Annotated in this window: 55 protein-coding genes (2 of these 55 running past the window's edge); 38 read left to right on the forward strand and 17 right to left on the reverse strand. The window is 66.9% G+C overall.

Translation table 11 applies throughout. The features are described from left to right. Positions 1-121 carry the final stretch of an Hsp15 family ribosome-associated heat shock protein gene (hslR, locus tag ADBZ6K_RS06025; protein WP_526344972.1) on the forward strand. Its footprint begins 257 nt before the window's first position, so only the last 121 of its 378 coding nucleotides appear in the window; the start codon falls outside the window, past its left edge; the stop codon is at positions 119-121. A 25-nt stretch (positions 122-146) separates the two neighbouring features. Here hslR and ADBZ6K_RS06030 read toward each other — a convergent pair whose 3' ends face one another. After that, entirely contained in the window at positions 147-785 is a 639-nt protein-coding gene (locus tag ADBZ6K_RS06030; protein WP_526344973.1) for a maleylpyruvate isomerase family mycothiol-dependent enzyme, read from the reverse strand. 108 nt (positions 786-893) lie between these two features. Next, complete coding sequence (locus ADBZ6K_RS06035; protein WP_526344974.1) at positions 894-1,871, reverse strand: GNAT family N-acetyltransferase; 978 nt, start codon at positions 1,869-1,871, stop codon at positions 894-896. 247 nt (positions 1,872-2,118) lie between these two features. Between ADBZ6K_RS06035 and ADBZ6K_RS06040 the strand changes: the two genes are divergently transcribed. Genes ADBZ6K_RS06040 through ADBZ6K_RS06055 form a run of 4 tightly spaced genes read left to right on the forward strand, consistent with a single transcriptional unit; the run spans position 2,119 to position 6,514 of the window. Beyond that, positions 2,119-3,498, forward strand: coding sequence for an MFS transporter (locus tag ADBZ6K_RS06040; protein ID WP_526344975.1), 1,380 nt, complete (start codon positions 2,119-2,121; stop codon positions 3,496-3,498). Positions 3,499-3,508: 10 nt separating this feature from the next. After that, a complete protein-coding gene (locus tag ADBZ6K_RS06045; protein ID WP_526344976.1) occupies positions 3,509-4,174 on the forward strand; it encodes a response regulator transcription factor in 666 nt (221 codons plus the stop codon). 1 nt (position 4,175) lies between these two features. Next, positions 4,176-5,555 carry a sensor histidine kinase gene (locus ADBZ6K_RS06050; RefSeq protein ID WP_526344977.1) on the forward strand — a complete coding sequence of 460 codons (1,380 nt, stop codon included), beginning with the start codon at positions 4,176-4,178 and terminating at the stop codon, positions 5,553-5,555. Continuing rightward, positions 5,549-6,514: a TAXI family TRAP transporter solute-binding subunit gene (locus tag ADBZ6K_RS06055; protein ID WP_526344978.1), complete on the forward strand. Its 966-nt coding sequence runs from the start codon at positions 5,549-5,551 to the stop codon at positions 6,512-6,514. The genes ADBZ6K_RS06050 and ADBZ6K_RS06055 overlap by 7 nt, the downstream gene beginning before the upstream one ends. A gap of 64 nt (positions 6,515-6,578) precedes the next feature. On the opposite strand, the gene ADBZ6K_RS06060 is transcribed toward ADBZ6K_RS06055, so the two are convergent. Genes ADBZ6K_RS06060 through ADBZ6K_RS06075 form a run of 4 tightly spaced genes read right to left on the reverse strand, consistent with a single transcriptional unit; the run spans position 6,579 to position 8,420 of the window. Further along, a complete protein-coding gene (locus ADBZ6K_RS06060; RefSeq protein ID WP_526344979.1) occupies positions 6,579-6,773 on the reverse strand; it encodes a hypothetical protein in 195 nt (64 codons plus the stop codon). Positions 6,774-6,812: 39 nt separating this feature from the next. Next, complete coding sequence (locus ADBZ6K_RS06065; RefSeq protein ID WP_526344980.1) at positions 6,813-7,595, reverse strand: molybdopterin-dependent oxidoreductase; 783 nt, start codon at positions 7,593-7,595, stop codon at positions 6,813-6,815. Positions 7,596-7,653: 58 nt separating this feature from the next. Beyond that, positions 7,654-8,091, reverse strand: a complete 438-nt coding sequence (locus tag ADBZ6K_RS06070) for an SRPBCC family protein (protein WP_526344981.1) — start codon at positions 8,089-8,091, stop codon at positions 7,654-7,656. Next, positions 8,088-8,420 carry an ArsR/SmtB family transcription factor gene (locus tag ADBZ6K_RS06075; RefSeq protein WP_526344982.1) on the reverse strand — a complete coding sequence of 111 codons (333 nt, stop codon included), beginning with the start codon at positions 8,418-8,420 and terminating at the stop codon, positions 8,088-8,090. Before ADBZ6K_RS06075 ends, ADBZ6K_RS06070 begins: the two co-directional genes overlap by 4 nt. Before the next feature lie 97 nt (positions 8,421-8,517). Between ADBZ6K_RS06075 and ADBZ6K_RS06080 the strand changes: the two genes are divergently transcribed. Both ADBZ6K_RS06080 and ADBZ6K_RS06085 read left to right on the forward strand, forming a co-directional pair. Beyond that, entirely contained in the window at positions 8,518-9,306 is a 789-nt protein-coding gene (locus ADBZ6K_RS06080; protein ID WP_526344983.1) for a DUF899 domain-containing protein, read from the forward strand. Beyond that, positions 9,293-9,958 carry a maleylpyruvate isomerase family mycothiol-dependent enzyme gene (locus ADBZ6K_RS06085; RefSeq protein WP_526344984.1) on the forward strand — a complete coding sequence of 222 codons (666 nt, stop codon included), beginning with the start codon at positions 9,293-9,295 and terminating at the stop codon, positions 9,956-9,958. The genes ADBZ6K_RS06080 and ADBZ6K_RS06085 overlap by 14 nt, the downstream gene beginning before the upstream one ends. A gap of 19 nt (positions 9,959-9,977) precedes the next feature. Here the strand turns inward: ADBZ6K_RS06085 and ADBZ6K_RS06090 are convergent, their stop codons facing one another. Next, on the reverse strand, positions 9,978-11,975 hold the full coding sequence (locus tag ADBZ6K_RS06090; RefSeq protein ID WP_526344985.1) for a S9 family peptidase: 1,998 nt from the start codon (positions 11,973-11,975) through the stop codon (positions 9,978-9,980). Positions 11,976-12,092: 117 nt separating this feature from the next. Beyond that, positions 12,093-14,483, reverse strand: a complete 2,391-nt coding sequence (locus ADBZ6K_RS06095; RefSeq protein WP_526344986.1) for an ATP-binding cassette domain-containing protein — start codon at positions 14,481-14,483, stop codon at positions 12,093-12,095. Between the two features lie 130 nt (positions 14,484-14,613). Here ADBZ6K_RS06095 and ADBZ6K_RS06100 point away from each other — a divergent pair, with 130 nt between their 5' ends. The 3 genes from ADBZ6K_RS06100 to ADBZ6K_RS06110 all read left to right on the forward strand — a co-directional run bounded on the left by ADBZ6K_RS06100 (position 14,614) and on the right by ADBZ6K_RS06110 (position 17,891). Beyond that, complete coding sequence (locus ADBZ6K_RS06100) at positions 14,614-15,834, forward strand: FAD-dependent oxidoreductase (protein ID WP_526344987.1); 1,221 nt, start codon at positions 14,614-14,616, stop codon at positions 15,832-15,834. Between the two features lie 314 nt (positions 15,835-16,148). Further along, entirely contained in the window at positions 16,149-17,165 is a 1,017-nt protein-coding gene (locus ADBZ6K_RS06105; protein WP_526344988.1) for a S1C family serine protease, read from the forward strand. Between the two features lie 273 nt (positions 17,166-17,438). After that, the gene (locus ADBZ6K_RS06110; protein ID WP_526344989.1) at positions 17,439-17,891 is read left to right on the forward strand and encodes a DUF1931 family protein; all 453 of its coding nucleotides are present in this window, start codon (positions 17,439-17,441) and stop codon (positions 17,889-17,891) included. 107 nt (positions 17,892-17,998) lie between these two features. Here the strand turns inward: ADBZ6K_RS06110 and ADBZ6K_RS06115 are convergent, their stop codons facing one another. Beyond that, positions 17,999-19,744, reverse strand: coding sequence for a PucR family transcriptional regulator (locus ADBZ6K_RS06115; protein WP_526344990.1), 1,746 nt, complete (start codon positions 19,742-19,744; stop codon positions 17,999-18,001). Positions 19,745-20,109: 365 nt separating this feature from the next. On the opposite strand from ADBZ6K_RS06115, the gene ADBZ6K_RS06120 reads away from it, so the two are divergent. From ADBZ6K_RS06120 to ADBZ6K_RS06165, 10 genes are read left to right on the forward strand one after another with little or no spacing between them, the layout of a single operon-like run. Further along, positions 20,110-20,556: an Hsp20/alpha crystallin family protein gene (locus ADBZ6K_RS06120; RefSeq protein ID WP_526344991.1), complete on the forward strand. Its 447-nt coding sequence runs from the start codon at positions 20,110-20,112 to the stop codon at positions 20,554-20,556. 8 nt (positions 20,557-20,564) lie between these two features. After that, on the forward strand, positions 20,565-21,068 hold the full coding sequence (locus ADBZ6K_RS06125) for a general stress protein (protein WP_526344992.1): 504 nt from the start codon (positions 20,565-20,567) through the stop codon (positions 21,066-21,068). 3 nt (positions 21,069-21,071) lie between these two features. After that, on the forward strand, positions 21,072-22,955 hold the full coding sequence (gene dnaK / locus ADBZ6K_RS06130; RefSeq protein ID WP_526344993.1) for a molecular chaperone DnaK: 1,884 nt from the start codon (positions 21,072-21,074) through the stop codon (positions 22,953-22,955). 6 nt (positions 22,956-22,961) lie between these two features. Then, positions 22,962-23,486 (forward strand): nucleotide exchange factor GrpE, encoded by a 525-nt coding sequence (locus ADBZ6K_RS06135; RefSeq protein WP_526344994.1) that lies wholly within the window; start codon positions 22,962-22,964, stop codon positions 23,484-23,486. A 6-nt stretch (positions 23,487-23,492) separates the two neighbouring features. Then, positions 23,493-24,410 (forward strand): DnaJ C-terminal domain-containing protein, encoded by a 918-nt coding sequence (locus tag ADBZ6K_RS06140; RefSeq protein ID WP_526344995.1) that lies wholly within the window; start codon positions 23,493-23,495, stop codon positions 24,408-24,410. After that, the gene (locus ADBZ6K_RS06145) at positions 24,407-24,724 is read left to right on the forward strand and encodes a chaperone modulator CbpM (RefSeq protein WP_526344996.1); all 318 of its coding nucleotides are present in this window, start codon (positions 24,407-24,409) and stop codon (positions 24,722-24,724) included. The genes ADBZ6K_RS06140 and ADBZ6K_RS06145 overlap by 4 nt, the downstream gene beginning before the upstream one ends. Then, complete coding sequence (gene clpB, locus ADBZ6K_RS06150; RefSeq protein WP_526344997.1) at positions 24,706-27,330, forward strand: ATP-dependent chaperone ClpB; 2,625 nt, start codon at positions 24,706-24,708, stop codon at positions 27,328-27,330. Before ADBZ6K_RS06145 ends, clpB begins: the two co-directional genes overlap by 19 nt. A gap of 13 nt (positions 27,331-27,343) precedes the next feature. Further along, positions 27,344-27,796 carry a thioredoxin gene (gene trxA / locus ADBZ6K_RS06155; RefSeq protein WP_526344998.1) on the forward strand — a complete coding sequence of 151 codons (453 nt, stop codon included), beginning with the start codon at positions 27,344-27,346 and terminating at the stop codon, positions 27,794-27,796. Continuing rightward, the gene (locus tag ADBZ6K_RS06160) at positions 27,793-28,056 is read left to right on the forward strand and encodes a UBP-type zinc finger domain-containing protein (RefSeq protein ID WP_526344999.1); all 264 of its coding nucleotides are present in this window, start codon (positions 27,793-27,795) and stop codon (positions 28,054-28,056) included. Before trxA ends, ADBZ6K_RS06160 begins: the two co-directional genes overlap by 4 nt. Next, the gene (locus tag ADBZ6K_RS06165) at positions 28,049-29,737 is read left to right on the forward strand and encodes an FAD-dependent oxidoreductase (protein ID WP_526345000.1); all 1,689 of its coding nucleotides are present in this window, start codon (positions 28,049-28,051) and stop codon (positions 29,735-29,737) included. The genes ADBZ6K_RS06160 and ADBZ6K_RS06165 overlap by 8 nt, the downstream gene beginning before the upstream one ends. Before the next feature lie 146 nt (positions 29,738-29,883). Here ADBZ6K_RS06165 and ADBZ6K_RS06170 read toward each other — a convergent pair whose 3' ends face one another. After that, positions 29,884-30,039 carry a hypothetical protein gene (locus ADBZ6K_RS06170; protein WP_526345001.1) on the reverse strand — a complete coding sequence of 52 codons (156 nt, stop codon included), beginning with the start codon at positions 30,037-30,039 and terminating at the stop codon, positions 29,884-29,886. 64 nt (positions 30,040-30,103) lie between these two features. Between ADBZ6K_RS06170 and ADBZ6K_RS06175 the strand changes: the two genes are divergently transcribed. From ADBZ6K_RS06175 to ADBZ6K_RS06185, 3 genes are all read left to right on the forward strand, one after another. Further along, positions 30,104-30,565, forward strand: a complete 462-nt coding sequence (locus tag ADBZ6K_RS06175; RefSeq protein WP_526345002.1) for a shikimate kinase — start codon at positions 30,104-30,106, stop codon at positions 30,563-30,565. Positions 30,566-30,821: 256 nt separating this feature from the next. Then, on the forward strand, positions 30,822-32,084 hold the full coding sequence (locus ADBZ6K_RS06180) for an FRG domain-containing protein (RefSeq protein WP_526345003.1): 1,263 nt from the start codon (positions 30,822-30,824) through the stop codon (positions 32,082-32,084). Further along, complete coding sequence (locus ADBZ6K_RS06185) at positions 32,081-32,563, forward strand: lipoprotein LpqH (protein WP_526345004.1); 483 nt, start codon at positions 32,081-32,083, stop codon at positions 32,561-32,563. The genes ADBZ6K_RS06180 and ADBZ6K_RS06185 overlap by 4 nt, the downstream gene beginning before the upstream one ends. 40 nt (positions 32,564-32,603) lie before the next feature. On the opposite strand, the gene ADBZ6K_RS06190 is transcribed toward ADBZ6K_RS06185, so the two are convergent. The 4 genes from ADBZ6K_RS06190 to tpx all read right to left on the reverse strand — a co-directional run bounded on the left by ADBZ6K_RS06190 (position 32,604) and on the right by tpx (position 36,671). Next, positions 32,604-34,478 (reverse strand): fatty acyl-AMP ligase, encoded by a 1,875-nt coding sequence (locus ADBZ6K_RS06190; RefSeq protein ID WP_526345005.1) that lies wholly within the window; start codon positions 34,476-34,478, stop codon positions 32,604-32,606. 82 nt (positions 34,479-34,560) lie between these two features. Next, a complete protein-coding gene (ripD, locus tag ADBZ6K_RS06195; protein WP_526345006.1) occupies positions 34,561-35,172 on the reverse strand; it encodes an NlpC/P60 family peptidoglycan-binding protein RipD in 612 nt (203 codons plus the stop codon). Between the two features lie 234 nt (positions 35,173-35,406). Then, positions 35,407-36,120, reverse strand: coding sequence for a DUF899 domain-containing protein (locus tag ADBZ6K_RS06200; protein ID WP_526345007.1), 714 nt, complete (start codon positions 36,118-36,120; stop codon positions 35,407-35,409). A gap of 50 nt (positions 36,121-36,170) precedes the next feature. Beyond that, positions 36,171-36,671, reverse strand: coding sequence for a thiol peroxidase (tpx, locus tag ADBZ6K_RS06205; protein WP_526345008.1), 501 nt, complete (start codon positions 36,669-36,671; stop codon positions 36,171-36,173). A gap of 165 nt (positions 36,672-36,836) precedes the next feature. On the opposite strand from tpx, the gene ADBZ6K_RS06210 reads away from it, so the two are divergent. From ADBZ6K_RS06210 to tenA, 6 genes are all read left to right on the forward strand, one after another. After that, on the forward strand, positions 36,837-37,595 hold the full coding sequence (locus ADBZ6K_RS06210; protein ID WP_526345009.1) for an MBL fold metallo-hydrolase: 759 nt from the start codon (positions 36,837-36,839) through the stop codon (positions 37,593-37,595). An 86-nt stretch (positions 37,596-37,681) separates the two neighbouring features. Beyond that, on the forward strand, positions 37,682-39,331 hold the full coding sequence (locus ADBZ6K_RS06215) for an acyl--CoA ligase family protein (RefSeq protein ID WP_526345010.1): 1,650 nt from the start codon (positions 37,682-37,684) through the stop codon (positions 39,329-39,331). A 7-nt stretch (positions 39,332-39,338) separates the two neighbouring features. Then, positions 39,339-40,139, forward strand: coding sequence for an enoyl-CoA hydratase (locus ADBZ6K_RS06220; RefSeq protein WP_526345011.1), 801 nt, complete (start codon positions 39,339-39,341; stop codon positions 40,137-40,139). Between the two features lie 169 nt (positions 40,140-40,308). Beyond that, positions 40,309-42,606, forward strand: a complete 2,298-nt coding sequence (aceA, locus tag ADBZ6K_RS06225; protein WP_526345012.1) for an isocitrate lyase ICL2 — start codon at positions 40,309-40,311, stop codon at positions 42,604-42,606. Between the two features lie 256 nt (positions 42,607-42,862). After that, positions 42,863-43,912 (forward strand): patatin-like phospholipase family protein, encoded by a 1,050-nt coding sequence (locus ADBZ6K_RS06230; protein WP_526345013.1) that lies wholly within the window; start codon positions 42,863-42,865, stop codon positions 43,910-43,912. 148 nt (positions 43,913-44,060) lie between these two features. Next, positions 44,061-44,753, forward strand: coding sequence for a thiaminase II (gene tenA, locus ADBZ6K_RS06235; RefSeq protein ID WP_526345014.1), 693 nt, complete (start codon positions 44,061-44,063; stop codon positions 44,751-44,753). 7 nt (positions 44,754-44,760) lie between these two features. On the opposite strand, the gene ADBZ6K_RS06240 is transcribed toward tenA, so the two are convergent. After that, positions 44,761-45,444, reverse strand: a complete 684-nt coding sequence (locus ADBZ6K_RS06240) for a hypothetical protein (RefSeq protein ID WP_526345015.1) — start codon at positions 45,442-45,444, stop codon at positions 44,761-44,763. Between the two features lie 34 nt (positions 45,445-45,478). On the opposite strand from ADBZ6K_RS06240, the gene ADBZ6K_RS06245 reads away from it, so the two are divergent. After that, positions 45,479-46,381 (forward strand): LLM class flavin-dependent oxidoreductase, encoded by a 903-nt coding sequence (locus ADBZ6K_RS06245; RefSeq protein ID WP_526345016.1) that lies wholly within the window; start codon positions 45,479-45,481, stop codon positions 46,379-46,381. A gap of 55 nt (positions 46,382-46,436) precedes the next feature. Here ADBZ6K_RS06245 and ADBZ6K_RS06250 read toward each other — a convergent pair whose 3' ends face one another. After that, positions 46,437-47,507, reverse strand: coding sequence for an aldo/keto reductase (locus tag ADBZ6K_RS06250; RefSeq protein ID WP_526345017.1), 1,071 nt, complete (start codon positions 47,505-47,507; stop codon positions 46,437-46,439). Between the two features lie 94 nt (positions 47,508-47,601). Between ADBZ6K_RS06250 and ADBZ6K_RS06255 the strand changes: the two genes are divergently transcribed. Beyond that, the gene (locus tag ADBZ6K_RS06255; protein WP_526345018.1) at positions 47,602-47,781 is read left to right on the forward strand and encodes a hypothetical protein; all 180 of its coding nucleotides are present in this window, start codon (positions 47,602-47,604) and stop codon (positions 47,779-47,781) included. Between the two features lie 49 nt (positions 47,782-47,830). Here the strand turns inward: ADBZ6K_RS06255 and ADBZ6K_RS06260 are convergent, their stop codons facing one another. Beyond that, entirely contained in the window at positions 47,831-48,415 is a 585-nt protein-coding gene (locus ADBZ6K_RS06260; protein WP_526345019.1) for a CGNR zinc finger domain-containing protein, read from the reverse strand. Between the two features lie 84 nt (positions 48,416-48,499). Here ADBZ6K_RS06260 and ADBZ6K_RS06265 point away from each other — a divergent pair, with 84 nt between their 5' ends. The 7 genes from ADBZ6K_RS06265 to ADBZ6K_RS06295 form a co-directional block, all read left to right on the forward strand. Further along, a complete protein-coding gene (locus ADBZ6K_RS06265) occupies positions 48,500-49,201 on the forward strand; it encodes an SDR family oxidoreductase (protein WP_526345020.1) in 702 nt (233 codons plus the stop codon). 923 nt (positions 49,202-50,124) lie between these two features. Continuing rightward, entirely contained in the window at positions 50,125-50,442 is a 318-nt protein-coding gene (locus ADBZ6K_RS06270) for a hypothetical protein (protein WP_526345021.1), read from the forward strand. 19 nt (positions 50,443-50,461) lie between these two features. After that, the gene (locus tag ADBZ6K_RS06275; RefSeq protein ID WP_526345022.1) at positions 50,462-51,886 is read left to right on the forward strand and encodes an MFS transporter; all 1,425 of its coding nucleotides are present in this window, start codon (positions 50,462-50,464) and stop codon (positions 51,884-51,886) included. A gap of 344 nt (positions 51,887-52,230) precedes the next feature. Continuing rightward, positions 52,231-53,961, forward strand: coding sequence for an AMP-binding protein (locus tag ADBZ6K_RS06280; RefSeq protein ID WP_526345023.1), 1,731 nt, complete (start codon positions 52,231-52,233; stop codon positions 53,959-53,961). Continuing rightward, a complete protein-coding gene (locus ADBZ6K_RS06285; RefSeq protein WP_526345024.1) occupies positions 53,958-54,242 on the forward strand; it encodes an acyl carrier protein in 285 nt (94 codons plus the stop codon). Before ADBZ6K_RS06280 ends, ADBZ6K_RS06285 begins: the two co-directional genes overlap by 4 nt. Then, positions 54,239-56,572 carry an SDR family oxidoreductase gene (locus ADBZ6K_RS06290; RefSeq protein WP_526345025.1) on the forward strand — a complete coding sequence of 778 codons (2,334 nt, stop codon included), beginning with the start codon at positions 54,239-54,241 and terminating at the stop codon, positions 56,570-56,572. The genes ADBZ6K_RS06285 and ADBZ6K_RS06290 overlap by 4 nt, the downstream gene beginning before the upstream one ends. A gap of 20 nt (positions 56,573-56,592) precedes the next feature. Then, a protein-coding gene (locus tag ADBZ6K_RS06295; protein ID WP_526345026.1) for an MMPL family transporter crosses the window boundary here: on the forward strand, positions 56,593-56,633 show its beginning. Its footprint extends 2,125 nt past the window's final position; only the first 41 of its 2,166 coding nucleotides appear in the window; it begins with the start codon at positions 56,593-56,595; the stop codon falls past the right edge of the window.

Below are 56,633 nucleotides of genomic sequence, written 5' to 3' on the forward strand. Positions count from 1 at the left end.
TCGAACGCCGGCGCCGCCGGAAACCCCCTTCGTTGCGATCGCCGTCCGCGATCGCGGCGCTGGCCGTCCGACCAAGCGGGACCGCCGGATGCTGGACAGATGGCGAGCGAGTCAACGGTGACCCTTAGACGTTGTCGCGCAAGGGATTAACCGGCAGAGGCGGTCAATCGTGCGGCGCCCGGACCGTCGAGGGAACCGTCGGTCAACGGTCGGCCCGAGGCGGCCAGCAACAGATCGATCACGCGACCCGTGACCGCGATGCCGTCGCCGAGTTCGAACCCGGAATCCGTCGCGACAAGACGCAGACCCGCGACCCGTTGGCGTCCGCCACCCATCGCAACGGATGTCTTGGCCTGGTGCATCAGAGCCGCTGCGACCGCGTCGAGCGGGTAGTCGGCCGCGATCGCCAGAGGACGGCGGATGTCCTCGCCATGGACGAATGCCTCCACCAGACGCGTCGCCCTGGGTGCGGGTGGTGTCTTGGTCAGGGGAACCGCATCCTGCATCGCTGTGAGGGTGGCAGCGGGGTCATCCCGCTTCTCCCGGGCGATCCCGATGTCGTTGTCGCCGTCGAAGTCGAAGCGCGCGAGGATCATCCGTCGGATGAAGTCGATTCGGGAGGTCTTCGCGGTGTCCAGCAGGTGAGCGAGGACATCATGGACGGTCCACCCCGGACACAGCGACGGCGTCGACCAGGCGTCCTGCGGCACCCCCCGCAGGTCGTCGACGAGCCTGCTGCGTTCCGCGTGCACCACCGGCCACACCTGTTGCGAATCGACATCCACGGGGACTACTCCTGTTCTTCTGAGCGGCGTCGATATGCAGACCTGTGTTGACGTGATGACTCATCGTCGCGAACTCCTCACGCCCGGGATCGGGGTCGCACCCGCCCGTCAGAGCGGCAAGCGGTAGGTGACCGATTTGCTGTGCACCGAGAAACCAAGGCTTTCATAGAGCGCGAGCGCGCCGGTCGGGCTGGCGGCGTCCACGCCGAGCCCGGCGCGCTGATACCCGTCGTGAGCTCCGCGTCGCATCACCGTCGCCAGCGCCGCCCTGGCCAGCCCGCGACCACGATAGGCGCGCAGGGTGCCCACATAGCCGACGTAGAGCTCGCGGATTCCGGTGGCCTCGGTGTCGGCCTCCCACTCGAACCCGAGCACGTAGGCGGCGATCGTGTCCCCGTCCAGCACCAGGCGGGACAGGTCATTGCGGAACGCGCGATTACCGGTGCACCAGGCTTTCCAGCTGGCCGCATCCTGGGGCGTGAAGGCCCAATGATCGAGAAACGCCTCGTTGTGGGCTGCCCGCAGTGCCTCGTCCATCGACGTGTCGAACGGCACCATGAGCATCCCATCGGCGAGGGGCATCTGGGGCACGTCGTCGGTCAGCCAACGCTTCATGTCGAAGAAGTACCGGCATTCTTCGAAGCCGAACTTCCGCAGCAGCCGGTCCGCGCCGATGTTCGTGCTGATCGCGCTGTCGTGGATCTCACCCGGGGTATCCGGGTGATTCTGGGCGTGCAGATCGGTGGCGCGCTGGATCAGCCAGGGCATCAACGCGCTGCCCAGACCGCGCCGCCGCCACTCCGGATGAACCCCACCCGCGGCCTCGATCCGGTCCACATCGAGTACGTCTTTGCCGGTGAGGAGCATGGCATATCCGACCATCCGGTCGTCGGCCCACAGCCCGAGCGTATCGGCCGCCCGGTCCAGATTCGGGCCGTTCAACTCATCGATCAGGTCCTGCTGGCTGTAGCTCATTCCCACCTGATCGGTCTTCTCGTTTGCGGCCAGCATTTCCGCCCAGGCCTCGACGTCGGCGATGTCGATTGCTCGCGCTTCGCACCCCGCTGGCCACGTCGTTTCCCCCACAGCTAGAAGATACGTCTCGGCCGTCATCGAGTCATCTGAATTATCCGCGCCGATCGCTGCCCACCATCCCCTGTCGCACAACATCATTCGGATCATTCGGGAGGTCGCGATCATTCGGGAGGTCGCGCACCCGACCACGCGTGAATCTGTGGATCGTGCGAGGAAAGGCGCTGCCGCGGGACCTTTCCTTTCGCCGGGTATGGCCGCCGTCACATCATGGCGGAACCTACAGGAAACAGGAGGGGCCATGGGAGAACAGCAGCTGCCGCCGGGCGGCGTGCAAGGGTCACGATCGGTGGCGGGCAACGTGATCCGCGGATCGCTGGGCAATCTGATCGAGTGGTACGACTGGTATGCCTACGCGGCGTTCAGCATCTACTTCGCCAGCGTCTTCTTCCCCGCGGGCGATCAGACCGCGCAGCTGTTGAACACGGCCGGGATCTTCGCTGTCGGCTTTCTTGTCCGCCCGCTTGGCGGGTGGATGTTCGGCCGGTACGCCGACCGGTACGGGCGCCGCGCCGCGCTGACGTTGTCGGTGACCCTGATGGGGATCGGGTCGCTGGGTATTGCGGTCCTGCCGGGCTATGCACAGATCGGGGCGCTGGCACCGCTGCTGTTGGTCGCCGCCCGGCTGCTGCAGGGGTTGTCCCTGGGCGGCGAGTACGGAACGTCTGCGACGTACCTGAGCGAGGTCGCCACGCCGCACCGGCGCGGGTTCTACTCCTCGTTCCAGTACGTGACGTTGACCAGCGGGCAGCTGCTGGCGCTCGGGGTGCAGATCGTGCTGCAGCACATCCTCACCGCCGAGCAGATGCACGACTGGGGGTGGCGGATCGCGTTCGTCATCGGGGCGGCGGCCGCCGTCACCGTCATGTGGCTGCGGCGGACCATGGACGAATCGGAGAACTATCGCCTGGCCGTCAGCGAGAATGCCGCGGATAACGAACGCGGCAGCCTGCGGACCCTGCTCGAACATCCGCGGGAATGCCTGACGGTCGTGGGCCTGACCCTCGGCGGCACCATCGCGTTCTACACCTTCACCACCTACATGCAGAAGTTCATGATCAACACGACGGGCCTGCCCAAGGAGCAGGTGACCTGGATCAACTTCGTCGCGCTGCTGATCTTCGTCGGCCTGCAGCCGCTGTTCGGGGCGCTGTCGGATCGCATCGGCCGCCGGCCGCTGCTCATAGGCTTCGGGATCGCCGCGACGGTGTGCACCGTGCCGCTGCTGACCGCGGTGTCGCGCGCAGACTCCGCCCTGTCCGCATTCGGTCTGATGTTGATCGGCCTGATCATCGTGTCGGGATACACATCGATCAACGCGGTGGTGAAGGCCGAGCTGTTCCCCGCCAGGATCCGGGCCCTGGGCGTCGGGCTGCCGTATGCGCTGACCGTGGCGATTTTCGGCGGTACCACCGAATACGTTGCGCTGGGGCTGAAGAACATCGGTCACGAGAGCTGGTTCTTCTTCTATGTGGCTGGTTGCGCGCTGATTTCGCTCCTGGTCTATGTGTTCATGGGCGAATCGTCGCGCCGCTCCCACCTGGAGCGCGAGACGCGCGAGCTGCGCTCCAGCGAGCGTGAACTGGTCAATACCACGGAAGTTTCTGCACCGGGTTCTTAGCATCAGCGCCATGCAAGTGCTGCTAGTCGAGGACGACGAGGGGGTCGCGGCGGCGTTGGCCGAACTTCTCGGCCACGCCGGCGCGGCGGTAGTCCGGGCCGGCCGCGGCGCCGACGCCCTGCACCGCGTCAAGGGCTGCGACCTGGTGCTGTTGGACCTGGGCTTGCCGGATATGGACGGCCTGGACGTGCTGCGCACGCTGCGGCGCGCCTCGGCGGTGCCGGTGATCATCATGACGGCCAGAGACAGCGACGGCGCCGTCGTGCTGGGACTGCGCGCCGGAGCCGACGACTATCTGGTCAAGCCGGTCCGAAAAGCGGTGCTACTGGCCCGCATTGACGCCGTCATGCGACGCATGCGCCGCACCGTCGGTGACACCGCGGCACCGGCAGGGCCGGTCGTCGCCGGACCCGTGACGATCGACCGCGAGCGCCGCGAGGTCACGCTCGCGGGCGCCCCGCAGGCACTGACGAGGACCGAGTATCAGATCCTTGCCACACTGGCGGCCCGGCAAGGTGAGGCGGTCAGTCGCGAGGAGCTCATGCTGGAGGTGTGGGGCACCGCCGTTGTCGGCCGGTCCCGATCGCTGGACTTCTTCATCGGCCAGATCAGGGCCAAACTCGCCGGGCTCCCGCTACAGACGGTGCGCGGCTTCGGTTTTCGGCTGGACGCCTGATATGGGCCTTCGGGTTCGCGTCGTCCTCGTCATTCTGTCGTTGCTCGCCGTGGTGGCTCTCGCCGTACCGTTGGCGCTGACGTTGGCGGATCGCCGGACCGCCGCGCTCGCCGCCGAGCGGGATCGGCAGCTGGCCGCGCTGGCTGCCGCGGCAGCCACACCGGACGTACCCCTGCAGCGTTTGGTGGACCGCTATTACGAGGTGTACGGCGAGGGTGTGCTGATCATCGACACCGATGGCCAGACGCTCGCGACGCGGGGACTCGACATCACCGAACCCGGCGTCGCGTCGGCGGCGAACCAGGCCCTGGTCGATGCGGCCGCGTCGCCGTGGGATCGGATTCTGCCCTGGGACAGCAACCGTCTCCTTGCCGCCGCCGGTGTACGCCGCGACGGAGAGCTGGAGGGAGCGGTCGTTCTGGCAGTGGACAACTCCGTGGCGGCGCGTGACATCGCGACCGGTTGGCTGGCGGTTGCGATCGGCTGTCTTGGTCTGCTGGTCGTCGCGGCGGTGGTCGCCCGCGCGCTGACGCGGTGGGTCCTGCGCCCGCTCAACGGGCTGGAACGCGCTGTCGCCGAGATGACCGAGGGAATCGCAGGACCGCCCGCGGATGTGGCCGGGCCGCCGGAGTTGCGCCATTTCACGTCGGCCTTCAATACGATGGCACAGGTGGTTCGGGCGTCCCTGGACCGTCAGCGGCGCCTGGTCGCCGATGCGTCGCATCAACTGCGCAATCCACTCGCCGCCGTCCGGCTGCGTGCCGACACCCTCGAGGACTATGTGGTGGAGGCCGGTCGACCGACCTATGGGTCGCTGAGCGCCGAGCTGGACCGGTTCGAGAACCTGCTGCAGCAGTTGCTTCGGCTGGCACGCGCCGAACAGGTCAGCGGCAGCCGCAGGGTGGGCCTGTCCTCCGCGGTGTCCGAGTCGACCGACACCGGCGACGTCATCGCCGAGCGCATCGCGTTCTGGCAGCCCGTCGCCGACCGCAACCTCCAGCGCTTGCAGCATCGTTCGTCGCCTTGCCCGCCGGTGCAGCTGGCACGCCATGACGTGGAGCAGTTGCTCGACGTCGCGCTGGACAATGCGCTGCGCTACGCCGGGCGCGGCGCGACCGTCACCGTGGCGGCCAGCGGATCCGATGAAACCGTCGACCTCACCGTCAGCGACACCGGCCCCGGCCTGCCCGCCGAGGACTTGGCAAGGGCTGCAACGCGATTCTGGCGGCGGCACGACGACGGCACCGGAACCGGACTTGGGCTGGCCATCGCCGCCGAGATCGCCGAGGGTCACGGCGGGACGATCGGCCTCGAGCAGGCCGCCGAGGGTGGGCTGATGGTCCGGTTCCGCCTCCCAGTGGCAGGTGAATCGGCATGCTGAACAGCAGGTCGACGACTCCGATCGGGTCCCCGCACGTCATCAGCAGGCGGGCGTTCATCGCCGCGGCCGCGGTGGTCGCCTGCGGATGCGTGCGCAACGGAACCGACGGCCGGATACGGCTGGCGGCCGGTGATCCTGGCGGCATGTATCTGGCCTTTGCGAAGGTCCTCGCCACACAGATCGAGGCCAGCCATCCCGGACTCGCCGTGGACGTGCTCCCCACCGAGGGCACCGTCGAGAACCTGGCCCGGCTGCGGGTCGGTGAAGCCGATATGGGTCTGTCCCTTGCGGACGTCGCGGAACGGGACCGCGCCACTGGGCCGCCGGCAACCGCGCCGCTGGCTGTGGCCCGGGTGTACGAGAACTATCTGCAGGTGATTGTCCATGATTCCGGTGCGGTGCAACGCCTCTCAGATCTCGAAGGCCGTCGTGTGTCTATCGGCCCAGCCGGATCGGGTGGCGCGATGACCAGTGAGGTGCTGTTCGAGGCGGCCGGCCTGCGCGGTCGCGTGGACATCGTCCGCTATCGGCTGCGCGACGGTCTGGCCGGCCTCGCCGACAACAGCTTGGATGCGATCGTGTGGTCGGGCGGCGTCCCCACACCGGCCATCGCCGAATTGGACACGCGGCTGTCCCTGCGAATGCTCGACATCGGGGCGCTCGCGGTTCCGATGAGCGACCTAGCCGGCTATCCGTACGTGGTGCGGCGGGTTCCTTCGGGCGACTACGTGCCGCGCGGAACTCGCTCGCTCGGCGTACCGAACCTGCTGTTGTGCCGAAACGACATCGCTGCGGACCTCGTCTCCGCCGTGGTGGAGGTCCTGGTCACCGCGGCGCCACACCTGGTGCCTCCCAACGTCAGGGGGCTGCAATACCTCGACGCGCCGTCGATGATCCAGACCGGCCTGATCCCCCTGGACCCGGCCGCCGTGCAGGCCTTCCGCGGACTGCACGGCTGAGGGCGCCGGTCAACGGTTCGAATCTGCGTAATCCGCAAGGAGTCCCGCGTCGGGGCAATGCCGATCAAGTCACCGTGACGGAGACCCGGTGGACGGCGTTGCGCCGGCCCGACAGCGGTTGACCGACGCCATCAGCCACCGCTCGAGCGGACAACTCGACGGCGCCGCGATGCTGCGGGATCCAGTCGAGCCAGAACCGCTGCCACTGCCAGCCGGTGGACGGCTCCACCTGGGCCTGCCGCCACGGTTGTTCCGCCACGCGGACGTCGACCCCGGACACGCCGCCGTCGGCCCATGTTTACCCCCACACCTGCTGGGGCGCACCGAGTTCGACGACGCTCGCGGCGGCCGGCGCGACGATCAGCGCCTCAGGTGCGATGGACCAGACCGGTGTGGTCCGGCCCGTCGGCCGCCCCTGCTGGTCGACCTGCGGGTCGGCATACCATTTGGTTGTGAACGGGCCTTCGGCGCGGCGATCGGCCAAAGTGATTCGGCAGAGCCACTTGACGCTGTTGGTGCCGTAGAAGCCCGGGACCACGAGCCGTGCGGGATAGCCGTGCTCCGCGGGCAGCGCCGCACCGTTCAGTTCGTAGGCGACCAGCACATCGGCGTCGATCCGATCCAACGGCAGATCCTTGGCGTAGGGATACCCCGAGACACCGCCGAACTGCCCGGAGTCGGCACCGAACGACCACACGAACTTCGCCGTCTCCCGCGGCAGGCACTGCTCGAGGATGTCGGCGAGCCGAGCGCCCGCCCATCGAACGTTGGCCACCCGCCGCATCGGACGGAACGGCTCGAACGGGCTGCCGCAGCATTGGTGGACGGCGCGCACCTCGGCTTTCGGAAAGGCCAGCAGCCGATCGAAACTCAGCTCGGCGGGCCGATCGACCAGGCCGTCGATCGTCAACGACCAACGCTCGCGGTCCAGTCCAGGAACGCCGAAGTGGCACAACACGATCGTGTCGGACGTCGCCGTCTGGCGATCGCGCAACTCGTGCGGTGGCGGTGGTTCCCGCTTGTACGGGCCCGCCGGGTTCAGCCGTGGGTCGGTCCGTGGGTCGGTCCGTGGGTCGGTCATCGGGTCGCGAGTACCCGCCTATCGGGATTTCGCAACAAGATCACGTCTCGCTCGAACATCACTGGCGACTCATGAACTCCGCAAGCTGATCGCAGGTGCGCGCCCATCCCTCGCTGAAACTGTCGAAATCCGCAGGTGGCAGCAGGGAATGCTCGATAGACATGATGGTCTGGTCGTCGCCCAGTGGTGTGAACTCGACGTTGACGATGCTGACCACGGTCGGATCGATCCAGTCCGAGTTGCTCCACGTGAAGCGCAGCAGGCGCGGGCGATCGACGGCCAGGAACTGGCCGGTGATCAGCACACTGGTACCCAAGTCGTCGACGTCGAAGCGGACGATTCCACCGACACGAGGTTCGACGGTGATGTCGACGCATCGGACCGGACGGGGGCACATCCACTCCGCCAACGACTCCGGATCGAGCCATTGATCGAAAACCACCTCCGGCTCGGCGGGCATTATCCGTTCCAGGCGAACGATCGGAGACTCGGTCATCGGTCCCGCCGTTGCCTGCGCAGCCGCTCCGCGAGCGCGTCGGCACGTGTCGACCAGAAGTCGGTCTGCTCGTTGATCCACTGCTGAGCCATCGAGAGACCGTCCGGCTGAAGTGACAGCCAGTGCTCCCGGCCACGCACCTCACGGCGCACCAGGCCGGCTGATTCCAGCACGCCGATATGGCGGGATACGCCTGCGAAGGTCATCGGGAGCGGGGCAGCGAGGTCGGTGATGCGGGCGTCGCCCCGGCGCAGTGTCTGCAGCAGGTGGCGGCGGGTGGGATCGGCCAGTGCGCCGTAGGCCCGATCCAGCGCCTGATCTTCAACCATTTTGTTGACTATAGCGGCCCGCCGTGATGTGCTGAAGAACAGTAATTCAACTGAAATGTTGAACGTTGGCTATCCGGAAATGGTGAGGTGTCGGCATATGAGAACCCCAGCGATCGTGTCGGAGCGGGAATGGGAGGCGGCACTGCAGGAGATGCTGGTCAAGGAAAAGGAGCTGACGCGGGCACGCGACGCGCTGGCCGCATTGCGCCGGCGAATGCCGTGGACGCCGGTTTCCCGGCGGTACGTATTCGACGGGCCCCAGGGCAGGGTCGGCCTGCCCGACCTCTTCCAGGGCCGCCGCCAGCTGATCGTCTACCGCGCGTTCTTCGAGCCCGAGGTGCAGGGCTGGCCAGAGCATGCCTGCCGCGGCTGCTCCATGGTCGCTGACAACGTCGGCCACGTCGGGCATCTCAACGCGCGGGACACCACCCTGGTGTTCGTGTCACGCGCGTCCCAGCGCGATATTGCGCGGGTCAAGGAACGGATGGGCTGGCAGATGCCGTGGTACACGATCGTCCCCGACTCCGGCAGCGCGTTCGACGTCGATTTCGGCGTGGACGAGTGGCACGGCACCAACGCGTTCATCCGCTGGCCCGATGACTCCGGCGACCGGGTATACCGCACCTACTTCATCAACAATCGCGGTGACGAGGCCCTGGGCAGCTCGTGGAGCTACCTCGACATGACGGCGCTGGGGCGTCAGGAGAGTTGGGAGGATTCGCCGCAGGGCTACCCACAGAGCGCCCCCTACGAATGGTGGGACTGGCACGACGAGTACGGACACCACGTGCCGTCCCGGTGGTTCGACGAGCCGGATCCGAACGACCCCAACGACATCCGCCCGCCGCGGTCCTCGGAAGGGTGTGATTCCTGTGCCGGCGGCTGACGCCCGCGACCTGACCCGCCTCTACCACGAGACCCGGGAGCGGATAGGTGCACTGCTGGCCGATGTCGGCGACACCGGATGCGCCGTCCCCGTCGCGACGTGCCCGCAGTGGACTGTCCGCGACGTCGTGGCACATCTTGCGGGTGTCGCGGAGGACTGGGTGACGGGACGGCTGACCGGACCGCCGACCGACGAACAGACGGCCGCTCAGATCGCCCGGTTCGGCGATCTCGGCGTCGCGCAGATCCTCGGGCGCTGGGCGGACGCGGCGTCCCTGCTCGATCATGCAGCCGAAAGCACCGGCACCAAGCCCCCACTGGGCGACGTTGTCGTTCACGAGCATGACGTGCGCGCTGCGGTTGGCCGCCCCGGCGCCCGCGACTCCGCCGCGGTGTGGTGTGTGTCCGATCTTCTGCTGGCAAGCCTGCGCTCTCCGGTACCGCTGCGGGTGACGGTGGAAGACGGCGACTACCGCTGTGGATCCGACGGAGCCGAACTACGGCTGCACACCACACGATTCGAGGCCACGCGCTGGCGAACCGGTCGACGCAGCCGTGCCCAGCTGGCCGCCATGGACTGGTCGCACGATCCCACCTCGGTGCTCGACCACCTGTGCCTGTTCGGCCCCGCAACAGCCGATATCGTCGAATAGCGCAGCAAGCCGGCCCGCTTCAGGAATCGAGATTCTCGATGTCGACAGGTTGGATCGGCTCGGCCAGCGGGAAACCGAGAACCGTTGCATAGAAATACAGTTCCGCTTCGAGGGTGCGAATGATGTTCTCCGCCTTGCGGAAGCCGTGTTGTTCGCCTTCGAACGCGAGGTAGGCGAACGGGACGCCGTTGGCCCGCAACGCCTCGACCATCAGCTCCGCCTGCACGGGAGGCACCACACGGTCCTCCAGCCCCTGGAACAGGATCACCGGGCACGAGAGCCGGTCGGCGTAGTGGAGCGGTGAGCGTTGCCGATAGCGCTCGCGTTCCTGCGGATAGGGACCGATCAGGCCGTCGAGGTAGCGCGATTCGAACTTGTGGGTGTCGGTTGCCAGCGCCTCGCAGTCAGCAACGCCGTAATAGCTTGCGCCTGCGGCGAAGTCGTCGTGGAAAACCAGGGCGCACAGCGTCGTGTACCCGCCGGCGCTGCCGCCGCGGATGGTCAGGCGGTGCCCGTCGGCCAGTCCCTGCCCCGCCAGGTGGCGAGCGGCATTGATGCAGTCCTCGGTGTCAACGACGCCCCATGTGCCGTCGAGGCGCTCCCGATAAGCACGGCCGAATCCGGTGCTTCCACCGTAGTTGACATCGACGACGGCGAATCCGCGGTTGGTCCAGTACTGGGTGGCCAGCGCCAGTTGGGCGCGCGCCATGCCGGTCGGTCCGCCGTGGCTCTTCACGATGAGCGGTGGCTGCTCGCCGTCGGGGCCGCTGAACTCCGGGTTCGTCGGCGGGTAGTAGAGCGCGTGGGCGGTCGCGGCGCCACCGGCCGTCGGAAACTCGATGGGCTGGGCGCGCGAGACGTGGGAAGGGTCGAGCTCATGCTGCACGCCGCGCCGCAGCGTCTCCAATTCGCCTGAGCGGGTGTCCATCCGGATCACAGCTGCGGTTTCGGTCGGCGAACCGGCGATGAACACCAGCGAGGCGCCGTCGGCACGCAGGGAGGGGGCGTACGCGCTGTACGGGAGGTCGGCGGTGTCGAGGTTCCCGTCCGGTGACAGGAATGCCAGATGGTCGATGCCGCGGCTCGAATAGACGCACGCGATGCGCCCGTCGTTCAGAAAGGCGTACGTGGCCGAGCCGAACTCCCAGTGCGGCACCCCGAACTCGGCGTCCATCGGTGCGAGCGCCTCGACTCGCTCGTCGGCCAGTCGGTACAGGTTCCACCAACCGGTGCGGTCGGAGACGAAGTACAGCTCGCCCTGCGGGCTCCAGCGGGGCTGGAAGATCGATTCCCGCGGACCGCCCGCGACGAGGCGGATATTGCTCACCTCGGCGTCCGCGTTGAGATCACCGACCCACATGTCGGTGCCGTCCCATGGCATGCGCGGATGATCCCAGGTCAGCCAGGTGAGTCTGCCTCCGTCGGGACTGATCTGCGGAGCCGCGAAGAAATCGTGACCCGACACCACCGTTCGGGGCGGGGCCGACCCGTCGGCGGCAACGACCGCGAGTTCGTTGACCGGCTCACCGCCGCCGTGTGGGTGCACCTCGCGAACACAGATCAGCAGCCGCCCGTCGGCGGAGAGGCAACCATCGGCGTAGCGGACCCCTGCCGCGATGTCCGGCTCCGGTGTGATGGGTTGTGGTGCCCCGCCGTCCTGCCGGTAGAGCCGCTGATCATCGAAGTTCGAGAACAGCACCGTATTCGAGGACAGCACCGTATTTGAGGACAGCACCGTATGTGGGGTGAGCGCCGCGGCGCCTCCAACAAGGTAGGCACCGCCGCCGTATTCGTGCACGCGGCTGCGCACCGAAAACGACGGCGGCGTCACCTCGGTGCGCTCACCAGAAGCGTTGTGGCACACGATCACCGTGCGACCGCCCTCGCTCGGTTTGCCCTCGAGCCAGTAGACGTCGCCGCCGGCGATAGTGGGTGCGGCAAGCGGGATCTCCCCCGCGGCGACTGCCGCGGCGCTGATCGGCGACCGCCAGCTTCCGTACGGCGCGATCTGCGGCATTCCACGACTGTAGTCGCGCGAGCGTAACGGTACGGCGGTGATGAGGGTGGAATGCCGCCGTAGCGTTACGGTGGGCGCCCAGAACCAGGCGCGAAACGTGGTGCGGTAGTCGCCCGGTCAGGCGCCGACGTAGGTGGCCAGGTGCTCGCCGGTGAGGGTGGAGCGGGACTCGACGAGGCCGGTCGGTGTGCCTTCGAACACGATCCGGCCCCCGTCGTGACCCGCACCGGGGCCGAGGTCGATCACCCAGTCCGCGTGCGCTATCACAGCTTGACGGTGTTCGATCACGACGACTGATTTTCCGGAGTCCACCAGCCGGTCCAGCAGGTCCAGCAGCTGTTCGACGTCGGCGAGATGCAGACCGGAGGTCGGCTCGTCGAGGACGTACACCGAACCCTCCCCGCCCATGTGGGTGGCCAGTTTCAGCCGTTGGCGTTCGCCCCCGGACAGGGTGGTCAGCGGCTGGCCGAGGCTGAGGTAGCCGAGCCCGACGCCGGCCAGGCGCCCGAGGATCTTGTGCGCGGCCGGCGTGCGAGCCTCGCCGGCGCCGAAGAAGCCCCGAGCCTGCGATACCGGCATGGCGAGCACCTCGCTGATGTCGCGGCCGCCCAGGTGGTAGTCGAGCACCGATGCCTGGAATCGCTTACCCTCGCACTCTTCGCAAGTGGTGGCGACAGCGGCCATCATCGCCAGGTCGGTGTAGATGACGCCTGCGCCGTTGCAGGTGGGGCAGGCACCTTCGGAGTTCGCGCTGAAGAGGGCGGGCTTGACACCGTTGGCCTTCGCGAACGCCCTGCGGATCGGATCGAGCAGACCGGTGTAGGTGGCGGGGTTGCTGCGCCGAGAACCGCGGATCGGGCTCTGGTCGACGGTGACGACCCCGTCGCGCCCGGACACCGACCCGTCGATCAGCGAGCTCTTACCCGAGCCCGCCACCCCGGTGACGGCGACCAGTATGCCGAGCGGGATGTCGACGTCGACGTCGCGCAGGTTGTGGGTGCGGGCTCCACGCACCTGCAGAACGCCCGACGGTGTGCGCACCGTGCCCTTGAGTGTGTTCCGGTCGGCGAGGTGGCGACCGGTGAGGGTGCCGCTGAAGCGCAGGCCCTCGACGGTGCCCTCGTAGCAGACGGTGCCCCCTGCGGGGCCTGCGCCGGGGCCGAGATCGACGACATGGTCGGCGATCTCGATCGTCTCGGGCTTGTGCTCCACCACCAGCACGGTGTTGCCCTTGTCGCGCAGTCGCACCAACAGGGCGTTCATCCGGGCGATGTCGTGCGGATGCAGCCCGATCGTTGGCTCGTCGAAGACGTAGGTGATGTCGGTGAGTGGAGAACCGAGGTGGCGAATCATCTTGGTGCGTTGGGCTTCACCGCCCGACAGCGTGCCCGAGGGCCGATCGAGCGACAGGTACCCCAGTCCGATCTCGACGAACGAGTTGAGGGTGCGCTGCAATGACAGCACCAGCGGCGCAACGGATTCGTCGTCGACGCCGGTGAGCCACTCGGAGAGATCGTTGATCTGCATCGCGCACACGTCGGCGATGTTGACGCCCTTGATCTTCGATGACCGTGCCGCCTCGGACAGCCGGGTACCTGCGCAATCTGGGCACGTCGTGAACGACACCGCCCGCTCGACGAACGCGCGTATGTAGGGCTGCATCCCGTCCACGTCCTTGGCCAGGAACGACTTCTGGATCTGCGGGATCAGACCGGTGTACGTGAGGTTGATGCCGTCGACCTTGATCTTGGTCGGCTCCTTGTACAGCAGAGCGTCAAGTTCCTTCGCGCTGAACTCCCGTATCGGCTTATCCGGGTCGAAGAAGCCGCAGCCGTTGAAGATTCGGCCGTACCAGCCCTCCATGCTGTAGCCGGGAATGGTCAGGGCACCGTCGTTGAGCGATTTGGCGTCGTCGTAGAGTGCCGTGCGGTCGATGTCGGTGACCGAACCCCTGCCCTCGCAGCGGGGGCACATGCCGCCCGTGACACTGAAGCTGCGCCGCTCCTTGACGGTCTTGCCGCCCCGCTCGAGGGTGACTGCACCGGCTCCGCTCACGGATACCACGTTGAACGAGAAGGCCTGCGGCGAGCCGATATGGGGTGTGCCGAGTCGGCTGAACAGGATACGCATCAGCGCACCGGTATCGGTGACGGTGCCGACCGTGGAGCGGGGATCCGCACCCAACCGCTGCTGGTCGACGATCATCGCCGTCGTCAGCCCATCGAGCACATCGACGTCGGGGCGCGCCACCGTGGGCATGAAGCCCTGGACGAAGGCGCTGTAGGTCTCGTTGATGAGGCGCTGCGACTCAGCGGCGATGGTGCCGAACACCAGCGAACTCTTGCCCGAACCGGATACGCCGGTGAACACCGTCAACCGGCGCTTGGGCAACTCCACGCTGACGTTCTTCAGGTTGTTCACCCGTGCTCCGTGCACCCGGATCAGGTCGTGGCCGTCGGCGGCGTGCCGCGGCCGTGCGTGCGTCTTCCTTCGTCGCTCGCCGCTCATGTGTCGCCATCGTAGGCCGCCCGCGCGGGTGCCCACCGGGCCACTAGGCGTCCCTGGACGCGTTCTTCCAGCTCAGCGGGGCGGTGAACCACAGGACGGCCATGCACGTATATGGAGTCGGAGGTACGAGATGAGTCCATTGCGGATCCTTGTTGTGGGTGCCGGTGTCAGCGGCATCGCCGTTGCTCGTGGATTGCTGCGCGACGGCCATGACGTGACCGTCTTCGAGAGGCGGCCTGATGTGACGGCCGGCGGTGGCGCCGTGACCATCTGGTCCAACGGGGCGACGGTTCTCGAGCAACTGGGCGTCGACATGGACGGGGCGGGTCAACCGCTGTCCACCGTTCGAGTCGAGACATCGACGGGGCGTCCCCTGACTACGTTCGACGTGTCGGCCATCGTGGAGCGCATGGGTGCCCCCGTGCGGATGGTGCCACGCCGCGTCCTGCTGGAGCGGTTGCTGGACGGCTTTCCTACCGACCGCATCCGGTGCGGCGTGCGCGCGGTGGCCGTGGCCGACTGCGACTCGGACACCGGGTGCGGGGTCCGAGTCGATTTCGCCGACGGCACCAGCGCCGAAGGTGACCTGCTGATCGGTGCGGACGGCCTGCACTCGATGGTTCGCCGTGTGGTCGGGGCAGCGGCGGCGGAGCCGACCGGCTGGTGCAGCTGGCAGGGTCTGGTCACTCTGCCCGATATCCCGGACAAGCGCGTTGGCCTGATCGTGGTGGGCGAGCAGGGAAGCGTCGGCCTGTGGCCGGCCGGCGGATCGGATCTGCAGTGGTGGTTCGACCTGCCCTGGTCGCCCGACTTCGTGCGGCCGGAGCGGCCGATCGAGATGATCCGGTCATACTTCGCCGGGTGGGGTGACCTGGTTGATCAGGTTCTCGCGACGCTGACCGACGACGATCTGGCCCAGTCGCCGTTCCCCCACTTCCGGCATCCGATTCCCGAACCTGGCCGTGGCGCGGTCACCCTGCTCGGGGACGCGGCGCACACCATGCCCCCTACCCTCGCCCAGGGCACCAATCAGGCGCTGCTGGACACGATGGTTCTGCGCAGGGCGCTCGCGCAGCACGGCGAGCTTCCCGGCGCACTGCGCTGGTATGAGGACACCCGGCGACGCAAGGTCGGTGTGGTGTCGTGGGTGGCGTCGCTGCAGGTCGCGCACAGCGAGGCGATGCTGAGGCCGGCGGCACTGGTTCCGGACCGGATGATGACCTGGGCGCTGACAACCCTGCTGCGGTCGACAAGTCACCGCGGGATGGCGGCCGAGATCAGCCGAGAGCTCGCCGCGCGCTCCGCGCCGGCAGCGTCGACGGTGCCGGCAACGACTATGAGCGGTCGGTAGGACTGGTCCACGTCATGGACTACCGGTTCCTCGGCCTGTCAGGCCAGGTGCGCGCATAGGCCTTGGGACCGACAGACCGTGTCGATCACGGCGTTGAGGTGCGAAGGTTCTCACACAAACCGTCGCGTCGGTCACGGGCTGGCGTGGCCCCGAAAGAAATACAACCGGAATTGGTCGGGCTGCGCATCGATTCCGCAGGGGCGATGCGCAGCGAAGTGCTGTACCGCGGATAACCGGCAGTGAATTTGTTGACTGAGACGGAGGAAGGCGCGGAGCAGATGCACCCATCGTCGCCCGTACGGCCCGCTATTTGGATGCTGGGGCTGCTCGCCGTCACGGTCACCCTTCTCGCCGCGTGCAGCAGCTCGACCAACTCCGGCTCGACCGACACCCTCGCGGCACCCACCGGCTCGACGGAGCCGATCATGGCAGTCGGCGCGGATCTACCGGCACTGGTGCGACAGGTTGAGCCGTCGGTCGTCACAGTGCTCATCGATGGCGGCGTGGGTAGCGGCATTGTCTACAAATCCGACGGCATAATCGTCACCAATGCCCACGTCGTCGCCGGAGTGCAGGACGTCATCGTGGTCCTCGCCGACGGGCAGCAAGTGCCGGGAAAGGTGCGTGGCGCCGATGAGGTTTCCGACATTGCCGTCATCCAGGCCGACCGTACGGGCCTGCCCGCTGCGGCATTCCAGAAGCCGCTGCCGCAGGTCGGTGAGCTCGCCGTCGTCATGGGCAGCCCGCTGGGATTCGAGGCCACAGTCACATCCGGCATCATCTCGGGACTGCACCGCCAGATTCCCGGGTCGGCTTCCACCGGCGCACCACTGGTCGACCTAATCCAGACCGACGCCGCCATCTCGCCGGGCAACTCTGGGGGCGCTGTACTCGACGCGCAAGGAGAGGTTGTAGGTATGAGCGTGGCCTACATCCCGCCGACGGCGGGTGCGGTAGCCCTAGGATTCGCCATCCCGGCCGCGACCGTGGTCGACGTCGCCGACCAGCTGCTGGCCACCGGGACCGCCCGCAACGCATATATCGGTATTCAGCCCGCCACCCTGACCCCAGAAATGGCACGGCTGCTGGGAATCAACCGCACCAATGGTGTGGTCGCCATGCAGGTCGCGACGCCAGGTCCGGCAGCGGCGGCAGGCATCCAACCGGGCGACATCGTCATCGCGTTCAACGGTCAGGAAATCGCAACGGCAGAGGAGCTCATAGCGGCACTTCGCAGCACCAAACCGGGCGACCGGGTCCAGTTGACCTTGCTCCGCGAAGCCAAGACCGAAGAGATCACGGTCATAGTTGCGGACCGCGCTTCCACCTAGAGCCCGATAGTCCCGCGCCCTCAGACACGCCCTGCACGCGGATCACTTGACTCCGTCTACCACACCGACGCCGCGGGGAATGTCTGAACAACAGTGCAGTGGCGGGTTAGTTCTTACGCTTCCCGACAGAGTTGTCCATGCACCCGACCTGTTAGGCCGAACCGGTCCGGCGAGATTGCGGCTGCGGGTCCGGTTCGGAAACACCGACGACATGCCAACGTTGAGCGTCGGCCTTCTCGGGCCGCCGGTCTGGACTTGGATTGGAGATATCGCGTGACTCATCCGTCGGGTATTCCGGTGTTCGAACGGTTCTTTCGCTCGGTCGCACGCATCAAGATCGACAAGAACGACATCCGTCGCTTTCGCGAGTTCGTCGACGAGCAAATCGATGACATTGCCATCGCGGGCCGCAATACGGCTAAGTGGAACGGGCGTGATGTGGTTGTGGCGCAGGACCTTCCGATCACCAAGGGCGTTCAGGAGCGAATGCGCGAATTCGACAAGTTCGAGGAGGCCGAGGAGATCCGTGAGCTGCTGCGGCAGGCGGTGCGACAACCACCTGGGGACGTTTCTTTCGCTGAGGACGCCGAGCGCCTGCTGCCAGAGCTGTTCGGCGGATTGAGTATCGCACTGGCCCGTTCGTTTCGCGTGGTGGACGCGACGGTGACCAACCCGTCGACTGAGCATTGGAATCGGGTGTTCACGATATTTCGGCTGGTGTTCTGACGGCCGGCGGTCCTCACCTGTCGTGATTGACCCACGCGACGCCCGCTGCGCGAGTTCAAGAATCTCTATACCGGCGAGGTGAAGGAGCGCAAACGCGAAGGTGCCGGTCAGCCATCGGGGTTGAGGAATCGCCACGCTCGTGTCGCGGCATGGAGATTGAACCGGGTATCAACGTTGCGGAGGTCGTGGCCGGTGAGTTCAGCGATGCGCGCCAGCCGGTAGCGCAGCGTGCTGCGATGAATGTGTAGGGCGGCCGCGGATTCGTCATAGTTTCCGCCACATTCCAAATAGTCGCTGAGAGTCAGAACCAGTTCGGAGTTCCTGCTCTCGTCGTAGTCCAGGAGTGGGCCCAGCCATTCGCGCACGAAGGCTTCGACCGTGCCGCCGCCGTCGGCGGCGTCGATCAGGCGGTAGAAACCAAGTTCGTCGAAAGCTGCTGCGCCTTCTGGATGGGCAGAGCGCAGCCGGATGCTCAGGGCACGACGCGCCTCCATGAAGGACTGTGGCAAATCATCGGGCACTTCGCAACGAGTGCCGATGCCGATCACGCTTGCCGTGTGGTCGAGGCCCTCACTGATTGCGTGGTGCAGTGCCCGCGGGTCCGGGCGGCCGTCGGTGAGCAGAACAACCAGGCTGCCGTGGCGCCCTTGCAGGTATTTCAGATGCAGCGCGGTCGCAGCGCTCCCGGCGACGGTTGCCAGCGCGCTCTCTGCGCGACCGGCGGCTTGTACCACCACCACATAATGCGGGCGCCGCAGGTCATGGCCCAGGGCGTCGGCACGGGCGTAGGCCCCGACCCGGTCGGTGCCGGCCAACAGATCGTCGACCAACTCGCGGCGCAGATTGAGCTCGATCTTGGCGAGGTTTCGCTCGTGGGATAGCTCCAGCGCTAAAACCGTGGTGCCGTAGCGCAGGGCGAACAGGCTGTCCGCGGTCACCGCGTTATCCGGGTCCTGCACCGCCAGGACCCCGAGGATCTCGGCGCGGGGCTGGACGAGCGCGAGCACGCGGCCCCCTATCCGTGCCGGACCGTTCTGTGCCGCCAGTTCGTGTAGCAATAGCTGGCGCTCGTCCGTGGTCTGCTTGGGGTAGGGATGGGGTTGCCCCGGTCCGGCCCAGCAGCGCAGGTTGCCGAACCTGTCCTCGAGTCCTACAGGTAGTGCCGTCAGGCCATGCAGCGCATCCAAGATGCCCTGCTCACCCATTCCCGCAGCGATCGCCGCGCTCAGAACCTCGTGCATGTTCGCTTGCCATCGCAACCGCAGAACCGTGGCGGCGAGTTCGCGATTCGTTTCCTCCAGATCGGTGTTCGCCTTTGTGAGCAGCCCGGCGGAACCGATGTCGCGCTCATGCATTGCAACGAACGCCAGGGCGGCGCCGGCTTGTTGGGCAAGGATTTTCAGCAACAGGATCTGATTTTCCGGCGGCGCACTGATGGCACTAATCACCAGACAACCCTGAACGGCGCTTTGGTGACTCAGCGGAAGCGCGCACCCCCACCGTCCGCCTTGTATGTCGACCTGCCCATCGCAGCCGGACTCGCGAAGCTGCCGTTCGATTTGGGGATGTTCGGGCTGTGAGGGTGGAAAGCGAACGAACTCACCGTCCACGGAGCGGTAACTAGCCTCGACCTGACACGGCCCGAGGTTGCGAACGGCGGCCGTCGCAACTTGGAAGATCTCTCCGGTGTCGCATTTGCTGAAGTCGACGCGCGACAACGTGGCCAAACGCGTCGAAACCTGTCCGGCCGGCCCGCCCTGTCCTCGCGTGCTATTCGATTCACCGTTCATGTTGAGTGGCCGCGCTGACCAACTCCTGTCTTTTGCCACGGCGAAGTCCTGCTGATGCGCCACTGCGGATGGCATACCCACCGGGGGCGATCCGAAGCGTATTGCGGTCCGGAAGTGTCAGCGCGCCCGGGACACCGACATTGACCGATCCGCAGCTCACGGAATAGATGCTAGTCGGCATCTATCTGTAGACCGCTTCCCTCGCCGGGGACGGAGGCCAGGGAACGGTCCCTTCCTCGGTGATGCATCCATTCGTGCTGACAGGACCAATCTCGATTGACATTTCTGGCTCGTTAGGAGCACGCGCTCGCCGAATCTGATTGCCAGACTTCTCGTTAGGAGGTTCCTGGCGGGTCCCGTGCGTACAGGCCTTTGGCTGCCGGAGTTCCGGTTCAGCAACCCTTGGACCTAGGAGAGTCATGGCATTGATGCGATTCGATCCGTTTCGTGAACTCGACCGGTGGGCCGAGCAGGCCGTGGCCGGCGCGCGCGCCGCGCGCACCTTTCCGATGGAGGCGTTCCGGCGTGGTGACCAGTTCATTGTCGCCCTCGATGCACCGGGCATGAAGGGGAGCGATATCGATGTCACGGTCGAGCGCAACGTCATCGAGATCACTGCGCGTCGGCGCCCGTTGCGGCAGGAGGGTGACGAGCTGATCGTCGATGAGCGGCCGCAAGGCGAGTTCCGTCGCCAACTGTTTCTCGGCGACAACCTCGATCCCAACAAGATGACCGCTGCATGTGAGAACGGCGTGCTGACGTTGACCATCCCGGTGTCGGAGCAGAGCAAGCCCCGCAAGGTTGAAATCAACACCGCCGATGAGGGTCAGCAGGCCATTCGAGCCGAATCCGCGCCACAAACCGTGGACGCATAGGAGGAGTGATGGCTGAGCATTCGACAGTGGCGACTTCGGCGGTGCGGCCCAACGAGCCCGCTCGCCAGGTGATCGCCACCTTCGACAAATACGCCGACGCTGAACGCGCGGTCGATTACCTCTCCGATCAGCAATTCGAGGTCAACCGGGTGGCCATCGTCGGCCGTGATCTGGAGTACGTGGAGCAGGTCGTGGGCCGGTTGAGCTACGGCGGGGCGGCGCTGCGCGGCGCGGGCTCGGGCGCCCTGGTCGGCGCGCTGATCGGCTGGATCTTCGGGCTGTTCAACTGGATCGAACCATTGATCCTCGCCCTGGTGCTGGCCTGCTACGGCCTGATGTTTGGTGCCATCGTCGGCGCTCTGCTCGGCCTGCTCATCCACGCGCTACAGGGGGGTCGCCGCGACTTCCACTCCGTGAGCGGACTGCAGCCCAAGTACTACGACGTCGTCGCCGACGTTGAGGTAGCCGACCGTGCGCTGCAAATCCTCACCAGCGGCAACCGAAGGGAATAGAAGATGGCAACAGCGGTAGGCATCGATCTCGGGACAACCAACTCGGTGATCGCCGCCTGGCAGGGCGGGGAACCGATCGTGATCCCCAACGCCGAAGGGGCACGCACCACGCCCTCGGTGGTGGCGTTCACGGAAAGCGGCGAGCGCCTGGTCGGGCAACTGGCCAGGCGCCAGTCGATCATGAACCCGAAGGGCACCATCTATTCGGCGAAGCGATTCATCGGCCGCCGCTTCGACGAGATATCGGAAGAAGCCAAGGCGGTCAGCTTCGACGTTGTCGAGGGCGACGGTGGCGCCGCCCGGTTCGAAGTACGCGGCAAGAAGTATTCGCCCGAGGAGATCAGCGCGCAGGTGCTGCGCAAACTCGTCGACGACGCCGGCAAGTTCCTCGGTGAGCGGGTCAAGGAAGCGGTGATCACCGTTCCGGCGTATTTCAACGACGCCCAACGCAACGCCACCAAGGATGCGGGCCGCATCGCCGGCCTCGACGTGCTGCGCATCATCAACGAGCCTACGGCCGCGGCGCTGGCCTACGGGCTGGACAAGAAGGGGCACGAGACGGTGCTTGTCTTCGACCTCGGCGGCGGTACGTTCGATGTCAGCCTGCTAGACGTGGGTGACGGGGTGGTCGAGGTCCGCGCCACGGCCGGCGATTCGCACCTGGGTGGCGATGACTTCGACCGGCGGCTCGTCGACTACCTGGCCGATGAGTTCCAGCGTGAGAACAACATCGATTTGCGGAAAGATCCGCAGGCACTGCAGCGGCTCTTCGAGGCGGCCGAGAAGGCCAAGGTCGAACTGTCGTCGGTGGCTCAGACCCAGGTCAATCTGCCGTTCATCACCGCCGACGCCAGCGGACCGAAGCATCTGACCACCGCGATCATGCGATCGAAGTTCGAGGACCTCACCGCGGACCTGGTCGAGCGAACGATGGGCCCGGTCAAACAGGCGATGGGCGACGCCAAGGTGAGCGCGAACGACATCGACGAGGTGATCCTGGTGGGCGGTTCCACCCGGATCCCCGCAGTCCAGGCTTTGGTGCGCCGGCTCACCGGCGGCAAGGACCCCAACATGAGCGTGAACCCCGACGAGGTCGTCGCGCTCGGCGCCGCGATCCAGGCCGGTGTGCTCAAGGGCGAGGTCTCCGACGTCTTGCTGCTCGACGTCACCCCATTGTCGCTGGGTGTGGAGACCGCTGGCGGGCTGATGACCAAGATCATCGAGCGCAACACCACCATCCCGGCACGGCGCAGTGAGGTGTTCACCACCGCAGCGGACAACCAGCCGGCTGTGGATGTCGTTGTGCTGCAGGGTGAACGGGAACTGGCCCAGGACAACCGGGTACTCGGTCGATTCAAGCTGGAGAACATCCGCCCGGCCCCCAGGGGTGAACCGCAGATCGAGGTCACCTTCGACGTCGACGCCAACGGCATCCTGCATGTCACAGCACGCGATAAGGACACCGGCGCCGAGCAGGGCATCACGATCAGCGAGCAGTCCAATCTCGATAAGAGCGAGGTGGATCGGATGCTCGCCGAGGCCGAGGCCAACCGCCGCGAGGACGAGCAACTTCGCAAGGCCGTCGAGGCGCGCAACGCGCTTGACTCGGCGGCATACCAGGTGGAGCGCCGGCTCGCCGAATTGGGCGACTCGGCGGCGCCGCACGATCGGGCACGCGCGGAGATGCTGGTCGCCGACGCGCGCCAAGCCGTTAAGGAAGACGCGCCGATGGATCGGGTGCGGTCCCTGACGTCCGAACTGCAGCAAGTGCTTTATGGGCTGCAACCCATGCCGTCCGGTGGCGGCAACGGGCAACCGACCGGCGACCGCCATGGCTCTGGCGTTGGAGACGACGACGTGGTCGACGCCGAGTTCGACCGGGGATGAGCACTAATGGTCAGCCCCGCAGAGCATTCCAGAACCGAAGTGGACGATGACCGGGTAGACGAAAACCCGCCAGAAGCGGTTGGCGCCGAACCGGATTCAAATAAGGAGCTGGCCAAGCTCGAGGACCGCTGGCGCCGCGCTGCGGCCGATCTGGACAATTTGCGCAAGCGGCATGCCCGCGAACTGGACCGCGAACGAGCAACGGAACGATCCAGGGTGGCCGGTGCGTGGCTGCCCATCGTGGACAACCTGGAGCGGGCGATCAGTCATGCCGGTGACCAGTCCGACGCGGTTGTCGAGGGCGTGCGGAGCACTCTCGAACAAGCCCTACAGGTTCTCGAGCAGCTCGGCTATCCGCGCGATGCGGAGGCAGGGGTGCCCTTCGACCCGCAGCGTCACGAGGTGGTCGGTGTGGTGGACCAGCCGGACAGCGCGCCCGGCACGGTTGTCGAAGTGCTTCGACCGGGCTACGGCGAACGTTCGAGGCAACTGCGGCCGGCGGCCGTGGTGGTCAGCCGACGCGGGGAGTGACGCTTCGTGGCCCGCGACTACTATGAAGTGCTCGGGGTGTCCCGGGACGCGACCGCCGATCAGATCCAGCGGGCGTTCCGCACACTGGCGCGCAAGCATCACCCGGACGTCAACAAGGATCCAGCGGCCGAGGAGCGGTTCAAGGAGGTCAACGAGGCCTATCACGTGCTATCGGACCCCGAAACCCGCAAGCGCTACGACCGATTCGGCGAAGACTTCCGCAAGGTTCCCGACGACTGGGAAGAGCGGGTGGGCGCCGGTACGGGTGGTGGCTTCCGGGGTGGAGGGCCTTCCGGCGCGCGGGTGCGCTACGGCCAGGGCTTCGGCGGCGACGGCGGCATCAACATCGAAGACCTTTTCGGCGACATGTTCGCCGGCAGTGGCGGATTCGGCCCGATTCCGGGTGCCGACCAGGAGGCGGTGCTGGAGTTGACCGTCGAGGAGGCCTACCGGGGCGGCAAACGGCAACTCTCGCTCGATGGCCGCAACTACGGGGTAAACATTCCCGCCGGTGTCATCGACGGTCAGCGGATACGGCTGGCGGGAGAGGGCGGCCGAGGCAGCGGCGATGGGCCGGCCGGTGATCTGTACCTGCGGGTGCGCATCAAACCGCATCCCCGATTCCGGCTCGACGGACGCGACGTCACCGTCGATCTGCCCGTGTCGCCATGGGAGGCGGTGCTGGGGACCACTGTAGCTGTTCCAACTCCCGGCGGCGAAGCGAAAGTTAAGGTGCCGCAAGGGTCGTCGACCGGCCGGTGGTTGCGGCTTCGCGGCGAAGGCATGCCCAACCCGCGCGGTGCCGCGGGCGACCTCTTCGCAGAAATCAAGGTGATGGTTCCACCCAAACCGACTGCGCGGGAACGTGAACTCTTCGAGCAACTGGCGGCGGAGTCCACATTCGACCCGAGGAGGGGGCGATGACCGCATCACGCTATGCCCTGGCGCGGCGGCCCGGGATGCAGCTCGACGCCTTTGCAACGCGCTGCGGGTTGCATCCCGACATGGTGCGCCGACTGGTGGCGCTGGGCCTCGTCACTTGCCAGCAGGATGCCCGCGGCGATCTCTGGTTCGAACCGTCTGCAGTGATGACAGTCGCCCGCATCCAGCGGTTGAGGACCGGCCTGGGACTGAACTACGCGGCTATCGGGCTGGTCCTCGACCTGCTGGACCACATCGAAGAGCTGGAATCCGCTTCTCGTCGAGGGAGGACATCGCGATGGACATCAACAAGCTGACGCAGAAGTCACAGGAAGCGTTGGCCGATGCGCAGAGCATCGCGACGCGGATGGGCCACACCGAGGTCGACGGCGAACATCTGTTGATGGCGCTGATCGACCAGCCCGAGGGTCTCGTGCCGCGACTGCTTGATCAGGCGGGCGCCGACACCGCGGCGCTGCGTGCGGACCTGGAACGCGAGCTGAACCGGCGTCCGAAGGTCAGCGGCCCCGGCGCCACGCCGGGCCAGGTCTCTGTCACCAGGCGCCTGGCGAACCTGCTGGAGGCCGCCGAGCGGGAAGCCAAGCGGCTCAAAGACGAATACGTATCGGTGGAGCACCTTGTCATCGTCCTCGCCGAAGAGGGTTCGGCGAGTGCCGCCGGACGGATTCTTGCATCGCACCACGTGACTCGGGACTCCTTCCTGACTGCGCTGACCAAGGTCCGCGGTAACCAGCGGGTCACCTCCGCGACCCCGGAGGGCGCCTACGAGGCGCTGGAGAAGTACGGCCGCGACCTGGTCGCCGAGGGCCGCGCCGGCAAGCTGGACCCGGTGATCGGCCGAGACGCCGAGATCCGCAGGGTGATCCAGATCCTCAGCCGCAAGACCAAGAACAACCCGGTGCTCATCGGCGACCCCGGCGTCGGCAAGACCGCGATCATCGAAGGCCTGGCCCAGCGCATCGTGCGTGGCGACGTCCCAGAAGGCTTGCGCGACAAGACAATATTCTCCCTCGACATGGGCTCACTGGTGGCAGGGGCGAAGTATCGGGGCGAGTTCGAGGAACGATTGCAGGCGGTGCTGTCCGAGGTGAAGGCCGGCGAAGGCCGGATTCTGCTGTTTGTCGACGAGTTACACACGGTAGTCGGCGCCGGGGCGACGGAGGGGTCGCTGGACGCCGGCAACATGCTCAAGCCGATGCTCGCCCGCGGTGAGCTGCACATGATCGGCGCCACCACCCTCGACGAATACCGCAAGCACATCGAAAAGGACGCCGCGCTGGAGCGCCGGTTCCAGACCGTGCTGGTCGACGAACCTGACGTGGAGGACACCGTATCGATCCTGCGCGGCCTGCGCGAACGCCTCGAGGTGTTCCACGGCGTGAAGATCCAGGATGCCGCCCTAGTGGCCGCCGCCACGTTGTCGCATCGCTACATCACCGACCGCTTCCTGCCCGATAAGGCGATCGACCTGGTGGACGAGGCGTGTGCGCGGCTGCGCACCGAAATCGACTCCATGCCAGCGGAGTTGGATGAGCTCACCCGCCGGGTCACCCGGCTCGAGATCGAGGAGGCGGCGCTGGCCAAGGAGACCGACGCGGCCAGCAAGTCCCGTCTGGAGGAACTTCGCAAAGAACTGGCCGATCTGCGAGCCGACGCCGACGCCCGGCGCGCGCAATGGGATGCCGAACGGCAGGCGATCCGGCGGGTACAGGAACTGCGCGGGCAACTCGAGCAGCTACGGCACGAGGCCGAGGAAGCCGAACGCAACTATGACCTCAACCGGGCGGCCGAGTTGCGCTACGGCCGCATCACCGAACTGGAGCGCAAACTGCAAGCGGCAGAGGAACAGCTGCAGTCCAAGCAGGGCGAAAAGCCCCTGCTGCGCGAGGTCGTCACCGAGGACGAGATCGCCGAAATCGTGGCCGCATGGACCGGCATACCGGTCGCGCGATTGCAGGAGGGTGAACGGGAAAAGCTGCTGCGGCTCGACGAAATACTGCACGAGCGGGTGATCGGCCAGGATGAGGCTGTCCAGCTGGTCTCCGATGCGGTGATTCGGGCCCGCTCCGGAATCCGGGATCCGCGTCGCCCGATCGGTTCGTTCATCTTCCTCGGACCCACCGGGGTCGGTAAGACCGAGCTCGCGAAGACGCTGGCCGCCGCGTTGTTCGACAGCGAGGACAACATGGTTCGGCTGGACATGAGCGAATACCAGGAGCGGCACACGGTGAGCCGGTTGGTCGGTGCGCCACCGGGTTACGTCGGCTACGAGGAGGGCGGCCAGCTCACCGAAGCTGTGCGTCGCAAGCCGTACTCGGTGGTGCTGCTCGACGAGATCGAAAAGGCGCACGCCGATGTGTTCAACACCCTGCTGCAGGTGCTCGACGACGGCCGGCTCACCGATGCACAGGGACGTCAGGTCGACTTCCGCAACACGGTGGTCATCATGACCTCCAACATCGGATCGCACCACCTGCTCGACGGCGTCACCGCGGACGGCGAGATCAAGCCCGACGCGCGGGACCGGGTGATGGCCGAGTTGCGCGGACACTTCCGGCCCGAGTTCCTCAACCGCGTCGACGACATCGTGCTATTCACGCCGCTATCGATGCCGCAGATCGAACGGATCGTCGCGCTGCAGCTGACCGAGCTGCGGGATCGGTTAGCGGAGAGGCAGATCGAGCTCGACATCTCCCCGGAAGCACGCCGGATGATCGCCGAACACGGCTACGATCCGGTGTATGGCGCGCGACCGCTGCGCCGCTACATCGCCCACGAGGTAGAAACCAAGATCGGCCGGGCGTTGCTACGCGGCGACATCGCGGGCGGTGGCAAGATCCGTGTCACCGTGGCGAACGGCGAACTGGCCGTCGACTATTCGGAACCGGCCCTGGCGGCCTGACTGAGGAGAGGCCATGGAATCAGACATCATGACATGCCCGCACTGCGGAAAACGCAACCGGGTACCCGCGGCGGCCGCAGGTAAGCCCCGGTGTGCCAACTGTCACCAGTGGCTGCCGTGGATCGCTGCGGCCGGCGACGGAGACTTCGCTGATGTTGCCGAAAAGTCCTCGGTTCCAGTACTTGCCGACCTGTGGGCGACCTGGTGTCAACCGTGTCGCATGGTGAGTCCGGCGCTGGAGCAGCTCGCCACCGAACGTGCCGGACAACTCAAACTGGTCAAGGTCGACGTGGACAAAGCGCCGGCGATTTCGCAGCGGTTCGCGGTGCAGGCGGTGCCGACGCTGCTGCTCCTTGACCACGGGCAAATACTGGCGCGGCAAGCGGGTGCCGCTCCCGTTGCGGCGCTGCGCAACTGGCTGGATCAGGCGCTGTCGGCCGGCAGCGCGAAGGAGGCAGGGTCATGACTTCCGTAGGTATCGATCCACACGTGGCGGCGATCCGCCAGGTGCGCCCGCGCGCGAACGGCTGCGAGGAATGCCTGCAGCTCGGCACACCGTGGGTACATCTGCGGCTGTGCCTGACGTGCGGGCATGTCGGCTGCTGCGACTCGTCACCGATGCGGCATGCCCGGGCACATGCCCACTCGATCGGGCACCCGATCGTGCAGTCTTTCGAACCCGGCGAGAACTGGCGCTGGTGCTATGTCCACGAAAATTATGTCTGAGAGCGCCATCGACCAGCGCGCATCGACTCCGCTGGCCGAAACCCCCGACATCTACGGCGCGTACCCGCGACTGTCCGACGATCAGATTTCCACCCTCGAGGCAGGCGGCGCCCGGCGCGCCGTCGACACGGGCGAAACGCTTGTCCGCGAAGGTGAGCGCTCCGACTACTTGTTCGTCATTCTGTCCGGCAAGGTCGCCGTCACCACGACCGACGAGGCGGGCAATCGGCACGTGATCCGGGTACATGGCCCCGGGCGGTTCCTCGGGGAGCTGGGCGACCTAGAGGGCCAAGCCGCGTTCTACACCGCCGAAGTGGTGGAACCCGGCGAAGTACTCGTGGTGGCGACCGAGCGGGTGCGTGCGCTGGTCGCCCACGATCCGTTGCTCAGTGACCTCATCCTGCGCGCATACCTGTTACGCCGCTCGCTGCTGATTCAGGAAGGAACCGGGTTCCGGATCATCGGCTCCTGTTATGACCCCGATACCTTGCGGCTGCGAGAATTTGCTGCGCGAAACCGGTTGCCGCACAGATGGATTGACCTGGAACGTGACGAAAACGCCGAGCGGCTGCTGCAGCGGTTCGGAGTACCGCCGCAACACACTCCCGTGGTGATCTGGGGCGGTGAGGTGCTGCGGAACCCGACCAACACCCAGCTGGCCCGCCGGGTCGGTCTGTCGGTGCCCGACACGGTGCCCGACGAATCCGACGTCGTGGTGGTGGGCGCTGGTCCGGCCGGACTGGGCGCGGCGGTGTATGGCTCCTCGGACGGCCTGATCACCGCGGCCATGGAGCGGATCGCAATCGGAGGGCAGGCCGGGACGTCTTCGAGGATCGAGAACTACCTCGGATACCCGGGCGGCATCTCGGGTGCCGACCTGGCCGAACGGGCCGCTCTGCAGGCCGGCAAGTTTGGCGCGCGGATCATCGTCTCCGCGGAGGTTATCCGCCTGGAATCTGACGGCGGACACCATCTGCTCCGCCTCGTCGATGACGCGTCTTTGGTCGCTCGAGCCGTCGTGATTGCCACGGGAGCGCGGTATCGTAGGCTCGCCGTACCGGGAATCGAATCGTACGAGGGCAACGGCGTGTACTACGCCGCCACCATTCAAGAAGCGTTGATGTGCGGTACGGGTCCCGTCGTCATTGTGGGGGGTGGTAACTCCGCGGGCCAGGCGGCGATCTTCCTCGCAGCGCGGGTTTCGCGGGTGTACGTGCTGATCCGCGGCGACGACCTGAACAAAAGCATGTCCCGATATCTCGTCGACCAGATTCACCAGCACCCCCGCGTGACCGTGCGGTCTTGTACCGAGATCCGGGAGGTGCACGGAGACCGTGGGCTCACGGCGGTGGTGGCCGAGGACAAACGGACCGGCGAGCATCATTCGATTGAGACCTGCGCTCTGTTCGTTTTCATCGGCGCGGATCCCAATACTTCGTGGCTCGCCGGCGCCATCGAACTCGACGACCACGGCTTCGTGCCGACCGGCCAGGCTGCGCTCTACTCGGACACCGACGGCAATCAGGGGCGGATGCAACGTCAGCCGATGATGCTGGAGACCAGCCGGCCCGGTGTGTTCGCAGCGGGCGACGTGCGTAGCGGCTCGGTCAAGCGGGTGGCCTCCGCGGTCGGCGAGGGATCGATGGCGATCCGCCAAATCCACGAATACTTCGGGACCTGATCGCCGGCACTCGCCCCGACCGGTGACCGGCCACCATTCGGCAATACTGAACCGGTGACCTGACTCGGACTCACTCACGCAGACGGCACAAAGCCGCCTCGGCCCACCGCGCAACCAGGATGACGGGACGAGGAAGGCCAACCAGGTCAGATGTGCGGACTGTCGATGTCGTACCGGGGCCAGGACGCCGCTGGGGCGGTGAGTTTGGCGGATCCGACAATCTGGCAGTTGTCCGACACGATGGGCCCTTGGCGCTTGACCGCGGCGACCGTGTTGGCGAGCGCAGCGTTAATCGCGTGCACCGAGAAACCTGTCGCCGCCGGAACATTATTGGGCATCGGCGCCCACCGATGGCAGACTGCCGGGATGGTCGCGATCCTGGTGACGGGCATGTCTGGCGTCGGTAAGACGACGGCCCTGGAGGAGTTGGCGCGGCGCGGTTTCCATACTGTGGACACCGACGACGAAACCTGGATCGAGATCGTCCACGGGGAACCACTGTGGCGTGAGGAGCGCATCGACGCGCTGCTGGCCGCCCCGCGCACGGGCGCGCTGTTCGTCCAGGGGACGGTGGCCAATCAGTGGCGCTTCTATGACCGATTCGGAGCCATCGTCCTGCTCAGCGCGCCGGTGGAGGTCATCCTGGAACGGGTGCGCACCCGCACGAACAACGGATTCGGCAAGAACCCCGAGGACCGCGACCGGATGGTGCGCGACATCGCCGAAACCGAGCCACTGCTGCGCAGCGCGGCGTCACACGAACTGGACACCTCGCGGCCGCTGCGCGAGGTCGTCGAAGCGCTGATCGGGATCGCGCAGAACCGCTGAGCCGCACAGCATCACCGGGACGTTCGACGACGTCCCCCGCGCGGCACGCCCGGCGCGTCGAGCGGTACCGCGGGTTCGAACCCACCGATTCCACGCATTGCCGTGCTGCGCGACGCCCTCCGTCATCGTCCTTGCCGCGCGGTTGGCACGCACTCCCTCGACGACGACATTCGGTCCGAAACCCCGCGTTGTCTGCCAGAATCGACACCACAGGTTGCGGTGGGGATGCGCGGCGAGGGCACGTAGGGGTGTGGGGATGAGCGGCTATCCTCCGGTCGACAGGGAAGCCTTCACCAGAAGCATCGTGCTGAACGGGTATCTCGCCTGGCGCCTGGCTTCGCCGGTTGACCCGTACGCCGACCCCAGCATCGTCACGCCCCAGGCGCGCAGGACGTTGCTCACGCTTCTGGCGCGACGCCCCGATCGCCGATTCCGGTGGCTGTCGGACAACAGCGCGTTGCTGTCGTTCCCTGTCACACCGTGCGGGTCGTTGCGGCACGCGGTGGACCGGCTGACGGCCGAGCACCAACCGCACCATTGGTATCGCGGTCAGAGCCAGCAGTACGTCGCCGTCTACGAAGGACAGCTCCCGTCGATCGGCAATGTGCGATTGGCATTCGACGCTCTCATGCCGAGCTACTTTCGGCGGGTCACCACCCCCGTGCCCGCCGAGTGGGACGGGGCGGTCAACACCCAGGACCGGCCTTCGACGTCCTATGTCGCGGGCGCGCTGCGGGCGATGATGCGCTCGCAGCAGGACGAGATGCGAAGGCATGTCGTGCGATTCCTCGGCGACATCAGGATGGCGTCCATAGCGAGGGCGCTGAGCCGGCAGTCGGGCTGGGCGGTGAGCCATCCGGAATCGGAGTCGCAATGGCTGGCGGGAACCAACCTGGGCCGAAGCCAACTCGACCTGATCGCACTCGCCCAGCATTACGAATTCGGATCGGTGATGGTCGACGTGACCAACTCCGTCGACGTCGCGTCCTGGTTCGCCAGTCGTCGCTATGCGGACGGGACGGTCATCGTCGAGTCGCGGTCGCCGGGCATCATCTATCGCTTCAACAAACACCAGATCGACGAGGTGCTTCGCACCCGCTTCGTCGTCCGCCAGGACTCCGGCCCCGGCGGCGCGGCGCGGACACTACTCCCACAGCTAGGCCTGTTCGGTCTGGTGGACATCTCGCAGCTGCCGGCCGAGACCGCGCGGCGGCCAGGGGCGCAGCGCGGTGGCAGCCTGTTCGGCTTCGAGAATTCGGTGCTGCATCTGATGTTGTGCGAGGGCGCGGCCGTGGAGGCATTCACCTTCCCGCATGCGCCGTCGGACGCGGACGTCAGCGGTCTGACCAAGGCGCAGCTCTGCCCGCCGGACGATCCGGCGCTGGCGACGTTCGATGCGAGCGTCGAGGACGGCGCCGCGCTGTCGCCCGACGAACTCGACACCTTCCTGCGGGACGCCGGCGTCGCCGACGACGAACGTGAACACTTGGTTCATCTGCTTCGGGAGGGCGTGCTGTGATCGCCGTGCGGAACTGGCGGGTTCACGCGGCGCTCTCGGCCGGAGCCGCCCTGCTCGCGGTCGCGGGCTGCGCCGACGGCGATCCCGCTCCGGTGACCACCGTTGTGTTCGACGGCGAGACATACACGATCGACGGTCAGGTGTCCTGTGCCTGGCAGCCGGACGGCAGGTTGCTGATCAACGCACCGTCGAGAGCCAGTGGGTTGGGCGGCAAGAAGCTGGTGCGAGTGCTGCTCGCCGAGGATTACCGGATCGTCGTCACTTCGGCCGGCTTCCGGCATCTCGACATCCGCGGATTCACCGACAACCCGGACGAGATGTGGGCGACCAAGGCCGACGACACCTACACCGTGCGCGGTCGGATGCCACCGGGCGACGGGGAGATCACCGGGCATCAGTTCAGCATTGCCGTCACGTGTCCGGCGATCGAAAAGTCCACCCGGTCACCGCAATTCCCGCCGATGATCCCGCTGCCGTGACGCGGCGGGTCGCTGCGCTCAGTGTCCAGGGTCGCTGCGCTCAGTGTCCAGGGTCGCTGCGCTCAGGGCCCATTGCGCAGGTGATGTACTGCTCGTGGCACGCCCGGCGGGCCAACTTACCGCTGGTGGTTCGCGGTATGCCGCCCGCGGGCAGGAAACGCACGTCGGACACCGCCAACCCGTGCCGCTGGGACACCGCCGCGCGGATCGCTGCGATCGCCGGGGCGGGATCGGTGCGCGCGGTGCCCGCTGCACGTTCCGCGACGATCACCAGCCGTCCTTCCGGGCAATCGCCGGGACCACCCGAATCATCATGCGCCACAACGGAGAACGCGGCGACGTAGCCGCGCCGCACGGTCGGCGACGCCTGTGCGACCGTCGCTTCGATGTCGTGGGGGCAGTGGGTGCGGCCGTCGATGACCACCGCATCCGCGGTGCGGCCGGTGACATAGAGCTCACCGTCGAGATAGAACCCGAGATCGCCGGTGCGTAGCCAGGTGCGCCAGGCCGGCGCGTCCTGGGCGTGGCTTCCCGCGGTCAACCGGGAGTGGAGCACGGCTCCGAAGGTGCGGCGCGTCTCGTCCGGCCGCTGCCAGTAGCCACTGCCGATGTTGTTGCCCTGCAGCCAGATCTCGCCGACCCGTTCATCGGGAAGCTCGTCGCGGGTATCGGGGTCGACGATCACCGCCAACAGGCTGCGCGCCACCCGGCCGCATGAGACATGGGCCACCGCGTCGGGGTCATCGGCGGCGGTGCGGACAACGCGACCGGCGGTCAATTGCCCACGGTCCAAGTGCACCGCCGACGCCCGCGTTCCGGGTTCAATGGTGGCGATCAGCAGCGTGGCTTCCGCTATCCCGTATGACGGCCGGATCGACGTGGCGGGCAAACCATAGGGGGCGAAGGCCTGGTTGAAGGCCCGCACCGCGTCGATGCTGACCGGTTCGGAACCGATGATCATCGCGACGTTGCTGAGGTCGACGTCCTCACCCGCTGAGGGAAGGCCGCGCTGCGCCGTCCACTCGTAGGCGAAGTTCGGCGCCGCGGTGACGACGTTGCCGGTGCGCGAGCCGGCGGCCAATGCCTGGATCCACCGCTGGGGCCTGCGGATGAAGGCGGTCGGTGACATCAGTGTGGAGTGGCCGCCGTACACCGTCGGGAAGCCGATCATCGAAAGGCCCATGTCGTGATACAGCGGTAACCAGCTCACGCCGTGGGTGTTTCGGTCCAGCAGGTCGATCGACAGGATCATTTGCATCAGGTTCGTGCCGACCGCGCGGTGGGTGATCTCGACGCCGACCGGGCGCCGCGTCGCACCCGAGGTGTACTGCAGGTGGGAGATGTCGTCGGGACCCAGCTCGGTGGGGACGAACGACTCCCCCGCCGAGTCGGGGATGTCCTCGATGACGATCACCTGCGGCGGCCTCGCGTCGGCGTGTTTGGCCAGGAACTCCTGGACCGATCCGATGGCCGCCGCGGTGGTCAGCACGACGGCGGGCCGGGCATCGCCAAGCGCCGTCTCGAGACGTTCGGCATGACCCGGGAGTTCCGGCGCGAACAGCGGCACCGCGATCGCCCCGGCCTTGATCGCGGCGAAAAAGCCCGTGACGTATTCGAGGCCCTGCGGCGCGAGGATCGCGACCCGTTCACCGCGGGTGGTGACCTGTTGGACCTGTGCGGCGATGGCCCGCAACCTGGTGCCGAGCCCGTTCCAGGTCATCTCGTCTGCGTGCCCCTCCGCGGAGCGGCTGAAATCCAGGTAGCGATAGGCCACGGCGTCTCCGACGGCCCGGATATTGCGCTCGATGAGCGAGATCAGCGTCAGGTCGGACGGCAGCTCGATCCCGCCCGAGGCGTCCAGACAGTCCTCGATCCGCAGCAGACCCGTCGACACCTGCACCGCACCGCCTTCCATGAGCGCAGTTTAGGCGCAGGCCGCGCCGCCACCCGGGGATCTCACCGTGGGCGAGGCGCGCGAATCGGTCTCTGGATCTGCCTCAGCGCTGGATGATCCGGACCAGATAGGGAGCCATGGTGTCCGTGCGGACCTGCGAGACCTTGACCGCGGGCGGACCGGCTTCGAGCATGAGGCCGTTCCCGAGGAACAGTGCGACGCTCTGGGTGCCGTCGGGCCCGAAGAAGATCAGGTCGCCGGGCAGCGCCTGCGACGGCAGCACCTTGGTGCCGACCTTGTACTGCTCCCCCGAGGACCGCGGCAGCTTGATACCCACCCCGGCGAACGAGTACACCATCAGGCCCGACGCGTCGAAGCCCGTAACACTCGGCTGCGCTGCGGCCGCCTTCGGTTCCGTCCCCGCGGTGGTGGTGTGCGGGACGACACCGGCGAGGGTCAGACCCCCGGTGGTCGCGGGAATCGGCGCGGCGGCCGGAGTGACCGGATCGGTGCTGGGCGGTGGCGCGATGCCGACGGTCGGGCCGGAGACGTCGCCGCCGCCGTAGGTGTAGGGGACGCCGCGCTGCGCAAGGCCGCGTTCGATCACGTACTGGATAGCCTGGGCTCGGGTGCCGGTCCAGGTATCGGCGACTGCGAAGCCCGGCGCCGCGACCAACAGCGCCAGGGCGATCACCAGGACCCAGCCACGCTTCATTCGAAATCCACCTGTTCTTCGGGCGATTCGTGCACGCTTGTTGCGACGAGCGACGAGCGCATCCCGATGTGCACAAATCGCAAGGGGTTAATCACTTCTACCCCACCAGTCACACGGCTGCCCAGCCAGCAAAGGCTCCGGCGGAAGATTTTGTCGGACCGTGACCCAACGGTGACCGCCCGTGATCACGCTCCGGCTGCGGCCGGGAGTGTCGATGTGACGTTTGCCAGGCGCTCAGGACTGGTTGCCGGGGCCGTAGAGCCGGGCCAAGTCGGGCGAGTCGAGCCAGCCGGAATAGGTTGGCCGGGACGGCCAGCCCTCGGGAGAATCCAGCCATTCCTCCTGCCGACCCCAAGGCAGCAGGTCGATGAGCGCAAACGAGTGGCTGAGCTGCTCGGTGCCGCGGCCCGACGTGTGCCAGGTGCGGTAGACGGTGTCGCCGTCGCGCAGGAAGACGTTGACGCCGAATCCGCCGCCGGGCGGTGCGTCGACGTCAGCGCCGAACGTGCTCCCTGCCGATGAGTACCACTCCATCGCGTTGCCGACCTTGTCGCGGTAGGCCAGCGCCTCCTCGATTGGGCCATTGGTGACGATGACGAAGCGGGCGTCGTAGTTGTCGAGGAAGCCCAGTCGAGTGAACTGCGAGGTGAACCCGGTACATCCGCCGCACTGCCACTCGGCGCCGTCCTCCCACATGTGGTGGTAGGTGATCAGCTGCGAGCGTCCCCCGAACACGTCGCTGAGGGACAGGGGGCCGTCACGGCCGACCAGGGTGTAGTCGGGCATCTTCACCATGGGCAGCCGGCGGCGCTGAGCGGCGATCGCGTCGAGTTCTCTGGTGGCGGCCTTCTCCCGGCGGCGCAGGTCGTCGAGCGCGGCGCGCCAGGTGTCCTGATCAACCACCGGCGGCAGTGCAGTCGCCCCGGTGGACGGTGTGTTATCGGTCATGGATGTACTGACCGACCCGGCCGCCCGATCTCATCGCCGGGGTATCGGGATCAGGAGGTGCCCAGTGCGGCGAGCGCGGCGTCGTAATCGGGCTCCTGCGCGATCTCGGCCACCAGTTCCGTATGGGCGACGGTGCCGTCGCTGCCGATCACCACGACGGCTCGCCCGAGCAGTCCGGCCATCGGGCCGTCGGCGATGGTGATTCCGTAATCCTTGCCGAAACTGTCGCGGAAGGCCGATGCCGTGACGACATTGTCAATGCCTTCGGTGCCACAGAATCGCTTCTGCGCGAACGGCAGATCGTTCGACACGCACAACACCGCGGCGCCCCCGGAGGCCGCCCATTCGTTGAAGGTTCGCACGCTCGTCGCGCATACCGGGGTGTCGATAGACGGAAAGATGTTCAGCAGCAGGGGCTTACCGCGGAACTGTGCGCTGCTGACCTGGCCCATGTCGGTGCCGGTCAGGGTGAACGCGGGTGCCGGGGATCCGACGGCGGGCAGTTCGCCGACCGTGTTGATCGGATTTCCACGCAGGGTTATCTGTGCCATGGCCACAGTCTGCCAAGGCCGCCGCGACGCGGGCAGGCCAGGGTGGATGGCGGCCTTCCGGAGGGCGGCTCAACCGTTCCACCGTGGCGTGTGTTGTGCCCCAAAGTGTTTCGGCCAGAGCGAAATCCGCTGGGCCGGGGGCGGGTGCGGGGTAGCGTCAACGGAATGCGGCCGCTCGAGCCAAAGCAACTGGCACCCTCGCTGTATCAGGTGCGCGTGCCGGGAGACGGCGCGTATCTGTTGAACTGCTACCTGTGGCTGGCCGGGGACGGTGTGACCGTCGTCGACACCGGCTGGCCGAACAGCGCCGGGTTGATCGCCGACGTGCTGGACGCCCTCGGCAGGCGTCGCGACGAGGTGACCAGGATCGTCCTGACGCATTTCCACCACGATCACAGCGGCGCGGCCGCCGAGATCGCCGGCTGGGCGGCCGTCGAGGTCGTCGCCGGCGCACCCGATGCGCCGTATGTGGCCGGCATTCAGCCAGGCCCGCTGCCCGAGCTGACCGCAGCCGAGCGGGCGATACACCCCGAGTCCGCCGGGCCACCCCAGGGACCGCCGTGCCGCGTCGACCGTACGGTCGACGACGGTGACGTGCTGGGCTTCGCGGGAGGCGCCCGCGTGGTGGCCGTCCCCGGCCACACCCCCGGCAGCATTGCCCTGTACCTGCCTGCCGCCGACGCCCTGCTCACCGGCGACGCCGTCGCCGAGTTCGAGGGCCAGGTGATCCTCGGAGTGTTCAACACGGATCGTGCTGCCGCACGGCGCTCGCTGGACAAGCTCGCTGCGACCGGGGCGCAGATCGCGGGCTTCGGCCACGGAGAGGCGGTCCTGTCCGGTGCATCGGCGCGCATCGCCGCGGCGATCGACGTTTTCGCCGACCACCTCGATCACCGCACACAGGATCACCGCACGCAGCCATAGCGGAGTGCCAGACCGGCCAGGACACCTGTGGGATATTGGGGACGCGCTCCCCGACCACACCTCGGCGCAGAAGTCAGGAGACGGACGTGACCGGTATCTACGACACGGGCCTGGACAAGAACGCCGCGAACTACGCGGCGCTGTCGCCGGTGAGCTTCGTCGAACGCAGCGCCGAGATCTTCGGGGACCTGCCCGCGCTCATCCACGGCGAGCGGCGCTACACCTGGCGGGAGCTGCGTGACCGCTCGGCGCGGCTGGCCGCGGCATTGCGGGCGATGGGAGCCGGGCGCGGCACGACGGTGACGACGATGCTGGCCAACACACCCGAAATGATCGAGGCGCATTACGCCTGCGCGGGGATCAACGCGGTGATCAACACCCTCAACACGCGGCTGGACTCGGCGACGCTGGCCTGGCAGATGAACCATTGCGAGGCCGCGGTGGTGATCACCGACCGGTCGTTCGAACACGCGATGGGACCCGCATTGAAGATCCTCGAGGAGGAGTACGGCCGCACGCCGATCGTCGTCGACGTGTGCGACAGCGAGTACGACGGACCAGGTGAACGGCTCGGCGACCTGGAGTACGAGGCGGTGCTGGCGGAACACGAACCGCTCGTCCGGCTCGAAGGTCCCGCCGACGAATGGGACGCGATCGCGGTCAGCTACACCTCTGGTACCACCGGCGACCCGAAGGGCGTCGTCACACACCACCGCGGTGCCTACCTCAACGGGGTGGGCAACGCCGTGACGTGGTCGATGCCGCACTATCCGCGCTACCTGTGGACCCTACCGTTGTTCCACTGCAACGGCTGGTGCTTCCCGTGGACGATCGCGATGCTCGGCGGCGTCCACATCTGCCTGCGCCAAGTGGACGCGTCATCGATCCTCGCGGCGATGCGCGATCACGGCGTCGACCACTACTGCGCCGCGCCGATCGTGCACAGCATGATCATTTCGGCTCCGTCCGGGGATCGTTCGGGAATTCGGCAACGGGTGCGCGGCATGGTCGCGGCGGCGGCTCCCCCGGCCTCGATGATCGAGGGCATGGCCAAGATCGGCTTCGACATCACCCACGTGTACGGGCTGACGGAGGTGTACGGGCCGGCCTCGGTGGCGGTCAAGCGGGAGAGCTGGACGGACGAGAGCCTGTCGGAGCAGACCCGGCTCAACGGCCGTCAGGGTGTGCGATACGCGCTGCAGGAAGGGATGACCGTGCTGGATCCGGCATCCATGGACGAACTTCCCGCCGACGGAGAGACGATGGGCGAGATCATGTTTCGCGGCAACATCGTCATGAAGGGCTACCTGAAGAATCCGGCGGGTACCGAGAAGGCGTTCGCCGGTGGCTGGTTTCACACCGGGGATCTGGCGGTCATGGAGCCCGACCACTACGTGAAGATCAAGGATCGCAGCAAGGACATCATCATTTCCGGCGGTGAGAACATCAGCTCGCTGGAGGTCGAGGACGCGTTGTACCGGCACCCGGCGGTGATGGCGTGCGCCGTCGTCGCGATGCCGCACCCGACATGGGGTGAGACACCGGTGGCCTACGTCGAACTCAGGGAGGGCGCCGCCGCGACGGCGGAAGACTTGATCTCGCACTGCAAGGAGCTGCTCGCACACTTCAAGGCGCCGAAAGAGGTTCGGTTCGAACCGATCCCGAAAACTTCGACGGGCAAGATCCAGAAGTTCCAGCTACGCGAGCGAGCCAAGAGCACCGCGGCGATCGAATGAGGTCGAGATGACGGACGAACCACTGCTGCAACATGATCGGGACGGGCGCGGCGTCGTCAGGCTCACACTGAATCGCCCCACGGCGTTCAACGCGCTGTCGGAGGCCATGCTCGCCTCCCTCGGACGCGCGCTCGCCGGCCTGGCCGAGGATGACACGGTGCGCGCGGTGGTGCTCGGCGCGTCCGGCAAGGCGTTCTGCGCGGGCCACGACCTCAAGGAGATGCGGTCGGCGCCCTCGCTGGACTACTACCAACGGTTGTTCGCCGATTGCACCGAGGTGATGCTGGCGATCCAGCGGCTGCCGGTGCCGGTCATCGCCCGAGTGCACGGCCTCGCCACCGCCGCAGGCTGCCAACTCGTGGCGATGTGTGACCTCGCGGTGGCCAGCCGCGATGCCCGCTTCGCGGTCAGCGGTATCAACGTCGGACTGTTCTGCGCCACACCGGGTGTGGCGCTGACGCGGAATGTGCCCCGCAAGGCGGCGTTCGAGATGCTGGTCACCGGCGACTTCGTGTCCGCCGAGGAGGCGCTTGCGCTCGGGCTGGTCAACAAGGTGGTGGCATCCGACGCACTCGACGACGAGATCGAGTCGGTGGTCGCCCGGATCGTCGCCAAGCCACGTGTCGCCGTCGCGATGGGTAAGGCCCTGTTCTACCGGCAGATCGAAGTCGGCATCGAATCCGCCTATCAGGACGCGGCAGCGACGATGGCGTGCAACATGATGGACCCGAGCGCGCTCGAGGGCGTCGCGGCGTTCATCGAGAAGCGCCCGCCGAGTTGGTCGGCGGCGAGGGCGGCTGCGACGTAACGCCAAGTGGCGAGAGCCGGCAGGTGATTGCGCGCCCTGAATCGGTCGCTGCCGGCCAGTCCCCGGAACGTGCCACCCTCGGCCAAGCATGCGCCGTATTGTCGGGAGAAAGGCGGTCCAATCCCGAGCGATCGTCGGCGGGAACAGCGCTGAACAGGAGCGAATGCCCATGGCCACCATCGAAGCTGAGCTACAGGCCCCCACGCCGTTCGCGCGGGACGTCGCCGCCACGCAGGCGTACTTCGACAGTTCCCGCTATGAGGGCATCACCCGCCTGTACTCGGCCCGCCAGGTCGCCGAGCAGCGGGGGACGATCCCCACCGACTACACGGTGGCCCGCGAGGCCGCCGAAGCGTTCTATCCGCGGCTGCGAGAGTTGTTCGCGCAGAAGAAGAGCATCACCACCTTCGGCCCATACTCACCGGGCCAGGCGGTCGTGATGAAGCGGATGGGCATCGAGGGCATCTACCTGGGTGGGTGGGCCACTTCGGCGAAAGGCTCCATCAGCGAAGATCCGGGGCCCGACCTGGCCAGCTACCCCCTCAGCCAGGTCCCCGACGAGGCGGCCGGCCTGGTGCGTGCGCTTCTGACGGCCGACCGCAACCAGCAGTACCTCCGGCTGCGCATGACTCCCGAGCAGCGCGCCTCGACCCCGGAGTACGACTACCGGCCGTTCATCATCGCCGACGCCGACACCGGCCACGGCGGCGACCCGCACGTGCGCAACCTGATCCGTCGCTTCGTCGAATCCGGTGTGCCCGGCTATCACATCGAGGACCAGCGCCCAGGTACCAAGAAATGCGGCCATCAGGGCGGCAAGGTGCTGGTCCCGTCGGACGAACAGATCAAGCGCCTCAACACCGCCCGGTTCCAGCTCGACATCATGCGGGTGCCCGGAATCATCGTGGCGCGCACCGACGCCGAAGCCGCCAACCTGATCGACAGCCGTGCCGACGAGCGGGATCAGCCGTTCCTGCTGGGCGCAACCAACCTGAAGATCCCCTCCTACAAGTCCTGCTTCCTGGCCCTGATGCGGCGCTTCTACACCCAGGGCGTCAGCGAGCTCAACGGCCACCTGTTGTACGCGCTTCCCGAGGGCGAGTACGCCAGCGCCGAGGCCTGGCTGGACCATCACGGCCTGCTGGCACTGGTCGATGAGACCGCCGCGGCGTGGCAGGACGGCCGGGAACCCTCGGTCGAGGTCGCCTTCGACAAGGTGGAGTCGAGATTCGTCGATGTCTGGCAGGACGACGCCGGGCTGGACACCTATGGCGGGGCGGTGGCCGAACTGCTCGAGTTCCGCGAGCGTGAGGGTGAGCAGCCGTCGATGAGCGCCGCCGACTGGCGCGCGTTCGCCGAGCGCGCGTCGCTGTACAGCGCCCGCACGAAGGCCAAGGAGCTGGGGGCCGACGTCGCTTGGGACTGCGAACGGGCCAAGACGCCCGAGGGCTACTACCAGGTGCGCGGCGGTATCCCGTACGCGATCGCGAAGTCGTTGGCCGCGGCGCCATTCGCCGACATCCTGTGGATGGAGACCAAGACCGCCGACCTCGCTGACGCCAGGGAGTTCGCCGAGGCCATCCACGCCGAGTTCCCCGACCAGATGCTGGCCTACAACCTGTCGCCGTCGTTCAACTGGGACACCACCGGGATGACCGACGAGGAGATGCGGGCGTTCCCAGAGGAACTCGGAAAGATGGGATTCGTCTTCAACTTCATCACCTACGGCGGCCACCAGGTCGACGGTGTCGCCTCCGAGGAGTTCGCCACCTCGTTGCGGCAGGAGGGCATGCTGGCCCTCGCGCGCCTGCAACGCAAGATGCGTCTGGTCGAATCGCCTTACCGCACACCGCAAACCCTCGTCGGCGGCCCACGAAGCGATGCGGCGCTTGCGGCCTCCTCCGGCCGCACCGCGACCACCAAATCCATGGGCAAGGGTTCGACGCAGCATCAGCATCTGGTCCAGACCGAGGTGCCGAAGAAGCTACTGGAGGACTGGCTGGCGCTGTGGAGCGAGCATTACGCGCTCCAGGAGAAGCTTCGCGTGCAACTGCGCCCGCGCCGCGCCGGCTCCGACGTACTCGAGCTCGGGATCTACGGCAGTGACAACGAGGACAACGAGATGCTCGCCAACGTCGTCGTCGATCCGATCAAAGATCGGCACGGCCGCAGCATCCTCACCGTGCGCGACCAGAACACCTACGCCGAGAAGATGCGCCAGAAGCGCCTGATGACGCTGATCCATCTCTGGCTGGTGCACCGCTTCAAGGCCGACGCGGTGTACTACGTGACGCCGACCGAGGACAACATCTATCAGACCGAGAAGATGAAGTCGCACGGGATCTTCAGCGACGTCTACCAGGAGGTCGGCGAGATCATCGTCGCCGACGTGAACCAGCCGCGGATCGCGGAGCTGTTGGCACCCGACGGCCAGGCGCTGGGACGGCTGATCCGCAAGGAGGACTAGCGAGGACTAGCGCCCGCTGCGGGGGGTGAGCTCGCTCACCTCACGGGCCGGAAGCCGCCATACTCACGTCGTCGCCTCCGGCGGTTCTGGCGAGTTCACCCATACGGTGGAGGTGTTGCTGCGCCACCATGCGCACATGACAGAGAGCGGCATGCCTCACTGGGGTGGTTGGCCCGATTCCACCGCCCGCGTCGTCGAACCACCGCCGGTTCCGGCTCAGGGGGTTCGCCGCCTCTGACAACCGTCAGGAGTTCCCATGAATGAGACTGCGGTCGTCCGCACGACCCGAGAGGGCCTTGCCGGGCCGCGCGCCGAAAAGGTGGTATCGCTGGCCCTGCAGGGCGGCGGTGCGCACGGTGCCTTCACCTGGGGGGTGCTCGACGCGATCCTCGAGGACGGGCGGCTGGCCATCGACGCGATGAGCGGTGCCAGCGCCGGTTCGATGAACGCCGTCGTGCTGGTGCAGGGCTGGCTCGACGGCGGCATCGACGGCGCGCGCGGTGCGCTCGAGACGTTCTGGCGGCGGGCCAGCATGGACGGTTTCCTCTCGCCCCTGCAGCGCCGGCTGGTGCGCCGGATGCTGGGCGTGTGGCGCAGTGAAACGGTGGTCAACGCCGTCGTCCACAGCCTCAGCCCGTATCAGGCCAACCCGCTGAACATCAATCCGCTGCGGCGCGCGATCAACAAGCTCGTCGACTTCGAACGCGTGCGCGCCTGCTCCGACGTCGAGATCTTCCTCAGCGCAACCAATGTGTGGACCGGCACGGTGGAGATCTTCAACCGCGATCAGCTCACCTCCGACCATCTGATGGCCTCGGCGTGTCTGCCCACGGTTTTCCAGGCCGTCGAGATCGACGGTGTCCCGTACTGGGACGGCGGTTACATGGGCAACCCCGCACTGTTCCCGCTGCTGTACGAGACCAAGACCGAGGACATCCTGCTCGTGCAGATCAACCCGCTGGAGCGCAAGCACACACCGCGCACGGCACGCCAGATTCGCAACCGGCTCAACGAGATCACGTTCAACAGCAACCTGCTGCGCGAACTGCGCGCCGTGGCGTTCGTACAGCGGCTGATCGAGGAGGGGAAGCTCTCCCCCAACGACTACAAGAACGTCCATCTGCACCGCATCGACGGCAGCGGTGTGCTCGACACCCACCACTCGTCGACCCGCCGCAAAGCGGAATGGGACTATTTCCAGGAGCTGCGCGACGCGGGGCGCAAAGCCGCCCAGTCCTGGCTCGCGGTGAACTACTCGTCGATCGGTGTGCGCGGCACCGTCGACCTGGACGGCGCTCTGCGGTGATCTGACCGCAGGCCTCCCACCGGGCTCCTAATGTGCCCGCCGGCCCCCGGGTGCCGTCGGCGCGCATACCTGACAGGATGCGTTGTATGGAGTATGGAATCGCAGGTGTGGAGGACCCGAGCGGTGCGAGCCGAGGCGGGTGCTGGCGATGACGCCGTCGATAGGTTCCGGGTATCCCGAATCGTGGTCGTCGCGGTTGTGGACGGACATCGAGCCGATCTTCGATGCGATCCTCGTCCATCCGTTCCTCGCCGGACTGACCGACGGTGCGCTGGACCCGGGCGTCTTCGCCCACTACGTCGCCCAGGATGTCCATTACCTGCGTGACTACGCCCGCGCGTTGTCGATCGTCGCGGCGAAGGCCCCGACGCTCGCCGACACGGCGATGTTCGCCGGGCACGCAGCCGGGGTGTTCGACGTCGAGGTGGCACTGCACGCCTCGCTGCTGCCCGAACTCGGCCTCGACTTCACCGCACTCGACGGGGTACCCGTGTCCCCGACGACGCGCGCGTACACCAGCTACCTGCTCGCCACCGCCTACGGCGGCAGCTTCGCCGAGGGTCTCGCCGCCGTCCTGCCCTGCTACTGGATCTACGCCGAGGTCGGCGCGGAGTTGGTCAAGCGCGGCTCACCCGATCCTCGTTACCAGCGCTGGATCGACAGCTACGGCGGGGACGAGTTCGCCGCGACCGTCGGCGAGGTCCTTGCTCTCACCGACAGGACAGGGCCGGGGCTCAGCCCGGCCGAGGAGGCCGCCGCCCGGGCGCATTTCGTGACGACCGCGCGCTACGAGTGGATGTTCTGGGACTCCGCGTACCGGCGTGAAGCGTGGCCGGTGTGACGGCGGCTCAGCCGTCGAGCTCGCCGGCGATACCTCGTTCGATGGCGGCGCGCGTGGTGGGCGGCAGGACGACCAGGCCGTCGAGTTCCCGCCCGGCCAGCGCGTAGGCGCGTTCGCGCTCCTGCGGTGTGGCGGCGGAGTCCGACGCCACCCGCAGCAGGCTCTGCGCCCGTGTCATCCGCTGTTGATCCGCGCGGGAGAAGTCGTTGCGGCGCCTGCGGATCGCCTCGGCTTCGGCGGCGTTGAAGGCGGTCGCGTAATCCTCGACCGCCGCGAGGTAGCGATCGGCGGAGGCGGGGTCGTCGAGCAGGTCCTCAGCCTTCATCGGCCGCAGCAGGTCCGCCCGAAGCTTGGCCCGGTGAAACGCCGTCGTGAGCGAATCGCGCATATCGGTCATCAGGGGAAAATCCAGCAGCTTGGCGGCGTCCAGTTCGTAGTCCAGCCAGCGGGTGTCGGTGCGGGCGTGTTCCTCGATCGTGCGGTTGATCGCCCGCCACCGCGCCGCCGGGTTGCCCGCGGCGTGCGTCAGCCTCGCCGATTGTGGGCTGTCCTCCCCCGTGGCGGGCGGCTCGGCGGGCCTATCTCCCCACTTGCGATTCGCGGCTGAGAACGCCTTCACGGCCGCGACGACGATGCCTGCGAGCGGCACCATGATGATGAGCAGCTCCGCCAGACGAAACAGCAGTCCCACATGGCCAGGATGCCACCACCGCTAGGCTCGGCTCGTGCGCTTCTCCGTCTGGCCGGGCGCCGCGCAGCCGTGGCCCGAACTTCTCGAACTCGCCCAGCACGGCGACAGGGGCTTCTGGCATGCCGTCTACGTCGCCGATCACTTCATGGCGGCCGGCCGAAGCGGGCCGCCGGACATGCTCGAGGCGACCGGTGTGCTGGCGGCGCTGGCCACCGCCACGTCGCGGCTGCGGCTGGCGAACCTCGTGCTGTCGATGACCTACCGGCATCCGGCGGTGCTGGCGAACTCCGCTGCCACGATCGATCACATCAGCGGGGGCCGGCTGACCCTGGGGCTCGGTGCCGGCTGGCAGGTCAACGAGCATGAGCAGTACGGAATCGAGCTCGGTACTCCGCGCGAGCGGGTCGACAGGTTCGCCGAAGGACTCGCCGTCGTCACCGGCTTGCTGAGCGAGCCGACAACCAGTTTCGCGGGCCGGTATTACCGGCTCAGCGACGCCGTCTGTGAGCCCAAACCGGTGCAGTCTCCGTTGCCGCTGCTGATCGGGGCCAGCGGCCCGCGGATGCTGCGCCTGGTCGCCCGCTACGCGCAGCAGTGGAACCAGTGGTCGGCGCCGGGTGGGTTCGGCGAAACGGCGGCGGTGTTGGATGCCGCCTGCGAGCGCGAGGGCCGCGACCCGGCGACGGTCTGGCGGTCGACGCAGGCGCTGATCATCGTCACCGAGACGGCCGAGGAACAGTCCCGAGCCGAGGCGACCGCCGCAAAGCTGCCGCTGCCCGTCGTGCACGGCTCCCCGGCACGGATCGCCGAGCAGGTGGCGCGGTGGCGCGACGAGGGCGTCGACGAGGTGATCGTTCCCGACCGCTCGCTTGGCACCGGCCAGCAGCGCCTCGACCGATACGACGCGCTGGCCGAGGCTTTTGCGCCGCTGGCGTAGACACTTTCGCGCCGCTGGCGCAGACATTTGTGCCGGCCGCAGGCCACGTCCGCCCTTATAGCTCCGAGCTCGACCGCCACAGGTCGATGCCGGAGTCGACCGCATAGCGATCGATCTCGCTGAGCTCCTCGGGTGAGAAGTCGAGATTCTGGACCGCCGCGAGGTTTTCGTCCAGCTGCTCGATGCGGGAGGCACCCACCACCGCCGATGCCACCGTCGGATCGCGCAGCACCCACGCCAGCGCGAGTTGTGCAAGGGTCTGACCGCGGCCCTTGGCGATCGCGGCGAGCGCACCGAGCCGGGTGTGCAGCTCGTCGGTGACCAGTGTCTCGTCGAAGCTTGGACGCTGGGCGGCGCGGACGATCTCGTCGGCCGGCTTGTCGACATAGCGATCGGTGAGCAGGCCCTGCCCCAGGGCGGTGAAGGCGATGGCGCCCATACCGGCGGAGGCGAGTTCGTCGACCAAGCCGCCTTCGATCCAGCGGTTCAGCATCGAGTACGACGGCTGGTGGATCACCAGGGGTGTACCGAGCCGCTTGGCGATCGCGGCGGCGGCGGCGGTGTGCACGGCCGAATACGACGAGATGCCGACGTAGCGCGCCTTGCCCGCGCGGACGATGGAATCGAGGGCGCCGACGGTCTCCTCCAGCGGGGTGTTGGGGTCGAAGCGGTGCGAGTAGAAGATGTCGACATAGTCGATGCCGAGCCGGGCCAGCGATTCGTCCAGGCTGGACAGCAGGTAGGTGCGGCTGCCGAGCTGTCCGTGGGGCCCGGGCCACATGTCCCAGCCCGCCTTGGTGGAGATGATCAGTTCGTTGCGGTAGGGCTTGAAGTCACCGCGCAGCATCCGGCCGAAGTTCTCCTCGGCCGAGCCGTAGGGCGGGCCGTAGTTGTTGGCCAGATCGAAATGCGTGATACCCCGGTCGAATGCGTGGCGCAGCACCTCGCGCTGAGCGGCGAAGGGGCGGTCATCGCCGAAGTTGTACCAAAAGCCCAGCGAGATCGCGGGCAGCAGGAGACCGGATCGGCCGACCCTCCGGTAGGGCATGCCGTCGTATCGGCTGCGGGCCGCAACCCACGGGTCGTGGGTAAAGGGAACACCACCGATCAGCAGATCCTCGTTCATGATTCCGATCGTAGGTTCGGTCGGCGAGCCTGTACGCCGCGCCCCGATTGCAACAGAATGTGGACGCAGTCCACCTGGGAGGACATCAGCCGAGATGAGCGCGACCGGGCAGCACGACGACGCGAGCCCGGCGAATCGGCTGGGAATCGGCCTGGCCGCGGTCGGGCGCCCCGCCTACATCAACGCGGGCCGTGCCGACGATCTGCGCGACGGGCGCAGCTCCGCCCAGGTACATGAGAATCTCGCTGCCACGGGCCGGTCTTGCTATGGGTAGTCGCCTCAGTCGTCGGTGAGCCATTTGCTGGCCGTGTCGCAGCGCGCCCTCACGACGTCTGGGCGATCCTGCGCCGGGCCCGCGATGTCCGCAGGTTGGCACGGTTACCGCAGGTCTTGACGTCGTGCCAGACGCCGCTGTTGTTCCTCGACTGGTCGTAGAACGCCGATCCGCAGGCCGGTTCGCGGCAGCACTTGAGCCGCTGCCAGGTCGAGGACTGCTGGCTGAGCAGAACTTCGGCCCAGACAGCCGACGCAATCCACTGCGCGCCACTGCCGCGCGGCAGCAGATGCACCTGGCCCGAGTCGCTCAACGCGAAGCCGGTCGTCGCGTCGGGTTGGGCCTCGCCGGGGACGCGCGCATCGAGAACGAGAGAGCGCAGCGTGCTCCGCAAAGAGCGCAGCCTGCGGGCATCCCGGTCGGTCAGCACCAGGGCAGGCGCAGGCGTGCCCGACGACTCGGTCCACGCTGCCCCCGCCTCGGTGGCCCAGGCCGTCGCGGCGGAGCCGTCGGTGAGCAGGTCGGGGCCGTATTCGCCGATCGCCCTCGTGTTGAGCAGATCCTGGACCAGCGCCAGACCCGATGGCGCGACCCGAAGTCGGTAGCGGCTGGTTGCCGGCCAGGATTGTGACATAGGTCAACAGTACTTGATTATGTCGGCGCAGAGGGCTATTCCTGACATAGGTAAAGTTCATTCACATAAGTCAAGGAGCCCGACATGGTTGATGTTCACGGTGCGATCGCGATAGTCACCGGCGGCCAACGCGGCCTCGGCAAGGCCATCGTCGACGAGCTGCTCAACCGCGGCGCCGCGAAGGTGTATGCCACCGCGCGCGAGCCCAAGCCCAGTGATAACCCGCGGGTGGTGAGCATCGCCCTCGAGGTCACCGATCCGGATTCGGTTGCCGCCGCGGCGGCCGCCGCCGCCGACGCCCAGATCGTCGTCAACAATGCCGGCGCACTGTCCGGTCCGTCACTGCTGCACGAAGACTTCGAGCAGATCCGGTCCGTCTTCGAGACAAACTACTTCGGCGCCCTCCACGTCGCCCGGGCGTTCGCACCGGTCCTGGCCGCCAACGGTGGCGGCGCACTGGTCGACATCGCCTCGGTGCTGTCCTGGCTCAGTGGATCCGGGGCCTACGGTGACAGCAAGGCCGCGCTGTGGTCGGCGACCAACTCGCTGCGGCTGGAGCTTGCGCCACAGAACACGCTTGTGGTCGGAGCGCATCTGGCCTACACCGACACCGACATGGTGGCCGATGTCGATGCGCCGAAGAACGACCCCCGTGACGTCGCCGGCGCGATACTCGACGTCGTCGAGCGCGGCGAGATCGAGGTGCTCGCCGACGATATGACGCGTGCGGTCAGGGCCGGCCTGTCGGACCCGCTCCGGAATCCGTTGCGCCCGTCGGCTGTCTGAACGGTCGGGCTGTGTCGACTCCCCTGCGGTCCCTCCGATTCGGCGGGTGGCTATTTGGTGCCGTTGTGCCGCAGGGGTATTGAACCTCCCCCGTGTCGCTCGACATCACTATGCCGCACGAGCCGGCAAACGGACAACGGACAATCGCATAGTCATTCGGATGACGCCGGCGTGCCCCGGGTTCTGTGAAGCCGCACAGAATTCTGGTGGCAGTCACGGTAGGCGGTTCGTGCTGCCGTATTCTCGGGTCCGACTGTTCCCTCAGACCAGTCGCCCTCTCGTAGGCGTTGTGCAACAGCTATTTTCACCCGTCGGTCACTGTGGATGCGCTACCCGCACTGGCTTGTTGAGCACAATGCGCAAAAGGTGAAAATCGACCGTTGCGCGGGTTGTGTGCACAACCGAGCCACGGCCATCGTCGATCCGTAACTTCGGGTTGAGCAGGTTCCAGCCAACGGAGCCAGCAAATCCGACGAGGAGTGACCGATGACGAACAACACCACGCAGCCGAACCCCGCCCCCTGGGTGATGGCGCACACCGTTCCGCTGCCGACCGCAGCGAGCGGTGCCCGGCATTTCCCGGCGGGTGTCGACACGGTCGCCGTCGCGGCCATGCAGCCGGACTATCGACAGGACCTCGCATGGTCGTCCGAGCGGCCCGATCCCGAGCCTGCACAACCGCGTTGCCAGGGCGGTCGGGTGCGGGGATGGATGCTGGCGGCCGCCGCGGGCGGGATCGCAACCGTCGCCGCGACCGGTCTCTTTCTGACATCACATGACGGCGCACCCAAGCCAGTTGCGATCGACTCGTCGACAGTCACCACACCCGCACCGGCCGCACCCGCCGCGGCGGCACCGGCACCGGCTATGGCGGCACCGGCGCCCGCAGCCGCGGCGACGCACCCCGCGACCCACCTCGCAACGTGTCGTCGCCCGCGCCGACGGCGGCGTCGGCACCGTCGACGTGGAGCGGGGACAGCGACCGGACCTGGGACCGGGGCGGCGAAACGTGGAGCCGGCAGGACGACGGGTCGTGGCGACAACAGGACAACGGGTCGTGGAGACAACAACGTGGAGACGGCACGTGGAGCGACGACGACGGCACGACGTGGCAGTCCCACGGCGGTCAGAGCTGGCAGGTCGACCACGACCGGAACACTCCACCATCTTGGAACTGGAGCTTGCACCGGTCGGATGGGCATGGCGGCCACGGCGGCGAGAAGTCCTTCGGCGGCTTCTGAAGGCACGGTTGCGATCACCATGAATACAGCGACTACAGCGCCTGCGTTGACGGCGGGCTATCCACCGCATGGCGATGGCACAGGGCGTGGTATCGCGCTCAGCCTGGACAACCTGCCCGTCGGGCCGACCCACCGCAGGGTGGTGGTGGCCATCGGACTGGGCCTGTTCTTCGAGGTCTACGAGATCTTCCTGTCCAGCACGATCGCCACGGCGCTCAAGACCCAGTACGGCCTCGGCGGCATGATGCTGCAGGCGTTGATGGCCTCGTCGTTTCTCGGAATGTTCATCGGCGCAGCGGTTTTCGGCCGGCTCGCGGACCGGTTGGGCCGTCGCCGCGCGTTCCTGATCAATCTCGTGTGGTTCTCGGTGTGGAGCCTCGTCGCCGCCTTCGCACCGAATCCGCTGACCTTGGTCGCGGCGCGGTTCATGGCCGGCGTCGGGGTCGGCGCCGAATATCCCGTCGCGGACTCGTACCTGTCCGATGTGCTGCCCAAGGCGCACCGCGGACGCCTGGCCGCATGGGCGTACACGTGTTCGTTCGCCGCCGTTCCCGCACTGGGATTCCTTTCCCTCGGGCTCAACGGCAGGAGCATATTCGGCGTCGAGGGCTGGCGGATCCTGTTGGTCATCGGGGCGATCGGCGCACTGTTCGTCATCCTGATCCGTCGCGGGCTGCCCGAGTCACCGCGGTGGCTCGCAGGAGTCGGGCGTACCAGGGAGGCGTACGCCGCGCTGGCGGCGTTCGAACGCGGGATACCCGCTCAGGAGCTGCCCGCCGCCGATTACGGCGACAGCACCGCGGTGGCACCTGTCACGCAGGCCGTGCCGTCCGCCGATCCCGTTCGGCGGCTTGGACAGTCGCCGTACCGGGCACGACTGATGATGTTGGGCGTGTTCCACCTGTTCCAGCCGTTCGGCTACTACGGGTTCGGCACGCTGGCCGCGCTGGTGCTGGTCAGCCGCGGGTACGACATCACGTCTTCGCTGCTGTTCACGGCGTTGTCCTTCATCGGCTATCCGGTCGGATCGCTGATCTCGATTCCGCTGCTGAAGAGATTCGAGAGGAAGTACCTGGTCATGGCGAGTGTGGTCGCCATGGCGGGCTGCGGCATCCTGTTCGCGACGGTGCCCTCGCCAGCGCTGATCATCGTCTTCGGACTGCTGACGACCGCCGCGAGCAACGTGTTCTCCAACGTCTACCACGTGTATCAGGCCGAGATCTTCCCCAGCGACGTCCGGGCAACGGCGGTGGGCTGGACCTACTCGGTGTCGCGCCTGTCCAGTGCCGCACTGCCGTTCATCCTCATCCCGGTGCTCGACAAATACGGTGCCGCAGCGATGTTCGGAGTGGTCCTGGCCGCGCTGGCCGTCACCATCGCGGTGGTCGCACCGCTCGGCCCGCGGACCACGGGGCGCAGCGTCGAAGAGATCAACCCCGTCTGATCCCGTTCATCCCCTCAATCGATGAGGTCCGCTGCGATCATCGCGTCATGAAGGATGGGTCCCGAGTCATCATCGACCAGGCTGCCCTGGCCATGAGTAGAACCAGGCCGAATCCGGGCGAAATTGCAGTGGCGCGCTACTGGGCTCGCCCTACTCAATCCGAGGGACGATTCCCATTGCGGACCCGGACCCCCCATGGTGGCGATCCTTCCGCCAACACAGACAGGGAGACACGTCGATGAGTACGCAAGATTCGCCTGTCACGGCGGCGTGACCATGAGTATGCAATGGCCCAATGGACAGTGAGGCAACCATTGTTGCAAGCGTCGGATTCCACTTCCACTATGGCGATCGACTGGATCGACGCGCCATTATCTGACGCCGGAGTGTTTGTTGCAGATGACGTCGACGGATGGCACTACCGTTCCTACACCGAACTCGCCGAAGTATCGTGCCGGATCGGCGGGGCGCTGCGCGCGAACGGTTTGCGCGCGGGGGGCAACGCCTGCATCGTGATGCCCTCCGGGCACCGATGCGTCGCAGCAATGTACGCGGCCTGGTTGTGCGGAGCCACGGTCACGCAGATCGCACCTCCGACCTTCGGTGATGACGCCACATACATCGAGACGATCAGCGCGATACTGCGGAGCGCCGATCCACGTAGCGTGCTGACCTCACCCGAACTGTTGCCAACAGTCGAAAGAGCGGTCCGCGTCGCAGGTTTGTCTCTGGAGCCGCTGTTGCCGACGGAGGATCTGATCGACGCAACGGATCCGATCCGCCGGGCCGACGAACGCGCCGAATGCGCACTGCTGCAGTTCACTTCGGGGTCGACCGGCACCCCACGCGGGGTAATGGTCAGCTGGGCCAACCTTGCCGCGAACCTGCAATCGATCACCAGGATGATCGGTTGGCGATCGGGGGACGTCACGATGTCGTGGCTCCCCCTTTACCACGACATGGGATTGATCAGCCTCCTCATGGGAATCGCGAACCAGGGGTCGTTCTACCTGATGCGCCCTGACCAGTTCATCCGGGACCCGTTGCGGTGGATTCGCGCGATGTCCGGGCTGCAACATACGGTGTCACCGCCGTTCGGGCTCGACTACGCCGCCCGTCGGCTAAGCCCGGAAGATATTGAGGGACTTGATCTTACGTCCTGGACGTCACTGACCACCGGAGCCGAGTGCGTCGACCTGACCGCCTTGCACGCATTCTCCCGGCTGGTCGAACCGGCGGGATTCAACCCCACGGCACTGATCGCCGCCTACGGTCTGGCCGAGGCCACGCTGCTAGTCACCGGAACCCGCCTTGACGACCCGATCAGCGCCGTTCGCATCGACAAGTCATCACTGCGGCCCGGGCGGCCGGTTGCGGTCCTCGACTGTGCACAATTCAGCGGACAGCAGCTACCAGGTACCGGGTGGATCGCTGGTGTGGGTCCGGCCGGCTCCGAGGTCAGCATCATCGACCAGGACGGCGCGCGGCTGCCCGACGGAACCCTTGGGGAGATCGCGGTGTCTTCGCCGTCCGTCGCCATGGGGTATCACGGAGCCAAATCGGACCCGGGCACCTCCACTCGATTCGCCGACGCCGGTGTGCTGCACACCGGTGATGCGGGATTCTGTTTCGCCGGACAGGTATTCGTGCTCGGGCGGATGGGTTCGGCTCTCAAGGTGCGGGGCAAATCCGTGTTCATGGAAGACCTCGAAACACGACTCGCCGCGGTGACCGGGATTCCCAAAGGCAAGTTCTGCGCGGTCGCACACAGCGGGGTGGGACGGCCGGGTGTCGTCCTCTTCGCCGAAACCTCGGCGGGCAGCTGGGTGGGTACCGCCCGCCGTCTGCTGCGATCCGATATTGGTCCCGCCCCGACGGTTCAAATCGTGATCGGGCCGCCGAGATTCATCCGGAGAACCTCCAGCGGCAAACCGCGCCGCGAGAAGATGTGGGCTCTGCTCGTGGCCGGTGATTTGGTCGAGGGAACGGTGATCGGCAGCTCAACATTCACCGCCGACCGTGAACAAACCCGCGCACAGGGCGACCATCAACCCCATTTGCGGGATACCGGATGAGCGCGCCGCAAGAATTCGCAGAGCCCGAGCGCCAGCGGGTGATCCGGCTGATCACCGCGCTGGCGGTGCCGCGGCGGATGCCCGACGACGTCGAGGCCCTAGCGGCCGACGCCCGGCTTATCGACGATCTCGGATTCGATTCCGTGCGGCTGATCGAACTGACCATGGCATTGGAGCGCGCCTTTGGACTTCCCCCACAGCGTCCCGAGAATCTCGCGACGATCAACACCGTCGACGACGTGGTGACGTTTGCCCTGACCGCAGCGAAGGATTCGGCGTGAGCCCGGGCCGCGCCATCCTGGTCACCGGGGCGACGGGGCTGATCGGAGCCGAGGTGGTGGCCCGGTTGTCGCCACGTCGTCCTGTTATCGCGGTGACACACCGGCAGCCGCAACTCATACGCACCGATGGCTCCACCGTGCTCTCGGACGAGTACGGGCAGCGGTGGTCAGGTGGGGGCGTCGCTCGCTTGGCGGCCGACGTGCGCGAACCTGGGTTCGGTGTCTCCGAACAGGTACTCGACGAGCTCGAGGAAGCGGTCGGATGCATCGTGCACGCAGCCGCCACAATCGCTTTCGACGCTCCTGAAGCGGAATACCGACGAGTGAACATCGCCGGCACAGCGCACGCTATCGACCTGGCACAGCGATGGAAGGTGCCACTGGTCCATGTCAGCACCGCGTACGTCTGTGGCCGTCGCAACGGAACGATCGCCGAGAACGAGCTGGACGTCGGACAGGAGTTCAGCAACGGATATGAGCGGAGCAAGTGCCGCGCCGAACAACTGGTGAATGAGGCACCGGTGGGTTCGGTCATTCTGCGTCCCGCGATCGTCGCCGGAGAAGCGGCCACCGGCGCCGTGCGCGACTACAGGAACCTCTACACCCTCCTCAGGTTGATCGTCGAGGGGAAACTGCGGCGCCTCCCGGGCCGCTACGACGCCACCCTCTCTCTGGTTCCCGTGGACTATGTCGCCGACGCCGTCGTCGCGGCGACCGAACTGGTCGGCACCGGTGACGCAGCCATCTTGGGCCGCACATTCCATCTGCCGGGCGCCAACACGGTGTCGCTACGTGAGGTGTCCGACGTGCTGGCCGAATATCCGTTCTTCGCGGTCGGCACCTTCGTACCGCCGACAGCCTTCTCCGTCGAGGACCTCGACCCCATCGAACGCGACTACTACCAGCGCATCGGCGCCCAATACACCTGCTATCTCGATCGGACACGAACATTCGACGACACCAACACCAGGACACTGCTCGGCCTCGTCCCGCCGGCGACCGGTGTGGACTACCTCCGCCGTCTACTGGATTTCTGCTTGGCGGTCGGCTATTTGGGGCGGCCGGTGCCTTCGACATCGGAGCTATCGACGACTCTCGCCAAGGGGTTGTCCCGGTCGCCGGGGTCGCGAGGGCGCAGCCCGATGCCGTTCACGGAATCCGATCTCACCGCCGAGTTCTTCACCCAACTCCTGCGCGAGCGGACCGGAGATGTAAAGGTCGAAGTCACCGCGGCTACCCGAACGGGCCGCGCGCTCAGGGGCACCTTGTCGGCGATCGTGCAGGCTGCGAATCCAGACAGGTTCATCGGGGTCGCGCCGTTGCGGCTCGAGTTCGCCGACCGGCCCGCGGTCGATGTGATGGTGAAGTCGAAGCCGCTCGACACCGAGATCGCCACCACACTCGCGGCGGTCATGTCGATGGCGGGCGGCGATATCACCGCTGCATGGCAGAGCTGCGCGGATGCAAGCCACTTCATCGACCTGCACCGGCGCGAGATCGGCTTCTACCGCGACGCTCCCGACGCCGTGAAAGCCATCACACCGCGTTGTTTCGGTACTTATGAGAACGCGGAACGGGGCGGCTTCGTGGTGGTGCTCGAGCGTCTCGACGGCAACGTCGAGTTCCTCGACGCCGCCGACACGCCCGAAGTCTGGACTACCGAACGGCTCGAAGCGGCGATCGCCGGCATCACCGGCGTGCATGCGCACTGGCTGGGCCGCGAGGCCGAGCTGCTCGGCGCCGATTCGTGGGTAGGCCGCGATGACGAGACGCCCGGGATGCTCCCGTTGTGGCGCGCCATGTACGACCGGTACCGGACCGACTTCCCGCAGTGGGTCGACGACGCAACCTACGACCGGGCCACCGCGGTGATCGACGCGACCCCGAAGTGGTGGCCGGAACTGGTCGCGATGCCGCGAACGCTGGTGCACAACGACTTCAACCCGCGCAACATAGCGCTGCGGAAGGGCGGCGGCAGCCTGGTCGCCTTCGACTGGGAACTCGCGACGGTGCACGTGCCGCAGCGCGATCTCGTCGACCTGCTCGCGCACGTGCTCGGGCCCGACGCGAGCACGGAGTCGGTCGATCACTTCCTCGAATTCCATCGCCGTGCACTCGAATCCGCTACCGGTGCCACGTTCGATGCCGATGTGTGGCGACGCGGATATCAGCTCTGCCTCGCCGAATTCAGCATCAACCGCCTACCGGTGATAGCGCTCGGCCAGCGCTGGCTGCCGCTGCCCTGGTTCGACCCTCTCGTGCGGACCACCAAGCGCCTCGCGGACATCGAACGCGACCGTAGTTGCCCCAAGGTCGGCCGATGCGCCTGAAATCGATTGCAATTTTTGCCATGTCGCGCCGCCGACTGGTGCTCATCGCTGCGCTGCTGTT

The sequence above is a fragment of the Mycobacterium sp. genome (genome assembly GCF_044223235.1).
In the GTDB taxonomy this organism is placed as follows: Bacteria; Actinomycetota; Actinomycetes; order Mycobacteriales; family Mycobacteriaceae; genus Mycobacterium.

Excerpts from the sequence above, each read along its gene's own strand:
- ADBZ6K_RS06080 (WP_526344983.1), top strand. The coding sequence starts at position 8,518 with ATGAGAACCCCAGCGATCGTGTCGGAGCGGGAATGGGAGGCGGCACTG.
- ADBZ6K_RS06255 (WP_526345018.1), top strand. The coding sequence starts at position 47,602 with ATGAGCGCGACCGGGCAGCACGACGACGCGAGCCCGGCGAATCGGCTG.
- ADBZ6K_RS06250 (WP_526345017.1), bottom strand. The coding sequence starts at position 47,507 with ATGAACGAGGATCTGCTGATCGGTGGTGTTCCCTTTACCCACGACCCG.
- ADBZ6K_RS06275 (WP_526345022.1), top strand. The coding sequence starts at position 50,462 with ATGAATACAGCGACTACAGCGCCTGCGTTGACGGCGGGCTATCCACCG.
- ADBZ6K_RS06070 (WP_526344981.1), bottom strand. The coding sequence starts at position 8,091 with ATGACCGAGTCTCCGATCGTTCGCCTGGAACGGATAATGCCCGCCGAG.
- ADBZ6K_RS06065 (WP_526344980.1), bottom strand. The coding sequence starts at position 7,595 with ATGACCGACCCACGGACCGACCCACGGACCGACCCACGGCTGAACCCG.
- ADBZ6K_RS06175 (WP_526345002.1), top strand. The coding sequence starts at position 30,104 with ATGGTCGCGATCCTGGTGACGGGCATGTCTGGCGTCGGTAAGACGACG.
- ADBZ6K_RS06200 (WP_526345007.1), bottom strand. The coding sequence starts at position 36,120 with ATGACCGATAACACACCGTCCACCGGGGCGACTGCACTGCCGCCGGTG.
- ADBZ6K_RS06220 (WP_526345011.1), top strand. The coding sequence starts at position 39,339 with ATGACGGACGAACCACTGCTGCAACATGATCGGGACGGGCGCGGCGTC.
- ADBZ6K_RS06090 (WP_526344985.1), bottom strand. The coding sequence starts at position 11,975 with ATGCCGCAGATCGCGCCGTACGGAAGCTGGCGGTCGCCGATCAGCGCC.
- ADBZ6K_RS06120 (WP_526344991.1), top strand. The coding sequence starts at position 20,110 with ATGCGATTCGATCCGTTTCGTGAACTCGACCGGTGGGCCGAGCAGGCC.
- ADBZ6K_RS06210 (WP_526345009.1), top strand. The coding sequence starts at position 36,837 with ATGCGGCCGCTCGAGCCAAAGCAACTGGCACCCTCGCTGTATCAGGTG.
- tenA (WP_526345014.1), top strand. The coding sequence starts at position 44,061 with ATGACGCCGTCGATAGGTTCCGGGTATCCCGAATCGTGGTCGTCGCGG.
- ADBZ6K_RS06280 (WP_526345023.1), top strand. The coding sequence starts at position 52,231 with ATGGCGATCGACTGGATCGACGCGCCATTATCTGACGCCGGAGTGTTT.
- ADBZ6K_RS06125 (WP_526344992.1), top strand. The coding sequence starts at position 20,565 with ATGGCTGAGCATTCGACAGTGGCGACTTCGGCGGTGCGGCCCAACGAG.
- aceA (WP_526345012.1), top strand. The coding sequence starts at position 40,309 with ATGGCCACCATCGAAGCTGAGCTACAGGCCCCCACGCCGTTCGCGCGG.
- ADBZ6K_RS06265 (WP_526345020.1), top strand. The coding sequence starts at position 48,500 with ATGGTTGATGTTCACGGTGCGATCGCGATAGTCACCGGCGGCCAACGC.
- ADBZ6K_RS06050 (WP_526344977.1), top strand. The coding sequence starts at position 4,176 with ATGGGCCTTCGGGTTCGCGTCGTCCTCGTCATTCTGTCGTTGCTCGCC.
- ADBZ6K_RS06040 (WP_526344975.1), top strand. The coding sequence starts at position 2,119 with ATGGGAGAACAGCAGCTGCCGCCGGGCGGCGTGCAAGGGTCACGATCG.
- ADBZ6K_RS06105 (WP_526344988.1), top strand. The coding sequence starts at position 16,149 with ATGCTGGGGCTGCTCGCCGTCACGGTCACCCTTCTCGCCGCGTGCAGC.
- ADBZ6K_RS06165 (WP_526345000.1), top strand. The coding sequence starts at position 28,049 with ATGTCTGAGAGCGCCATCGACCAGCGCGCATCGACTCCGCTGGCCGAA.
- ADBZ6K_RS06190 (WP_526345005.1), bottom strand. The coding sequence starts at position 34,478 with ATGGAAGGCGGTGCGGTGCAGGTGTCGACGGGTCTGCTGCGGATCGAG.
- ADBZ6K_RS06135 (WP_526344994.1), top strand. The coding sequence starts at position 22,962 with ATGGTCAGCCCCGCAGAGCATTCCAGAACCGAAGTGGACGATGACCGG.
- ADBZ6K_RS06095 (WP_526344986.1), bottom strand. The coding sequence starts at position 14,483 with ATGAGCGGCGAGCGACGAAGGAAGACGCACGCACGGCCGCGGCACGCC.
- ADBZ6K_RS06100 (WP_526344987.1), top strand. The coding sequence starts at position 14,614 with ATGAGTCCATTGCGGATCCTTGTTGTGGGTGCCGGTGTCAGCGGCATC.
- trxA (WP_526344998.1), top strand. The coding sequence starts at position 27,344 with ATGGAATCAGACATCATGACATGCCCGCACTGCGGAAAACGCAACCGG.
- dnaK (WP_526344993.1), top strand. The coding sequence starts at position 21,072 with ATGGCAACAGCGGTAGGCATCGATCTCGGGACAACCAACTCGGTGATC.
- tpx (WP_526345008.1), bottom strand. The coding sequence starts at position 36,671 with ATGGCACAGATAACCCTGCGTGGAAATCCGATCAACACGGTCGGCGAA.
- ADBZ6K_RS06075 (WP_526344982.1), bottom strand. The coding sequence starts at position 8,420 with ATGGTTGAAGATCAGGCGCTGGATCGGGCCTACGGCGCACTGGCCGAT.
- clpB (WP_526344997.1), top strand. The coding sequence starts at position 24,706 with ATGGACATCAACAAGCTGACGCAGAAGTCACAGGAAGCGTTGGCCGAT.
- ADBZ6K_RS06160 (WP_526344999.1), top strand. The coding sequence starts at position 27,793 with ATGACTTCCGTAGGTATCGATCCACACGTGGCGGCGATCCGCCAGGTG.
- ADBZ6K_RS06230 (WP_526345013.1), top strand. The coding sequence starts at position 42,863 with ATGAATGAGACTGCGGTCGTCCGCACGACCCGAGAGGGCCTTGCCGGG.
- ADBZ6K_RS06180 (WP_526345003.1), top strand. The coding sequence starts at position 30,822 with ATGAGCGGCTATCCTCCGGTCGACAGGGAAGCCTTCACCAGAAGCATC.
- ripD (WP_526345006.1), bottom strand. The coding sequence starts at position 35,172 with ATGAAGCGTGGCTGGGTCCTGGTGATCGCCCTGGCGCTGTTGGTCGCG.
- ADBZ6K_RS06055 (WP_526344978.1), top strand. The coding sequence starts at position 5,549 with ATGCTGAACAGCAGGTCGACGACTCCGATCGGGTCCCCGCACGTCATC.
- ADBZ6K_RS06285 (WP_526345024.1), top strand. The coding sequence starts at position 53,958 with ATGAGCGCGCCGCAAGAATTCGCAGAGCCCGAGCGCCAGCGGGTGATC.
- ADBZ6K_RS06260 (WP_526345019.1), bottom strand. The coding sequence starts at position 48,415 with ATGTCACAATCCTGGCCGGCAACCAGCCGCTACCGACTTCGGGTCGCG.
- ADBZ6K_RS06045 (WP_526344976.1), top strand. The coding sequence starts at position 3,509 with ATGCAAGTGCTGCTAGTCGAGGACGACGAGGGGGTCGCGGCGGCGTTG.
- ADBZ6K_RS06145 (WP_526344996.1), top strand. The coding sequence starts at position 24,407 with ATGACCGCATCACGCTATGCCCTGGCGCGGCGGCCCGGGATGCAGCTC.